Genomic DNA, 57,671 nt, shown 5'->3' with positions numbered 1-57,671 from the left:
TCGATGCTTGCCGCCTACAATGCCGGCGACACACAGCGGGCAGCTTCATTGGCAGACAGCTTGCGTGCCATAGCGCCACAAGCGCTGCAAAACAAGCCGGAACAGCTGGCGGCGCTTTATCAGAATATGGCTGTGATTTATACACGGGCGCAACGCTTGCCTGATGCCGAGACGATGTATCAAGCTTCTATGGAGCTGCGAAAGACCCAAGACCTGCCATCTTATTTTTCTACTGCCTTTCAACTGGCGGCACTTTACGTGGCACAAGGCAAGCATGCAGAAGCAGAGCAGCTTTATGCCGGAGTAGTGGCGCTGAGTGAACAACAAAAGCAGTTGACCTTGTATTATCCGGTGGCACTGGCTTATCTGGGGCAGTTGGCCATACGAAAAGCAGCATGGCAGGAGGCAAATGCTTACCTTGCCAAGGCAGATAGCCTGTTTCAACAGGCACAGCTTACCAACCGCCCTGAATATGCCTATGTATTGGTAGGCAAGGGGCATTTGTTGGTAGAACAGGGCAATTACACGGAAGCCAAGCCGCTGCTACAAGCAGGCTTGCAGCTGGCGCAGGCAGGCAAGGTGGCAGACTTGCAGCGTCAGGCGCTCTTAGATTTGGCTTTGATAGCCGAAGAAGAAGGGCAAACTGCACAAGCAATTGAACAGCTGGAAGCATTGAGCCGCATGGCAGCCCCCAACACCGTGGAAGCCATTGCTGCTTCCGTGGCTTTGGGGCGTTTGTATGTGAAAGCCGGAAAGTATGACCAAGCCGGGCAGTATTTGCAAAGTATTGCCACGCGTGTGGAGGCGGTGCCTGCTTTGTTAATAGATTACTACCAGGCGAGGGCTTTGCTGGCGGTGGCACGGCAAGAATACAGCCAAGCGCTTGCTTTCCTGGATAAGCTCGAGACAGCCTATAGCGAGCAGGCGTCATGGCAAGAGCGTGTTACTCTTTTGTACAACCGGGCGCAAATAGAGCGTACTTTGGCCCTTTGGCTTGATGCCATGCAACATCTCGAAGAAGCCATTCATTTAATGGAGACGAACCATGGAAAAGAATCGTCTTTGTATGCACGCGCTTATTTGCTGTGGGGCGAAGTGTTGGAGAAGGGCATGACCGATTATGAAGGCGCTGCCGGAAAGTATCGTTCGGCTATGATGGCTTGGGAGCATATTCACGGGAAGAAAACACTTGCTTACTGGCTCACAAACGCAGATTATGCGCGGGCATTGATGCTGGACGGGCAGTACCGGCAAGCTCTGAAAGAGTATGAGCAGCTGCTGCCACAACTGGAGCAACTATTGGGACAAGACGCACAGGCTTATGCCGAAGTGCTGGCCAACTGTGCCAATGTACTGTATGAAACCGGTGATTATAACCGGGCAGAAGAGTATTATCAGCAGGCAATCGATATTTACAAAAAGAATTTTGCAGTAGGAGACCTAGCCTATCTGACAGTAGTGCGCAACCTGGCAGCCGTGTATGCCAACCGTGGGCTTTACGGGCTTGCCGAGGCACTTTATGTGGAAGCCATGACGGAGACCGCCGCGAGTCTGGGTGAGGAGCACCCTTTTTATTTGGACCTGCGCGAAGCGTATGCCCTTTTGCTGCAAAGCATAGGATATTACGATACGGCGGAGCAGCTACTGACACAAAACCTCAATGCCCGGCGGCGGTTATTGGGCGAAGAACATCCGGCAGTGGCTGAAACCTGCTTACACCTGGGCGCCATCAATTATCTGATGGGCAGCTATGTGGAAGCCGAAAATTATCTTAGCCGGGCACGTGCTCTTTATGAGCAACAGAATGCGCGGGAGCTACCGGCATATACCGATGTGCTTTATTTCATGGCAAAGACTTTGAATAAGCTGGGACGTATGCAGGAAGCCATTCAGACCCTGCAGCAATGTCTGACGCTCAGAGAGCGCATTGTGGGCACCGGACACCCTGACTATGCCTTGGCTTTGAACGCTTTGGCTGCTTATCATGAACAGGTGGGCAACCATACCGAAGCACAAGAGTTGTATCGTTGGGCGCTGGATATCCTCAAAACCAAAGGGGAATATAGCCCCGAGTATATTGGTGTTTCGGAACGCCTTGCCAATCTTTATAAAAAACAAGGCAAATGGCAGGAAGCCATTGATTTGCTGAAAAAAGCCTATGAGGCACGCCTTACGCTCTATGGAAAGACACATCCGGCTACGGCAGCTTCTGCCAATAACTTGGCTATTTTATTTGAAAGTGCAGGAAAAAGCGCCGAAGCACAGCGTTACTATACCGAAGCCCTGCAAGCTTTTGAGCAGACTGTGGGCAAGCAGCATCCCGACTACATCACTACCCTGAACAACCTGGCCATTCTGTACGATGAGCAGAAAGACTACACACAAGCGGCACAATACTACGAGCAAAGTGTAGATGTGTTGAGCGCTTTTATACAAAATATATTTCCCGGATTGAGTGAAAAGGAAAAGCGCGCGTTTTACTACAAATACCGCCCGTTTTATGAGAACTTTTTCTTTTTCGTGGTGAAGTATGCCACCGAAAAACCCGGCACAGCATTGACCCAACGCCTTCTGGTGAAAGCGTATAACCTGCAGATTCAATTAAAAGGCATTTTGCTGACTACCACCGGGCGCATTCGCTCATTGGTGGAAAACACCACCGACGAAACACTCAAGCAGACCTACAGACAGTGGCAGGCGCTGCGTGAGCTGATTGCCAATATTTATACCGAAGGTCTGCAGGCAGCCGAAGCGCGCGGTGTGAAGGTGGAAGCGCTCGAACAAGAAGCCAATCGTTTAGAGCGGATACTCTCGCAGCGCTCGGCCGATTTCGCCGGTGAAAGCCAACAAAGGCAGTATGACTTCCACACTTTAACGCGCAGCTTGAAAGCCGGCGAAGCAGCCTTGGAGTTGATTCGCATTGAACCACAGGCCGATAGCGTGTATTACATTGGACTGATGGCGCGCCCCCAAGCGGCGGTGCCGCAGTGGTTTGTGCTTACTGCCGGCAAAAACATAGAGCGCCATGTGAATTATCATCGCAATGCAGTGAAGTTCAAACTCGCCGACCGCAGAAGCTACAACGTCATGTGGGCACCTTTGAAGCCCTACCTGGAGGGTGTGCGCCGCCTTTACTTCTCTGCCGATGGCGCCTATTACCAAATCAACCCCTATGCACTATATGATGCGGAGCAGAACCGCTATGTGATTGACGAGATAGAAATTGTGTTTGTGTCCAATACGAAATACCTCATAGATACTGTGCGCAAGGCAGAAATAAAAAAAGAAGCGGTATTGGTGGGGAATCCCACTTATCAAATCGACCCTGCTTTGGGGGCAGAGGCAACGGCTGTGGATTTGGAAAATCAAGGAAGTTACTGGTTGGCGAATGCCCGCTTTTTGCCCTTGCCCGGTACGGAAGCAGAGGTCAATCAAATTGCCGCTTTACTGAAGGGAGCTGCTTGGATGGTGAAAGTGTTCAAAGGCATTGAAGCACGCGAAGAAAACATTAAGGCTATCCGTAAACCGGGGATTTTGCATATTGCGACCCACGGCTTCTTTATTCCCTCGCCCAAAGACGAAGTACAAAGCGGGCGCTTCATCAGTCGCGAAGTCCTCGACGAAGAACCCATTGACCCCATGCTGCGCTCAGGCTTGGTGCTGGCCGGTGTAACTGATTATTTCAACGGGCGCCGTGAAGGGCGTCGCGATGACGGCATACTCACCGCTTATGAAGCAGCCCATCTGGATTTGTCGCAAACCCAACTGGTGGTGCTGTCGGCTTGTGAAACAGGCTTGGGCAAGGTGCAAAATGGCGAAGGTGTCTATGGCCTGCAGCGCGCTTTCTTGCTCTCGGGCGCCAATTATTTGGTCATGAGTCTTTGGCGTGTAGATGATGCCGCCACACAACAACTCATGAGCCGCTTTTATCATTACATAGCCGAAGGAAAGGAAGTGCCCCTTGCTTTCAAGCAAGCCCAAATGGAGCTGCGCCAAAAGTACAGCGAGCCTTATTTTTGGGCTGCCTTCGTCTTGATTGAGCAGTAAGCACCCACAATAAGCGCAGAGTTCATTATCTTTGTACCCCTTAACCTCAAGCAGCGCTTGAGCGTACAGGCAAAAAAGGTATTGACCATCAGCAAGAAGAGTGTAGTACGATGAATAGAAGAACATTCCTGAAGCAAGCGCTCATTGCCGGCGGTGTGGCGGCAGTGGCCCCTTTTGAACTGTTGGCAGGGCGCCCACAGGCTACCCGCCTCACCATCCTGCATACCAACGATATGCATTCGCGCATCGAGCCCTTTCCTTTGTCGGCACCACAACACGCCGGCGAAGGAGGCATGGCACGCCGGGCAGCTCTTATTAAGCAAATACGTAGCGAAAACCCGCATGTGCTTCTGCTTGACAGTGGCGATATTTTCCAAGGTACACCTTATTTCAATTTCTTTGGGGGCGAATTGGAATTTAAGCTCATGAGCGAAATGGGCTATGATGCCGCCACGCTCGGAAATCACGACTTCGACAATGGCTTGGAAGGGCTGTTGAAGATGCTACCTCATGCCCGCTTTCCTTTCTTGACCGCCAATTATGACTTTAGCCGCACCCCGCTGCATGGCAAAACCAAGCCCTATCAGGTGTTTGAAAGGGGCGGCATTCGCATCGGCGTGTTTGGCATAGGCATTGAGCTGAAAGGCTTGGTCAATGAGCGTTTGTATGGCAAAACACGTTATTTGGACCCTGTGGGCGTGGCACGCGAGATGGTCAAAACCCTGCGCAAAGATGAAAAGTGCGATTTGGTGATTTGCCTTTCGCATTTGGGCTTTCTTTATTCTAATGGAAAGATATCGGATGTGCTGCTGGCAAGCAAAGTGCCGGGCATTGACATTATCTTGGGCGGGCACACGCATACCTTTATGCAAGAGCCATATAAAATGCGCCATGCCGACGGAAACTACACCATCATTCATCAAGTAGGATGGGCAGGGGTACGCTTGGGACGTATCGACCTGGTGATTGAAAACGGAAAAAAACGGATGGTGTCGGCACGCGCCCTGCCCATCAGCGCCGGCCGTGTATAATGTAGTGGTTGGGGATTTGCCCTTTTTTTAACAACTTTGCAGCCCTTTTTGAGTTCTGTTTATGGTTATTCCAGGTACTAAGCATAGCCCTTATGATTATATGAGTGTTCGTGATGCAACAACGATATGGAACCAGTGTCTTAAGGTCATTCGCCAAGAGGTGGATGAAGAGCAATTTAAGACATGGTTCTCGCCTATCGTGCCATTGCATCTGGAGGGCAATACCTTAACCATTCAGGTCCCCAGCCTTTTTTTCTATGAGTGGATAGAAGAGCACTATGTGCATGCCTTGCGCAAGGCCATTGTGCAAGTGCTGGGCAAAGGGGGGCGCCTCGATTACTCGGTGGTGGTTGATAGGGGCGATGCTTCCCACCATCCGTTGGCAATGAATATTCCCACCGCCAAAACCGGCAACGGAAATGGCAACACGCCCCGGCAAAAACAACCGGAGAGTGTGCCCCCGGGGCAGCGCCAGGTGGCTACTTCTTTGCGTCCCAAGCGAAAAGGTAAAAAAATACCGGAGGAGTACAAGCCCCTGCTCGAAGAAACCGAACTGAATCCACACTATACTTTCGATAACTTCATAGAAGGCGACTGTAACCGTTTGGCACGCTCGGCCGCTTTTGCCGTAGCGCAAAAGCCGGGGGTCACCTCTTTCAACCCCTTGATGATATACGGGGGCGTAGGGCTGGGTAAAACCCATCTGGTGCAGGCTATAGGCAATCATATACGCAAGACACAGGAGGAGAAGATTGTGGTGTATGTCTCTTCCGAAAAGTTTACCAGCCAGTTTATAGAAGAGCTCAAAAACAACAACCTGCAGTTTTTGACCAACTTTTACTTGCTCATCGATGTATTGATTATTGATGATGTGCAGTTTTTGTCGGGCAAGGAAAAGACACAAGAGCTGTTTTTCCATGTGTTCAACCATTTGCATCAGAAGGGCAAACAGATAGTGATGACCAGTGACCGCCCCCCACGCGAGCTGAAAGGCTTACAAGACCGCTTGTTGTCGCGGTTTAAGTGGGGACTTACTGCCGACTTGCAACAGCCCGACTTTGAAACGCGCCTTGCCATCATTCAGCGCAAGCTGCAAAATGAGGGCATCACACTGGACCCCGAAGTCATTGAGTATTTAGCCAATACCATAGACAGTAACATACGCGAGCTGGAAGGGGTGATTGTGTCTTTGATGGCACACTCTTCTTTGAACCGCCGCCCCATAGATATGGCATTGGCCAAAGAGGTGGTGCAGCATGTGGTGCAAAAACAAGATGAGCTTCCGCACGAAGACATAGAGGTAGACATTGATACCATCATGGAAGAGGTGGCGCGCTATTTTGGTTTAAGCGTGGAAGCGCTCAAATCGAAATCCAGAAAAAAAGAAATAGTAGTGCCACGCCAGATAGCCATGTATTTGTGTAAAGAATACACCAACTTTTCTTTAAAATCCATTGGTTATCATTTTGGTGGGCGCGATCACAGTACGGTCATTCATGCCGTGCAAAATATCAGTGAATTGCGCGACAAGGATGCCGATTTCCGTTTGTATATCGATCAACTCTTAGAGCGTCTGCGTTTGTTGAAATAGCCGGGCTTACCGCCCGGGCGTGGCACAAGGCGCTCTGTAAATCAATGCATGGCATGCTGAGCAGAGGTGTAAAATTGATGTTTGGGGCAAGTTTTTTGTTTGCTTTGATGAATATTTGTGTGAAAATGGTGCCCCATATTCCGGCCATTGAAATTGTGTTTTTCCGCTCGCTGATTACTTTGGTGATGAGTGTGTGGGTGCTGCGTCGTGCTCATGTGCCTCTGCTGGGCAACAACCGGAAAATATTGGTTTTGCGTGGCTTATTCGGCGCCATTGCCTTGGCTTTGTTTTTTATGCTCTTGCAGCGCATTCCGCTGGCAAGTGCGGCGGTGCTTCATTTTATAGCCCCCATCTTTACCGCCTTGATTGCCGCTTTGGTGCTTAAAGAGCGTTTATTGCCCCTGCAGTTTGTTTTTATGCTGCTTTCATTCATGGGTATTCTGGTGATGAAGTCTTTCGACTGGCGCATAGGGTGGGTGGATGTGGGCATGGGGGTGCTGTCTGCATTTTGTGCCGGCTGTGCTTACAACTGCATCCGCTATTTGAAAGGGCAAGAGCACCCTGTGGTTATTGTGCTTTATTTCCCGCTGGTGACAGCCCCCTTGGCAGCCATCTGGATGTTTTTCGATTGGGTGATGCCACAAGGAACAGACTGGCTTTGGTTGCTGGCTGTCGGGGTACTCACACAATGGGCGCAGGTGTTGATGACCAAAGCATATCAGGCTGAATCGGCTGCCAAGGTGGCCGCTGCCAGTTACATAGGCATTGTGTATGCCTTGGGCTTGGGATACGTCTTTTTTCACGAGACCTTCACCTGGCAAACCATCGTGGGCATGTTGCTTGTCTTAGCCGGTGTCATTTTGAATGTTACACTTACACCTGCCCTGAAGAAACAACAAAAAAAAGTAGCTTCTTAGCATGCTGACGGTTTTTGGCTTAAAGCCGGCGACGCGCATCTTTGTAAATCGATTCGGTAAAGTGCATTTTTTCTTGCAAATAGCCGGCAGAATTAAACCAAGATGGTATGTTTATTGACCACATAAGCTAAAAAAAGTTTATGCGACCTGTTTTTCTTTTGTTCATCGTTTTGTTGTGGGGCACACAGGTGCACGCACAGTATTTTGGAGGTGGGTTTCAAGTAGCCGTTCCTACCGGTGAGTTTGCGGAAAATACCGATGCCGTAGGCATTGGCTTCGACATCTACGGCATGGGGAGCATCGCAGGCAACCAATCTATTCAAATAGGTTTGGATGTAGGCTATTCGTTGTATGGGCGCAATGAGCAGCGCGAAACGCTCACCGCCGAGCTGGTTGCCTACGACAACAACGGAAACCAGATTTTGATTGACCAAATCAACATGCCTTTGCGCATAGTGGTCAACAACAACATCTTCCATACACATGTGATAAGCCGCTTCATTGCACCTATTCCTTATGTGCAGCCTTATGTAGATATCATGGGGGGCTTTAAGTATATTTACACACGCACCAAGATTTATGACGAGTCGGACGATGGGCGCTATTCAGGTGGTAATAATTCGAGCAATAACAACAACGACCGCCTGATTACTGCCAAGAACCAAGCCAGCGATTTTGCATGGAGCTACGGCGGGGGAACCGGTTTGTTGATTACGCTGGGCGGCACCAATCTCGAATTGCGGGCGCTCTACCTGATGAGCGGCGAAGTGAGCTATTACGACTCGGAAGATACCAAGGGGTGGACGGTAGAGTTTAAAAACAGTCCTTCCAACTATGACCCGGGCAATGTGTCTTCGGAAGACATAGGCGAAGTGCGCACCAAAGCCAATAAGAAAAACTCACGCTCCGATGTGTTGTTTTTTAGTCTGGGTATCAATATCCCATTGCGTGGGCAGTAAGGGATACACACTTGCTTGTTTGAACTTTTTTGCACAAATTCAACAAAAAAGCCTATGAAACATAACCGTCTGTTATTGCTTATTTGGCTGTTTGCCTGCTTGGGCGCCTGTCAGAAACAAAACAAGCAAGCACTGCGTGTCTTTGTGCTCAGCTATGAAGACTTTGGTCCCAAATACCTTGCCTATACGCTTTTGGGCAATGAATGGTATCAGTGGGAAGAAAGTGAAGACGAAAATAAAAGCTACCGGATTCAGGTAGTGGTCTATAAGGACGAGGACTTGGAGCGGGTAAAGAAAGCCTATCCGGTACAAGCCGAAGCAGAGCAAGATTACCGTTATGTGAGCTATGAAGCAGCCATGGAATATCTGAACCGGCACAGCCAAAACCCTGCCCTGTCGGAAAGCAGCCGGCAAAAGCTCGAAGAAACCAAGCTGCGCTTGATGGAAGCTTTTGGCGAAACGCCTGAATAACGGCTTGCCATTTTACGTTGAGCCGCCTCCCGGCATTGCAGGTTTTAAAGCACCTTGCAATGCCGGTTTTATTATGGCTTGGCTTTTTGTGCCGTTTGGAAGAAAGGGCACTTGGCGCTGCACATAGCCCCAAAACAAAAAGGTTTCTTTTCCATGCTCGAAAAAAGCAGAAGCCTTTGAGGAAGCCTGCCGGCGCAAAGTATGCCATGCCATTATCTTTTATATTTGCCACAAAACGCGCATAGCCCATGTTGCTGGACAGAGCCTTTTATGAACGGGAAGATGTAGTGGGCATTGCCCGCGACCTGATAGGCAAGGTGATAGTATCGGAAATTGACGGAAAACGAACGGCTTTGGTTATTACCGAAGCAGAAGCCTATTGTGGTGCTACTGACCGCGCCTGTCATGCCTTTGGCAACCGGCGTACCCCACGCACCGAGGTAATGTATGCAGCCGGCGGCCATGCTTATGTTTATTTGTGTTATGGCATTCATCGTTTGTTCAATGTGGTAACCAACCGGGCTGAAAAGGCCGATGCCGTCTTGATTCGTGCCGGTGTACCGCTCGAAGGCTTGGCACACATGCTGCAGCGCCGCAAGCACCAACGGCTGACGCCCCGTTTGAGTGCCGGACCGGGCACCCTTACCCAAGCATTGGGTATAGAACTGTTGCATAACCACCACGACCTGACGCTTGGGCAGCTGCTGTGGCTTGAAGACCGTGGCATAAAGCCCCCGCCGGGGGCAATACAGGCAACCCCACGCATAGGCATTGATTATGCCGGTGAAGATGCCCTGCTGCCATGGCGTTTTGTATGGAAAGATGTGCCGGTAGATGCTTTCCTTTAATCTTGTGGCAGATAGTTTATCGTGATGACTTCGCTTTCCTGTTTCTTTTTATTGTTTGCGTATTGGTTTTTTTCATCGGGCGTGCCACACAAATAGGCGAAAGAGTACTCATCATAAGCTGCTGCTTGTCCGTTTTCTTGTGAAGCGTCTTCGCTTTGTTTCGGTATTTTTCCTGCTTGATCGCTCTTTTTACATTGCTCGTTATATTGCTTGGGGATAAGGTCTCCAATCGATTTACTGCTTGAACTCTTCGAACTATTCGAACTATTCGAACTCTTCGACGGTATTAGCCAGTTCATGGACGATTTGGGACGGGTGCAGGCAACGTAAAAAAGGTTGAGAGCTGCCAAATCTTCTTTTTGAGTGGTTTTGGTGAATTCTTGAATGATGCGGCTTATAAATGTTTTGTACAGCGTTCCCTGAATGGCATCATCCCCACATTCTTTAATCTTTTCAAGGAAACTATGGTTTTGAGTAACAAACAAATAGGGAAGAGGCGAAGCCGTACCGCTATCGGACAAGCGTACGTAAAGCGTGTGTTGCCGGTTACTATCCGTAATGGACCAGTTGAGCAGGATGATGGTTACCGGAAATTCAAGTCCTTTGGACTTGTGAAGGGTCATCACTTGCACGGCGTTTTGGCGGACGTCTTGCAAGGCGGGCATTTCGCTGAGGGTGTCCCAGTATTTTACGAAAGCATGAAGCTGTTGCCCTTCGGTGTGCACAAATTCATGCACCACTTCCAGGAAGCGAAATACATAGGCTTGCTCGTCTTTCAGCTTCAGCAAGCGGAAGTGTTCAATTACTTCCAGTACAATATCGTAAACATTTTTACCATTCAACTGCTCGAATCCGAAAGTTTTAAGGTAGGTGTATTTTTCGCGGTAATAATCCCAGTCGGCACCTTCGGGCACTTCACCGAATATTTCTTGTAATGTATTGTGTTCGATGGGGCTTTCAGACGCCGGTGGCTTACCTTCGTTTTCAAGAGCTTGACAATACAGGCAGTAAAAAAAGCGTGCTTCGGCTTTAGCCAAGCGGTTGGCGGGTTGCGCCAGGCTTTTCAAGAAGGCCACCAAGAAATTCACGGCATGGGCGCGGTCTATGGTCAGGGAGCCGGGCGCATAAGCCTGCAAGTCCTTGCCGTGCTCGTCTTGCTTGTCCTTAGATAGGCTGTTCAGTTGCTGTACGATTTGGTTCACTTCGTCATTCTTGCGGCACAAAATGGTGACGTCGTCATAGTTGAAGCCTTTGTCTTGGATGTATTGGTGGATGATGTGCACCATGTTGGAAAGTATTTGCTGATTGTTCCTGCCCGGAACAAACGTTACGACCACTTCGCCTGATTCGGTCTCCTGTTGGGGTTCTTGCTCCACGGAAGTGTACGCCTTCATAATGAAGGGGTTGGTCGCTTGCTCTTTGTTGATGGCTTTGAACAGCTCGTTGTTGAATTTCACGATACGGGAAGCGCTTCGGAAGTTTTTATCCAGTGTGTGGCTTTGCACACTCTGCAAAAAAGCTTCTACTTCGGGGCGTTGGGTGGCGTCGAGTCCTAAAAAGTCGAGCATTTCAGCAGCCAAATCTGCCGAATTGGCATTGGGACCGGCCTGTGTCAAGTTGACCAATAGTTGCGATTCGCCGCCGCGCCATTCATAAATCGACTGTTTGGGGTCGCCTACAATCAGACTCTCCAGCCCTTGCGAGGTGCTTTCCTTCAAGAAAGGATAGAGAATGCGCCACTGTGTAATGGAGGTGTCTTGAAACTCGTCGATAAGGAAGTGTTTGTAAATATTGCCCAACTGCTGGTAGATTTGCGGAGGGCTCATGGGGTTGTCGGTCAAATAGCGGGCTAACTTCAACGAAAGCCAGCCCAGATACAGCTTGCTGTTGCGTGAAAGGGTGTTTTCCAGCAAGTGGTGCATGAGAAAATAAATAAAGAGCTTTTGTACACTCTGTATGACGGTAAGCTGAAAAAGCACATGCATGCAAACTTCGGTGTGCACATTTTCCATCTCTTTTGCAAGGCGGCTTATCTCTTGCTGCACTTCGGGCCGCAGACTCTTCTTAGCACTCTTTTTTATCCATTCTTTGTCGGGGGGAAGCTGTGAACCGATACCGGATAGTGCCGTCATGCTTTTAACGTATTCATTCAGCTGCTTGCTGTCCGGTTGTTCGCTTGTGAGTGTCTCCTTTAGTTGAGTGACTTTTTCTATCAATTCGCTTAAGGCCTTGAACCCTTTGGCGGCGTTAATACGGGGGGCTCTGTTTTGGTTAGAAAGGTCTTGATGGCGGTCGATGCCTTCTTTTTGCAGCAGGCTTTCTATATCTTCCCATCGTTCCTTCAAATCTTGAAGGAGGGGCTCTACGTCCCTTTTCAGGGCTTCATAGGCTTGTTTTTTCTTTTCCTTCAAGGCTTGAAACAGCTCGCTGAGCGAAGCAGACTGCTTGTCTTTGATGAGTGCATGGCGGCTTTCTTCCACGATGTCGAGAACGGTGCTGTCGAACAGTTGTTTGCCCGCTTCTTTTAACTTTTCACCTTGCAGCAGTTTTTCCCAGCTTTCATCGCCGGCAAGTGCTTCTTCTTTAACAAAGTTCTTCAACTCTTCTATGATGGGCATCCACTGTTGACTGCCGCCTTGCTGCTCTTCCTGCGACAGGTCGCGCACATGCAACATAAGAAAATCAACCACCTGATCGAGGGATTCTCTTACGCCGGTGGTCAGCTCATAGCGTGTCGGCAGCATCAGGTCGAAAGCGGCGGCTTTACCCAAACGGTTGATGAAACTGTCGATGGTGCTTATGTGCAGCTCGTCCAAGTGGTGCAGCAGTTCATGATATACCCGGCTTACATATTGAGGCGAGCAGTCGATGCCGGGCGTGTTGCGCAGCTGCTCTCTGAGCTTTTCGGCGTCTTTATACTCGTCTTCGGAACGTGGATGCACCAAAATGCGCAAGAACTTCAGTACACGCTCGCGAATCTCATGGGTGGCTTTGTTGGTGAAGGTGATGGCCAATATATGACGGAAGTAGCGCGCATCTTTGTAGTTTTCTTTCTTTAAAACAAAACGCAAGAAGTAAAGAGCCAGGTTGTAGGTCTTGCCTGAACCGGCAGAGGCATTCAAGATGGTCAGTGGTTTGCGGGGGTTGTTCATAAACAAACAGCTTTTGAAGTAAACAATTGGTACTTTTAAGGGTTTATATGCTCGAATGAATTTATAAAAAAATTGCTTGAATGATGCGATTAAATGTATTTTTTAGCGTATTGCTTTTGTTTTTAAGCGCTTATGCCGCGGAGGCACAGCAGCCTGCACAGACTTCTGTTTTGCGCGGTACGGTGACCGACGCCCGGAGCAATGCGCCCTTGCCCGGCGTGTCTGTTTTTTTGCCTGATTTAAACATAGGTTCGGCATCCGATGAAAACGGGCGTTTTGAGGTGACAGGTATTCCGCCCGGCTTGCATACGGTGGTGTTTTCTTTCGTAGGGTACCAAGAGCAGCGCATTGAAGATGTGCGCTTCACTTCGGCAGCACCTGCCGTGCTGAATGTGGCATTGGAGCCCGAGACCATCGGATTGGACGAAGTAACCGTGACGGTGGACCGTGCTTTGGAAACCAACGAAGAAGCGCCACTTTCGCTCAAACGTATTTCGAGTACCGAAGTGGGACGTTTCCCGGGCGCCAACCGCGACATTTCGCGTGTGATGCGTGCTTTACCCGGCGTGGCAAGCACCCCTTCGTTCCGTAATGACTTAATCATTCGCGGTGGAGCACCCAATGAAACACGCTTTTACTTAGATGGGATTGAAATTCCCAATATCAATCACTTTGCTACGCAAGGCGCCAATGGCGGTCCGGTGGGGCTTATCAACATCAATTTGATTGATGGAGTGAACTTTTATTCCGGAGCTTTCCCGGCTACCCGCGGCAACCTGCTCAGTGGCTTGTTGGAGCTGGAGCAAAAGCAGCCCCGCCTCGATGAGTGGGCATTTACCGGCATTGTCAGTGCTACGGATGCCGGCTTGGTGGCAGAAGGACCTTTAGGCGAGCGTACCGGCATTTCATTGTCTGTCCGGCGTTCTTATCTGCAGTTTCTGTTCGATGCCTTGGAGCTGCCTTTCCTGCCTACTTACAACGACTATCAGCTGAAGTTGCAGCATGATTTCTCACCAAAAGACCGCTTCACGCTTATCAGTGTGGGCGCACTTGATCGCTTCCGTTTGAACTTAGATGCCAACGAAACGCCCGAACAACGCTATTTGCTCGATAATTTGCCCGTATATGGGCAGTGGAACTACACCATTGGCGGCAAATATGAGCACTTCCGCAAGGATGGCAACTACACCCTGGTGGTGAGCCGCAGCATGCTCGAGAATGCCTTTTACAAATATCCGGATAACGACGAGTCGAAGCCCAAAAGCATCGACTATGTGTCGCAAGAGATTGAAAATAAACTGCGCTTTGAAGATGTGCGCTATCGTGGCGCTTGGACCATCCGTTACGGTGCAGGCTATGAGCTTGCCAAATACAATAACCGCAGCCGCTATACCTTGGCTACTGCCAATGGGCAGGTGCCTGTTGACGTGAACAGCGAATTGAAAATGAATAAAGTGGCTATTTTTTCGCAGCTAACGCGCACTTTTGGTGAAAAGTGGAGCGTGTCGGCAGGCTTGCGCACCGACTTTAACGACTACAGTCAAGACATGAACCGCCCCTTGGAGCAGCTTTCGCCACGGCTTTCGGTGGCTTACAGCTTTGCCCCCCGTTGGCAGTGGAGCGCTTCTGTGGGGCGCTATTACCAGCTGCCGGCTTATACGGTGATGGGCTACCGCGCGCCGGATGGTCGCTTGGTGAACCGTGACAACGGCTTGACTTACATACGTTCTGACCAGGCAGCCACAGGCTTTGCCTTTCTGTTGCCCGAACGCAAGGCGCGTATCACACTCGAGGCTTTCTACAAACGCTATGACCGCTATCCTTTCTCTGTAGCGCAAGGCGTATCGTTGGCAAACTTAGGCTCTGACTTTAATGTGGTGGGCAACGAAGAAGTAACGCCCACTTCGGAAGGTAGAGCCTATGGCGTGGAGTTTCTCTACCAGCAGCGCCTATTCAAAGGAGTGTATGGCTTGTTGGCATACACCTTCTTCCGCAGCGAGTTCACCGACGCACAAGGCAACTACCGTCCTTCGGCTTGGGACTTCCGCCATGCCCTTAGCTTGACGGCCGGTTGGCGCTTTGGCAAAGCATGGGAGCTGTCGGGGCGTTTTCTGTTCTCGGGCGGAGCCCCTTATACCCCTTACGACTTGGAAGCCAGTGCCCTGAAAGCCAACTGGGAGGCCAACAAACAGGGCGTGCCTGACTACAGCCGTTTGAACAGTGAGCGCACCGCCGACTTTCACCAACTGGATGTGCGAATTACCAAGCAGTTTTATTTTAACCGCTGGAGCATAGAGCTTTACTTGGACATTCAGAACCTGTATGGATACAAGGTGCGCTTGCGCGACAACTTCGACGTGCTGCGCGACGACCAAGGGCAACCCCTTACCGACCCCAATAATCCGGATGCTTACCGGTACCGCCTGCTCAAAAATGAGTCGGGGGTTACCTTGCCCAGCATCGGTGTAGTGGTGGACTTTTAAATAAGCACACTTGCTTCAAGCATACAGCCAAAGGCAAAATACCGCGCGGTATTTTGCCTTTATGATTTTTACTTTATATCTTCAAACAAAATGAAAAATAACTATTTCATAAACCCAAATACCCCTACATGCGATGAGACCCAAACGCTTAATTCTTCAAGTTGCACGCCTTGACAGAAACTATAAAAAAGAAATTTACTTTTCTTATACAAAGGAGGAGCAACACATCCTTGAAGGCAAGGCACCGGTCAGTGCTCTGTTTTGGAAGAAAGAAGTATTCAAAGAAGACACCCGGATACTTTTCTTGTTTCCGTTCTCTTTGCCTTTACAAAACTTTGGTGAATGCACAGACGAATATTTGCAGTACTGCAGCCAAATAGATTATACACGTTACCGCCCCTCTGAGGCAGAATATGCACAGGAGGTGGCACGTAGGCATCCATTTGTTGAAAATGAATCGTTTTTGATGCTTTCCTGCATCGGTAAATATAAAGTGGGGAGTCACCTGACGAGTCGACGAGTTCAAAGACAGAACCATCGATGACATTGTTCTTGAAATATTGTCCTGCCTGGTAAAAGAATATAGCGACATCGAGGAACTATACGTGGACATTACCGCCGGGCATAACCTTTATGTTACGGCTATGCTAAGTGCTGTCATGCGATTTATTCCCATTTACGAGCTGATGCACGGCTTTAAAAAACAATTAAAAGCCATGGTGCTTTATTCTGACCCCATAGTGCCGGGGGTAGATAGAGGTGAATCTCTATGTGTCGCCTTTCCGTGCACGTGGCTTCATGGAGCTGCCGCTTAGAAATGTTGACGCAAATCAAATTAAATCGTTAGTGAGTACTCTTTGGAGTAAGGATAAAAGGAGAATGGAGAGCTTTTACTTAGAGTATTTTCCCGCTTTGTTTTTCTCAATCAAGCAGGGGTTTGTGTTGCTTATTCCCAAGCTGATAAAGTACATAGAAGAAGAGTTAAAGATTCGTCCGGATGATTTATTGATTCAACAGACTTTTTCAAAAAGCATAGACAAGAAGAAACGCTATTCGATGGTTTATGCCTTCTTCTTTTGCTATGCCATGTACAAGGGCTTTTATGAAAAGTTCAAGGGCTTTCCGGATAAATTAGTTGTTACAGTAGAATGGCAAGCCAAGAAAAGAGAAATTTCCAATATTAGTATTGAAGAGGAAGCAAAGTGGAAGAGCGCTTTTAATGATTGCCATTTAGGGGATGTGTTCACCTCTTCTTTTAAAAGTGAGCTTAAAAAGCTTATTGAAGATGCAGATAACCCTTCCTACCAAAAGAATTTACAATTTGACCCCCGCAATTTTGTAGCCCATGCCGGGCTCGAGAAAAATATGACTAAATTAAGCAAAAAGGAGGCGGACTGTTACGAAGTCACTTTAAGTGATGGGGTACTCAGTTATATTAAAAAAATAGTAAATGAGTGCAAAAAATGATAATGCTTACTCAATACTTCCCTTTTCGCAGTCTGAACAAGGCAGCCCGCAGGGCAATATACAAGTGGGCGCCTATGGTGGGCAGCAAACCATAGTGTTTGCGAAACACCTTGAAGCGGTCGATGAGTGAAGGCAGGCGGTTCTTGTAAGAGAAACCGCCCACTTGAAAGTTGGCAATGACTTGTCCTGTATGCACCACCTTACGGGCACGTTTCAGGCAACGAATGACCCAATCAATATCGCTGCTGTAAGGATGCATAAGGTCATAATGCGGTGCTATGCTGCGGCGCACAATGAAAGCTTGATGCGAAACCACCATGCCAAAGCGTAGGCTCTTCCAATGCAGGTTTTTGGGCAGCTTATGCGGGGTGACCTCGCTGCGCAGCCCCAACGGACGGTACCACGCATCTACCACCATCACATCGCCATAATAAATATCGGCGGGGGGCTGCTTTTCAAAAACCTGCTGCAGGGTGTCGGGGGCATAGAGCGTATCGCCGGCATTCAGAAACAGCACATAGTCGCCATAGGCATAGCTCAGCCCTTATTCATGGCGTCATAAATGCCTTCGTCCGGTTCACTGTAGAAACAAGCATGTGGAAAGCGCTCCACCACTTCGCTTGTGTGGTCGGTAGAGGCGCCATCCACGATGATGTGTTGAATGTGAGGGTAGCTTTGCGCCGCCACGCTTTCCAAGGTGTGTGCCAACGCATCGGCTGCATTGTAGCAAACGGTAATGATGCTGATAAGGGGAGGCTTGGCTGCTGTCATGGCTAAGAGTCCTTCTTGTTGTCGGATGAGTCAGCGTCTTTTCTTTTTCGTCCCAACAGGCGGGAAAACAGTCGTTTTTCGAAGTTATAAAAAAAACGAAACTGCCCGAACACCCAACCATAAAACAACAGCAATACTTGGTAGGCGGGCAGCACGGTAAGCAGCCACCAGAAGGTGCGCCAATACCAAGGGGTGGCAGCATCGATGCCTAAAAGGGCAAAAATGGGCTTTTTGATATATACGGCTGTGGTGCCCGTGCAAGCAAACACCAGCAAAACAATCCATACTTGAGTGGCATTTTGCAAGCCCCAGCGCCTTTGTAGGCGCCGGAGCCACGAATCCTGCCTTTCGTTTTCATCCTTCATAGCGAAAATCCAGATGTTCGGGTTTTACCTTCTCATCGTCCAAGGTAAGAAATTCTTCCCAAAACGCTTGAGGCGGAACGGCTGCCACGCACACCAAGGGCGTTTTACGCACGGGATGGGTAAAATACAGCCGGCGCGCATGCAGGTTGATGCACTGATCGTCGTTGGGCTTGGGATAGCCATATTTTACGTCGCCGCGAATGGGGCACCCCATATGTGCCAACTGCGCGCGTATTTGATGCGGACGCCCGGTGTGTGGCTCTACTTCCAACAAATAATAGTGATTCAGCTTGCCCACGATGCGGTAGCTTGTTTCGGCTTTTTGGGCGTCGCCGCGCGGATAGTCATAAACCGTCACCTGGTTCTTTTCGCTGTCTTTTACCAACCAGTTGACCAGTCGTCCGTATTTTTTAGGCGGGCGGTTGCGCACTACAGCCCAGTATTTCTTTTGAATCTTGTGCTTGCGCAGCATCTCGTTCATGCGCTCCAAGGCTTTGGAAGTGCGGGCAAACATCACCAAGCCGCTCACCGGGCGGTCTATGCGGTGAATGGTGCCTAAAAACACATTGCCCGGCTTCTCATATTTCTCTTTGATATAAGCCTTTACGTGTTCAGAAAGCGGGGTGTCGCCGGTGCGGTCGCCTTGCACCAGCATGCCGGCGGGTTTGTTTACAATAATCAGGTGGTTGTCTTCATACACCACCGAAAAAGGGTACTTGTTAATCAATTCCATGCTCATGAATTTCCTCAGCGTTTTCAGGACCTACAAAGGTACGCAAAGCAAATGGTATCTACCACGCAGGAAGCAAATTAAAACCAAAGGTGCCCGTTATGTCACTGCGTTGAAGGGCAAAGGCATAGTAGGGCTCCAGCACAATCTGCCCGAAGAGGGCAAAGCGTATGCTAATCCCCGTGCTCCATACAGGTACGCGGTCACCGGCTTGTTGTACTTCTTCTTCTTTGCCCACCCAGCGGTTGCCTTCGTTCCATGCTATGCCGCCATCGAAGAAAAGGTTCAGCTCGGCAGGCAGGAAGTTCGAGCCAATCAAAGCAAAGGAGCGGGGACCCAGTAAAGGAATGCGCCACTCGGCATTGACTACAGCCAAGCGACTGCCGTACAAGTTTTCAACAGAGGCTGCATAGTTGCTACTGCCCTGCAAATAGTTTTGGTAGGCTATGTTGTCATAACCATGCACCAAGCCCGGAAAGCCCAGATAAAGTGGTGTGATGCGTTCGCTGTCGCCCCCATAGCGTCCCAGATGGTAGGCGCGCAAGGCGAAGGTAAAAGGACGCACAAACCAGTAGCGCCTGTAGTCCAGCAAGGCACTCTGATACTCAAACTCACCGGCATTGAAGCCCCATTCGAAGCGGTAGCGCCATCCGCGTGCCGGCGATGCCAAGCCATAAAAACTATTGTCGCCCACATAAGCCAGATAGCCGCTGTATAGATTGAAGCCCGGCGGCGCGTCTATGTTTTCTTTAGACTGCGCAATGGGCTGCCCAAAATAGTAGTAGGTCCTGAATCGCTGAATGTTGTAATGATAGCGGGCATAGCTGAGCCCTGCTTCCCAACGCAAGCTGCGTGAGAGCGGATAAGCCAACAGACCGCCTATTTTTTCTTCGAACAGGCGCCCCAAATCATACTGCACCACATCGACAGGCAACAGGCTGTTTTGTCCGTTGACACTTACGGCAAGCGTATCGCCAAAGATGCCCACGCTGCCAAAGCGGTAGGGGATGTGCGACAGCTGTATGCCCCAGTTGAGCCGCCGGCTTTGGTTGAGATAAAACACCGAGCCGCCTGCATCCAGAATGTCACCATTCAAGCCGAGCGATGCAAAAACATGATGGTCGCCCAATATGTCGCTAAACAACATGACCACACCACCGGCAACGCCCGTGCCCCAGCGGCTCGTGCTGATGCCTATGCCGGTATTGCCTATGTAGCTCAGTTGAAAGCGGCGTTGCAGAGGCTTGGCGTGCAGGCTGTCTGCCGGCAGCTGCACCGCGTGTCGTGCGATAAGGCGGCTCACCACCCGGCTTTTGTTTACAAACACGGGGGCTAAGGTGGCAGCCGTGAAGTCCACTGCTTCCGGATTGACCGCCTTGCGGGGGAAGTCATCCAGTGAGGCACGGTACAGGCGGTAGCCTTTGTTTTCATAATACACATACACTACCTGCCCCTGCCGGTCTATGGTGATAGCCGGCGACAGGGCGGTAACGCCTGTGATGCCTGTGGGCAGCTGTGTGAGCTGCTCTAAGTTGCCGCTGACGATTTCGTAACGAGTATAAGTTGCGAAACCCGTCCCGGTTGGAAAGGAACAGGATGCTTTGCCCGTCGGGGCTGAATAGCGGATTGACATTGTCTGCACCCGGAAAGAAGTCAAGCAGGCGGATGCTGCCGCTGCCCATATCGTAAATGCCTATGTTCAAACCGGCATGGGCATAACCTTTCGACAAAGCCACCGCATCGGTGGCAAACACGAGCTGCCGCCCATCCGGTGACCAGGCGGGCTGTATTTGTGCGGCACGGTCGTTGGTGAGGCGGCGCACTTCCTTGGTTTGAAAGTCATATACATATAAGTCGCTTTGCCCTTGCCGCAAGCCCGAGAAAGCCAGCAGGCGGCCGTCGGGCGACCAGGCCGGATGGTTAACTGCTTCTACATCTTTCAGGAAGAGTTGTTCTTTTATCTTACCGCTTTGCACGTCGATGATGACCGGTTGCGGCTTGCCTTTGACATACACCACGAAAGCCAGCAGGCGGCCGTCGGGCGACCAGCTGCCGGCCGTTTCCAAATAGCTCAACGCATCGATATGCCCTTCTTTATCAGTGGAAAGCAGGCGCCGTATTACCTTGCCGCTTTGCATATCGACCAAAAACAAATCGATGCTAAACAAGTCGCGTTCCGACAGATAAGCCATATAGCGCCCGTCCGGGCTGAGCGAGGGCGACAGCTGCATTCTACCCGGTCGCTTATCGCGTAAGACACTGTCACCCATGGCGCCATGCATCTCTTTCAAGCCGATGCTTGCGTAATATTCATGATAATACTCTTTCCACAACTTGCTGAATGCCTGCCGGTCGGTGCTTAACAAATCCTGCAGGGCGGCATCCAGGCCGTAGCGCGCCGTATATACAAAAAACGGACGTATGATTTCGTCGCCCCATAAGCCGGCAATGAGCGCCCAGAAGCTTTGCCCATAGCGGTAGGGGAAATAAATGTGCGGTTTGCGGTCCAGGTCGTCCAGTGTTGGGAAATAATCGTGTATATAGGTATCACGCATCCAAAGGGCGGTGTGCGGATCGATGCGCCCAAGAGACAAATACTCTGCCAAGCCTTCTACCATCCAAAGGGGCAAATTTTGAATGCTTTGCAGCGACAGACTGTCTTCGTTTTTTAGGATATGATATTGAAAGGCATGCACCAATTCGTGCCCCAATACATGTTCGGTTTCTTGCCGCGTGAACATCAGCGGCATGACCACCCGGTTTTTGAGCCCTTCGGTCACCCCGCCGGTGCCTACGTCTATTAAGCCCGAGATGGCACCGGTTTGTTGAAAGTCGCCGTGGTGGTTATAAAGAATCACGGGATTGGGCGTGTGAAAAGTGTCGGCAAATACCATTTGATGAATGGCATACCACTGCTCGGCAGACTGCAGGAAGTCTGCTGCCCTGCTGCTGTCTTGCAGGTAATGATACAACTCAAAATGTGGGGACTGCAATACCCGGAAATAGAAGGGCGTATAGCGCACTTTGTTTTTTCCGAAGTATTGCGCCTGCGACGGCAAAGCAAATCCCGCGACGACAACCCAAACGAATAGCCATTTTTTCATAATAAGCCGGTGATTTATGTTGTACTTGTTTCATTGAAAGATACCGTAGCCTTACAAAAAAAGTTCGCATCTTTATGTCCCTGAAAATAAAAAAACAAATGAAGCAGCCTATAAGCGGCGTGTAGTGTTGTGGCATCTTTCCGGGCGCGTTCTTCGTAGGAAGACAAATAAAAACTCAAAACGATAGATTAAATGAAGGTGAAAAAGACAATGCAATGGATGGCGCTATGCCTGACAAGCGTGTGGCTGTTCTCTGCTTGTAAGAATTCAAATGAAGCGGCATTGCCCCAAAGCCCCTATGCCGGCATAGAGCAACAAAGCCTGCAGCTTATCAACGAATACCGCATACAAAACGGCAAAGAGCCCCTTCAGACGCATCCGGCCATTTATGCAGAAGCCTATCAGCACAGTTCCAACATGGCAGAAGGCAAAGTGCCTTTTGGGCATGATGGATTCAGTGCGCGTGTCGAGCGCATCCGTGCCGAGTTGAATGCCGGTCCTGCTGCTGAAAATGTAGCTTACAACTATGGACCTGACCCCGCTCAAACTGCATTTGAACAATGGCGCAACAGCAGCGGACACAATAAAAATATGTTGGGCGACTACACGCATTGTGGGCTGGCTGTGGCCAAGTCCGGCGATGGCCGCTATTATTTTACCCATATTTTTGTAAAAGTAAGTCCATAAATATTGGTTTTTTCTATTCCCCAAGAAGCATCCTGGCGCACTCTTTGTGGCAGTTAGCACAGGCTTAACCTTTATTTCAACTTACAAAAAGTGCGAACCATGAAGATGCTTCTTTTTTCTTTTCTCATCTTACCCGCTTTGACCATGCAGGCACAAGACGGCTTTCCTGCACAAAAAAACATAGAGCAGGAGATATTGCGCCTGGTGAATGCATACCGCAGCGATTTGAACAAACAGCCGCTTCAATACGATGCGGTCTTATACGCGCAAGCCCTTGCGCATGCCAAGAATATGGCAGAAGGTAAAACAGCTTTCGGACATGAGGGCTTTGAGCACCGCGTACGCATGGTTGCACGCACGCGCACGATTAAGGCGATGGCAGAAAATGTGGCTTTGCTGGAAGACGGCACCCCCAATTTGGCACAAGAAGCCGTCAAGGCATGGCTGGAAAGCCCCGGACACCGGAAAAATATGGAGGGGGATTTTACCCATACTGCCATAGCCGTGTACCGCCTGCACGGCTATATTTATTTTGTGCAGCTTTTTGCTTCGTATCATTAAGTGCGGCAGGCTTGCCCGGGATTTTATCCGCTTGCAACACACATAGGCAACACCTTGCTTTTGTGGGAAGAAAAAACTTGCGACCTTTGTATGGCTTTCTTTGTTAATAGAGAAAAAGCCATAGAAAACACTATGCAACTACGGAAAGTTATGTCACGGGAAGCAGGGATGGACACACAGTATCAGATGCATACTTTTGCCAACGGCATCCGCTTCATTCATAAATACTTGCCTTTTAGTCAGGTGTCGCACATAGGTTATGTGCTGGACATAGGCAGCCGCGACGAAGCACCGCATCAGCAGGGGCTGGCGCACTTTTGGGAACACATGGCGTTTAAAGGCACGCGCCGGCGCCGCGCTTATCATATTCTTAACCGCCTGGAAGCCGTGGGGGGCGAGCTGAATGCCTATACCACCAAGGAAAAAATATGTTTTTATGCTTCTGTGCTGAACGACTACTACCTGCAAGCCGTTGATTTACTGACCGACATCACCTTCGATTCGGTATTCCCCGAAAAACAAATTGAGCGGGAAAAGGGCGTTATCTTGGAAGAGATTGCCATGTACAAAGACTCGCCCGAAGAAGCCATACAAGACGAGTTCGACGCACTGGTGTTTGGCGACCACCCGCTCGGATACAACATCTTGGGCACCGAAGAGAGCGTGCGCAGCTTCAGCCGCCACGACTTCCGGGAGTTTATCGATACGCACCTGAGCACCGACCGCATCGTGATAGCTTCGGTGAGTGGGCTGCCCTTTGAAAAAGTGTTGCCCAAGGTGGAACGTCTGATAGAAGGGATTGCCCCGCGTTATCAGCCCAAACGGCGCTTGCCTTTTTCCGGGCAGTTGTATTGCCCGCGTCAAGAAGAAAAGCATTTGCCCATCAGCCAAGCGCATTGCGCCTTGGGACGCCCGGCCTATTCCATGCATCACCCGGACCGCCTGTCTTTCTTTTTGTTGAACAACCTGCTGGGCGGACCGGCCATGAGTTCCCGGCTGAATATGTTGCTGCGCGAACGCTACGGCTATGTGTATGGCATCGAGTCTTCCTATACGCCTCTGAGCGACACGGGCTTGTGGGGTGTCTTCTTTGCCATCGATGCCAAACACTTGAGCAAAGCCGAAAAGTTGATTTTACAAGAAATGCAACGCTTGTGTGAGCAGCCTTTGGGTGTGCGCCAACTCAAACAAGCCAAAAACCAACTGAAGGGGCAGTTGGCTATGGCAGAAGAAAACAATCTGAATTTCATGTTGATGATGGGCAAAACCATACTGGATTACGGTTACATTGACCCCTTGCCCAAGTTGTTTGAAGAAATAGATGCCATCACTGCCGGGCAGCTTCAAGCCGTGGCGCAACAGATATTTCAACCCCAAAGCTTGAGTTTTTTACGTTACATACCACAGCAGGCATGAGCGAAACACAAGCACTCATCGACAGCTTGCTGCATCCCGACACGCAAGCTTTTTGGCAAGCGCATGCCGGTGAAGACCCATTTGCTTTAAGCAGCCGGGCGGCGCATTATCCTGCCTTGCCCGTGCAGGCGGTGGCGCAACAAATAGAACGGCACCGGCGTGTAGCGGATAAACTGCCCACCTGGGCGGCTTCAACACGTGTGCTGTTGCCTGCCCTGCTTAGCTTGGAACAGGCTTCTTCGGAACAGACAGCTGCTTTCAAACACCATTTGCTGGAAAAATACTATGGGCTGCAAGGCGGGCACGGCTGCGACCTTACCGGAGGGCTTGGGGTGGACTCTTTTTACCTTGCGCGCGCTTTTGAGCAATGGCACTACGTAGAGCAACAAGCATCGCTTTGCACTTTGGCAGCCCATAATTTTCGTGAGCTCGGGCAACATAACATACAGGCGGTTCATGCCGATGCCGCCACCTTTTTACGACAGACGCCGCACCAATACACGCTCATTTATTTGGACCCGGCGCGCCGGGCAGCGCATCGCAAAGTATGGGCATTGGAAGACTGCAGCCCCAATATACTTGAACTGATGCCCCTGCTGGGGCAAAAGGCGCGTTTTCTCTTGGTGAAGCTATCGCCTATGCTGGATTTGAGCCTGCTGGAGCAACGGCTTTCGCCTTATTTGCAAGACATATGGGTGGTGGGTACTGCGCAAGAGTGTAAAGAAGTGCTGGTGTGGCTCGATATGGCTGCCGGTGCCCCGCTCACGCCCCGGAGGCATGCAGTTACATTGCACGCAACAGGGCATGAGGTGCATGAAGTGCGTCATGAAACCAAACACGCAGCTGCCGTTGCAGCCCCCCAAGCTTTTCTGTATGAGCCGGCACCGGCATTGATGAAGTGCATGGCATGGCAGTATTTGTCGCAGCGTTATGAATGCAAGCAAATCCACCCCGGCATCCACCTGTTTACTTCGCCACACTACCAAGAAGATTTTCCCGGGCGTGCTTTCCGCGTGCTGGCACAGCTGCCCTTCGACCGCAAGGCACTCGCAAAGCTTTTACCCGAAGGCAAAGCACACATCTTATTGCGCCACGTGCCTTTGAGTGTGGAGCAGGTAAAAAAGAAACTGAAAATCAAAGAAGGGGGCGAACGCTACCTATGGGTGCTGCGCTTGGAAAAAAACCGCTTGAGCCTGCTGCTTACCGAGCGCTTGAAATAGAAGCCGTCATAACGCCGGAAAACCAAGCGATATACTTACTGAAACAAGCCCCTTTTTGCTTTTTTTATGTAGTTTTGCATTGCCATCAACAATAATGAGTGAAACCCGACTTTTATGCTGAATAGACGCTTACTTCGAGTGAAGGTCATGCAGGCGCTGTATGCCTATTTCCAAAGCCGCTCTTCCGATTACTATGTGGCAGAGGAGCACATACGCAACTATTTTCAACCCGACCTGAACTCGATGACACCGCCCGATTACGAGGCGCTTAAACGCAACACACAAATAGCACTGCGCGCTTTCGAGCAGGCACATAAAACCAAAATGATAGAAGAAGGCGTATCTGCCGAAGTGCAAGTGGCAGTGCAACAGGCCATCCGGCTTTATGAACAAAACATAGAGCGCGACAAACGCCATTTTCGCCGTTTGCTTATAGAAGAAATAGAGGGCTTGTATGAGCGCTACCTTTCTGTATTGGCTCTTTTGATAGAACTGGCCAAGCTGGTGGCTGCCGAACGGGAACGCAAACCCCTTGACCCCACCAAGGTGAAAGTGGCAGCCCATTACAAACTGGCCGATAACCAAATTATCCGTTTCTTACAGGAAAACCAAGAGCTGCAGGAAGCGCTGAAGCGCTACTATATCTCTTGGCAGGATGAAGAAGAAACCGTCAAAACTCTTTACCGTGACCATCTGCGCAAAGACCCCACTTATATAGCTTACCGCGACTTGCCACAGGCTTCTCTTGAAGACGATTACAATATTTTGGATCACATCGTGCGGCATCACATTTTCCCACGGGCACAACACGTGTGGGAAGAAGAGGAGGGGCAGGTGATAGAAGAAGAGCCTTTTATGTACACCTTCTTTGAAGAGCGCGATTTGAAATGGGTAGAAAACCGCTCGGCTCTGCGCAGCATGGTCATAAAAACCCTGAAGTCGGTAAATCCTGACCGCCCCGAAGACTTCCGGCTCTTAGATTTGTCGCTCAATTGGGAAGACGATGAAAACTTCATTCTGACCCTGTACAATAAAACCATAGAAGAGGAAGAAGAAAACCTGCGGACAATTAAACAGCATCTGAAAGGCTGGGAAATAGAGCGCCTTTTGCTGGTAGATAAAACCCTTTTACAGATGGCCATTGTGGAAATGAAATATTGTCCGCAGATTCCTGTGAAGGTAACCATCAACGAGTTTGTGGAATTGGCCAAACATTACAGTTCGCCTAAAAGTCGTAACTTCGTAAACGGGCTGCTCGATAGTATTGCTACCACCCTGCAAGCCGAAGGGCAAATACGCAAGAGCGGCCGCGGACTTATCGATAACCAATAATTAAAACACCATATGCCTATGTATCCCGAACAAGAGCACAAATCGAGTCATGAGTTTTTATTGGGGCTGATTCTTGGCGCCGTGGCCGGCGCCACGGTTGCCCTGCTTTATGCGCCCGCCGAAGGCAAGGAAGTGCGCCGCATGCTTTCCTATAAGCTGCACAAAGCAAAAGAAAGCCTGGAGCAGCTGCTTCACCGCATCAAACATGGCGAAGGCATCGTAAGCCAAGCCAAGATTAAGAATGAGAAAGTAGTGAACGAAACCAAAGAAAAAGCCGAAAAGCTATTAGGCGAGGTGGAAGCACTCATCGAGCAAATTCAAAAAGCCCAATAAAAATAAAACAAAACCTGTCCCTGTCCCTTATTTAAAACCTGTCTTGTCTTATGAAAACCATCACCTTAATTCCCGGCGACGGCATCGGTCCTGAAATCATTGAAGCCGTTAAGTTTGTTTTCCGCGAAATGGACGCCCCCGTAGAATGGGAAGAGTATCCTGCCGGCGAAACAGCTTTGAAAGAAACCGGCGAACTGATTCCCCCTGCTTTGGTGGAGTCTATTCAACGCAACAAAGTGGCTTTGAAAGGACCTATCACAACCCCCGTCGGCAAAGGTTTTCGCAGCATCAACGTCACCTTGCGTCAAATGTTCGACTTGTATGCCAACGTACGCCCCTGCAAAAGCACCCCGGGCTTGAGCAGCAAGTTCGACAATGTGGACTTGGTGATTTTCCGCGAAAACACCGAAGGGCTGTATGCCGGCTTGAACTACTACGATGAACGCCTTGAAATAGCCGACTCTGTAAGCCGCATTACCAAAAAAGGATGCATGCGCATTGTGCGTGCCGCTTTTGAATATGCCAAACAACGCGGGCGCAAGCTGGTGACAGTGGTGCACAAAGCCAACATATTGAAGAAGTCGGGCGCCTTGATGCTCGAAGCTGCCGAAACCATCAGCAAAGAATACCCGGGCATCGAATGGAACGACAAAATCATTGATAACATGGCTATGCAGCTGGTGCTGCGCCCCGAGCAGTTCGATGTGATTGTTACTTCCAACCTTTTTGGCGATATTCTTTCCGACCTCTGCGCCGGCTTGGTTGGTGGTTTGGGCGTAGTGGCCGGTGCCAACATTGGCGATGAAATAGCCATCTTTGAAGCAGTACACGGCACTGCCCCCGACATCGCAGGCAAAGGCATTGCCAACCCTACGGCCATTTTGCGCTCGTCGGTCATGATGCTTGAACACATTGGCGAAGAAGCTTTGGCTAAAAAGCTGGGCACTGCCATAGACCGCACCTTGGCACAAAAAGAACTGTGCACTGCCGATTTAGGCGGCAAAGCCAATACTATGGAGTTTGCCCGGAACGTTGTAAAACAAATGGAATTGATTGAAAAGTAAAATATCAAACCAAAGAATGCCATGAAAAAAGTATGCTTATTGTTGTGCTTGATGGTAGGGCTGTGGGCTTGCAATGAAGCCTCTACCGAGAGCGCTCAAACACAGGTAAACCCACAAGACGAGAGCGCGGCAAACCAGGCAACCGAAGAATCAACTGAAGGTGTGCCGGTCATTGCCTTCGAAGAAACCGAATATGATTTCGGTACCATTAAAGAAGGCGATGTGGTAGAGCATGTATTTAAGTTTAAAAACACAGGCAATGCCCCCTTGAAAATTCAAAACGCCACGGCGCCTTGCGGCTGTACCGTGCCTACCTGGACCAAGGAGCCTATTCCGCCCGGGGGCACCGGCGAAATTGTAGTACAGTTCAACAGCAAGGGCAAAGCAGGGCAACAAATCAAGCAAGTAACCATTACTGCCAATACCAAACCCGAAGTTTCGCAAGTAACCATCAAAACTTTTGTGGAGGGGACCGGAAAGATGCTCATCGATGCCGAAGGCCCTCGTAAACAGTAATTTAAAAAAACAAACCAAACGCTATGTTGCAAACCATTTTATTCGTATTCCTTCAGCAAAAAGCTGCCCAACCACAGGGTGGTGGCATGATGTTTAACCTGATTTTCTTCGGAACCATCATCCTTATTTTCTACTTCTTTATGATTCGCCCGCAGCAGAAGCGTGCCAAAGAGCAAAAAAACTTCTTGGCAAGTCTGCAAAAGGGCATGCAGGTGGTTACCATTGGTGGCATCCATGGTAAAATAGTGGAAGTGGGCGACAATACCGTGACCATCGACATCGATGGCAAAGGCACCAAGGTGGTGTTTGAAAAAAACGCCATTGCCGTTGAGAGCACCAAAGCACTGCAAAAAGCCTAAATGAAAGACACAATGAACACTTCGTTTGAGCAAATGCCTGCCGATGCCCGCCTGTGGGTGTATCCGGCAGGCCGCCCCCTAAGCAGCACAGAACAACAAAGCCTCTTGCAAGAGGTGCACACCTTCTTGCAGAACTGGCGTGCACACGGCAAACCATTGCGGGCAGCGGCTACGGTGGTGGAAGATTACTTTCTGCTGGTAGCTGCCGACCCCCATGCCGAGCCGCCTTCCGGCTGCTCTATAGATGCTCAGGTGGGCTTTATCCGTCAGCTGGCACAACACTACGACTTGGCTTTTCTTGAGCGTGGGCGCGTGTATTTCCGTGCTGCCGGCGGCATCGATTACCTGCCTTTAGGGGCTGTGAAAGAGGCGGTCACCGAAGGGCGCCTTACCGCCGAAACGCCGGTTTATAAGCAAGAGGCTGCCACGAAGGCAGAGTGGGGGTGCGTGCCCGCCGTGGATACCTGGCTCAAACGCTATTTTGCCAAAACGAAGGCATAGTGTCTTATAGATGTGCGAAGCGCCCTCAAGGGCGCTTTCTTTTTTACCTTCCGTAAAAACGCAAATCAAGTATAAAACCATGAAAATAGGCATCTTAGGCGGTGGACAGCTCGGGCGCATGCTGTTGCAGGCAGCTTTCAACTATCCGGTAGAGCTGCACGTGCTTGACCCCGACCCGCAAGCCCCTTGCGCAGCGGCTACACCACATTTTAAAACGGGCAGTTTGCAAGACGAAGCCACGGTCTATGCTTTTGGCAAGCAAGTGGAAGTGCTTACCATTGAAATAGAAAACGTCAATGTAGCGGCACTCAAGCGCTTGCAGGCCGAAGGCGTGAAGGTGTACCCTCAACCCCACGTGATTGAAACTATTCAGGATAAGCGGCTTCAGAAGCAGTTTTTTGTGCAGCATCAAATACCGACTGCCCCCTTCGTCTTGATTGACCACCCCTCGGACTTGCACAAGCATGCTAACTTCCTGCCGGCATTTATGAAAGTGGGCAAGGGTGGTTACGACGGGCGTGGGGTCTTGCCTTTGCACAGCCCTGCTGACTTTGCACAGGCTTTTCAGGCGCCTTCTTTACTTGAAAAAGCGGCCGATATACACAAAGAAATATCGGTGATTGTGGCGCGTAATGAAGCAGGCGAAGTGCGTGCTTTCCCCCCGGTGGAAATGGTATTCGACCCACAACTAAACTTGGTGGACTACCTGCTGTCACCGGCACAGCTCACCGAAGAGCAGGCAGCAGAGGCACAAAGCATTGCTTGCCGTTTAATAGAGGCGCTGGACATGGTCGGTATATTGGCAGTAGAAATGTTTTTAAATCGTGATGGCAGTTTGTGGGTCAACGAAGTAGCCCCGCGCCCACACAACAGCGGGCACCACACCATCGAAGCCAACTATACTTCCCAATACGAACAACATTTGCGTGCCATCACCAACATGCCTTTGGGCTGCACCGACAGCCGCTGTGCCGCAGCCATGGTGAACCTATTGGGCGAAGCCGGCCACTACGGCGCGGTGTATTACCGTGGACTGAAACGCGCACTTGCCCGTAAGGGCGTATATGTGCACCTCTATGGAAAGGCAGAAACCAAACCCGGGCGCAAGATGGGGCATGTGACCTTGATTGATGATGACCCGGACAGCCTGCAAGCCAATATCCGATATATCAAAGAGGTGTTGAAGGTAGAAAGCCGCGCGGCTGTATCCGGTAATCCGCAAGAATGACCGCTTCGGCAATGGCGCATGCTTGCCGCCCTTGAAGATGACAACACAAACGCCCTTGCATGCAGAGGGCGTTTATTTGCTTTGAGGCTTTCTTCTTTTGCCGGAATTGATTACCTTTCTTCTTTACGAAACCACAATACCATGTCTGACACACTGCACCTTGCCTTGCTACAGCTTGACTTGCACCGGCACTCGCCCGACGCCAACCGGGCACACATAGAAGAGCATCTGCGTCAGCTCGAAGAAGTAGATATCGTGCTGTTGCCCGAAATGTTTACTACCGGTTTCACCATGGAAGCGGCTGCTTATGCCGAACCCATGAATTTTCATACTTGCCGCTGGATGCGCCTGATGGCAGCCCATAGCGGTGCGGTCATTGCCGGCAGCATTATCGTCAAAGAAAACGGGCACTACTACAACCGCTTGCTGTGGGTAACGCCCGAAGGCGATGTGCAATATTATGACAAACGCCATCTGTTTCGCATGGCAGGTGAGCACAAGGTATATACACCGGGCAGTCATCTGCCTGTTTTTCAATACAAAGGCTGGCATATTGCCCCCTTTATTTGTTATGACCTGCGCTTTCCCGTGTGGTCTTACAACCGCGCTTTAGTGTATGACCTGGCTATTTATGTTGCCAATTGGCCTGCACCGCGCATTACTGCCTGGGATGCACTGCTGGCAGCCCGTGCCATAGAAAACGTGGCTTATGTGGCGGGGGTCAATCGCACGGGAACAGACACTGAAGGCATGGTTTATCCGGGGCATTCGGCAGTCTTCGACTTTAAGGGGCAGCCTTTGGCACAAGCGGGCAACACAGAAGAAACACTCTGTGTGAAGCTCGACAAGCAAGCATTGCAAAGATTTCGCGAAAAATTCCCCGTGCATCTGGATGCCGACGATTTTTTGATTGTCGATGGTGTGGCGCAAAATAAAACCTAAAGCGCTATGGCTTCGCTTCTTCCACCGGCAATTGAACAAAACAAAGAGTTCCGGCTGGCATTTGACCTGCTGAAAAATACCACGCATTCGCTGTTTTTGACAGGCAAAGCGGGTTCGGGCAAAACAACCTTTTTGCACTATCTGCGCCAACATCTGCCGAAAAAAATGGTGGTGCTTGCCCCCACAGGCATTGCGGCTGTGCGTGCCGGCGGGCAAACCATTCATTCGTTTTTTAAGATAGACTACAAAGAACTGTTTTTGCCCGATGACCCCCGCCTTGCTTTTGCGAAGATAGAAGAGACCTTTCGCATAGAAGACGATTTCATACAGCTGGTGCAGGGGTTGGAATTGCTGGTCATTGACGAAGTGTCGATGCTGCGCTGCGATCTGGTGGACGTCATAGACCGCATTTTGCGTGTGGCACGGGGCATGCCCCTGATGCCCTTTGGCGGCTTGCCTGTCTTATGGATTGGCGACCTCTATCAGTTGCCGCCGGTGGTGCGCGAAGAAGAACGCGCCTTGCTGAAAAACTACTATGAGCCCAACTTTTACTTTTTTCAAGCACGGGTCTTTCGCCAAGACTATCGCCCGGTGTGTATAGAGCTGCAGAAGGTGTACCGGCAGGCAGACCACCGTTTCCTGAGCTTGCTCAATCGCTTGCGTGAAAATGCACTCACCAAAGAAGACCGTGCACTGCTGCGTTTGCGTGTGGATGTGGAGTTTCAACCACCCCCCAATAGTGGTTTTGTAACCATTTGCACACACAACCGCCAAGCCGAAGCCATCAACCGTAGCAACCTGCATCGTCTTAAAGGAAAGCAGCATACTTTCGAAGCCATCGTGGAAGGCGATTTCCCGCCTTCTATGTATCCGGTAGAAAAAGAGCTGCATCTTAAAGTGGGGGCTCAGGTCATGTTCACCAAAAATAACTGGAGCAAAGGTTACTACAATGGCGAGGTAGGCATGGTGCGCGCCATTGATGAAGACGAAATACTGGTGGAAATTACCGGCAAAGACAAAGAAATTATCGTGGAGCGTGAAGAGTGGGAAAACATACGCTACCGCACCCACCGGGTGCAAAACATGCCTTTGAGTGTGGAAACAGAGGTGGTGGGGCGCTTTGTGCAGTTCCCCTTGCGCTTGGCTTGGGCTATTACGGTGCACAAAAGCCAAGGCATGACTTTCGAAAAAGTATATGCCGAGTTGCATCGTGCCTTTGCCCATGGGCAGGTCTATGTGGCATTGAGCCGTTGCCGCTCGCTGGAAGGCTTGCGGCTGAAAAGCGACATTCCCGCCCACAGCATACGTGTGGATGAGCGCATTACTGCCTTTATAAAAGAAGCTCAATGGCATGGGAAAGAAGTGGAACAACTAATTGCACAAACCTTGGGCGACGACTTCCGTGTGTGCGACAAAGCAGAGACCATTGAGCAGGAAAGCATAGACTTAACCGCCCCCCAGGAAAGCCCGGAGGCATGGCTGGCTGCACTGCCGTCCCTCGACAGCTTGCAACTCATGCGGGAGGCTGTCGAAAAGCAATTGCCGGCAGGCAAAGAGGCTTCTGATGTGCTGCCAAAGCTGTTGCAGTGGCAGCTGCTTTGTTTGGCTATAGAGGTGAAGACGGCAGAAAACTGCCCGGCAGATTGGAAAGCACGCTGGCGCTTGTTACAACAAATGTTGAAACGATGGGAAAAGGCATGATTCGAAGGCTGCTTGCGGGCTTGCAGGCATACGGGCGGCGCCGGCGTTTGGTGCGTCTGCGTTGGCGCCGGGGGATGGTGCGCATAGAGGCGTCTTCTAAATGCCAGCTGAAGTGTCCTTTGTGTTTGACTGCCCAAGGCTATCACCGCAAGCACAGCGCGGTGGGGTGGGGGCATCTGAAAGCTCTCGATTTTGAAGCCTTCCTTGACAAACACCCGCAGGTGCGCCATGTGGAGCTGTCGAATTATGGTGAAATACTGCTCAACCCGCAGCTTATCGACATAATGCGGATTGCACATGAGCGTGCGGTAACCCTTAGTGCCCTGAATGGGGTGAACCTCAACCATGCCCCTGATGCAGTGCTCGAAGCCATGGTGCGTTATGGTTTTGGCAAGTTAAAAGTCTCTATTGATGGCGCAAGCCCGCAAACCTATGCCGTTTACAGGCGTGGCGGTAACTTTGAACGTGTGATGGAAAACATACGCAAGCTGAACGCTTATAAACAGCAATATGGCAGTAAATACCCCAAGCTGAAATGGCAGTTTATTGTATTTGGGCATAACGAGCACGAGATAGTGAAAGCACGCCAAATGGCAAAAGAGCTGGGCATGGGCTTTAAGGTGAAGTTTAATTACGAGCCATCCTATGCACCGGTGCGTAACCCTGCCAAGGTGCGGCAAGATAGTGGCTTGGGGGTGGCTTCCATAGATGAATACGAGCAGCATTATGGGCGCTTACAATCGCCGGCTTGCATGCAGCTGTGGGTGTCGCCGCAAATCAACTATGATGGCGAAGTATTGGGCTGCTGTGTCAATCATTATGCAAGCTTTGGCAATGCCTTTAAAGAGGGGTTGGAAGCCATATTGCAAAGCGAGCGCTACCGCTATGCGCAGAAGATGGTGTTGGGCAGCGCCCCGCCACGCCAAGATGTGCCTTGCACACACTGTAGGCGTTACGAGCGCATTCGTTCGCTTCCGCTTTTCTACAAAGAGTTGCTTGCCGCTTATTCCCAAAGCCATGCCCCCGGCGCTTCTTTCTTTTAAAGCCGGTGCCCTGCATGGGTAGTATCTCTTCCTGCGGCACATCATTGGCATTGACTGAGATAAGCATAAGGATAACTGACTTCAACGCTTTTTTTATTTCTTTGCAAAGTCCACGTCTATGTTATTGAGCCGGATATAGTCTTCATATACTTTGAGTCCGAAGCAAAATATGTCCGTTACTTTGCTATACAGATTGCCTACGATGGATATGTTCTCAATGTCATCTGTCGGATCCCGTTTGAACATATACAAACCAAACATGATAGTCGGTTTGCATAAATGTTCCTTCATAACCGACAAGGACATGTTGTTTTCTTCAATAGGGAAAGTAAATATAACGCTCCCGTCTTAGAATATTAATTCTTTTATCGATTCAGAATAGCAGACACTGATATATTTTGTTTCCGCGGTAATTCTTCTGTCGGTCTCAAAAAGACCTTTTACATTCCCCCCGGCATCCGCAAAGAAAAGCATGATGCGTCTGTCAGGCAGGGTTTGGAAGGGGATGAACATTAAGAAGTATGGCTTGTGTGTCATGGTGCATATAGCCATGGACATGACTGCAAAGGGGCCCCCTTTGTAGGATATATAAAATGGGGGGAAAGCTATGTCCAAGTGCTCTTCGAATCGGTGGTCCAACTCCCAGTGGTACACGTGGAAGGTGTCGGTTTCGGCGATGTAGTCGGGCAGGAGGAAGGGGATGGAGTCCTGCTGTGCTTTGACTTTAAAGAAAGTCAAGAGGATGAAGGTGATGAACAGTAGCTTTTTCATGATTGTTTCGGTTTTTGTTTGTGATTGTCGATTAACGGTTGGTGACCATCTTGCCTATCTCAATGAAGTCAGAGTGTTTTTGGAATATTATGTCGGCCTCACCACCGGGTAAGGTTAACTCGTCAATCATGGTCAACAGGAAATCAGGCGTGATTGCCTTGAACCGCTTCGTCTCTATCGCCCCGGCAAGGAAATAATAGAAGGTAGTGCCGGGCAAAGCATGACTACGTACCCCCTCATATGCCATCAAGGTGAGGACACGGTCGTCGTAGTCGGTTTCATTGTCGTAATACATCAGCACGGGCGGGTCCAAATAATCAACCTCGTGCGCAAACTTGGGATCCGTGTCAAGGAATAAAGCAATGCGAAGGTCGTCTATGTCCTGGTTTGATAACACCAAGTCTATCACTTTTTGACCTTCACCAGAAACAGGCGGTGGGATTCAATGATGCTTCTATCGCTTTCTTTTTGTTTTTGATTGTTACTGACTAATTATACTTTTTCAAGTCTTCTACGAACTTAATCACCGGGTGGACCGGCTCATATATGCTCGCTACCCTGTACAACAGGCTCAGGTTGGCAATCAAAGCGTTGCGCTTCAAGGTGCAATGCAAGGTGTCTTCAATACCTCGGCTGCACGTTTGATAGCAACCCTGTATTTCTGTTGTTTATAATACAAAAAAAACAAATCAATTAAAAACAAAAAAGGCACCTTTTTGAAAGGTGCCTTTGGTGGAGAATACCGGATTCGAACCGGTGACCTCTACGCTGCCAGCGTAGCGCTCTAGCCAGCTGAGCTAATTCCCCGTTTTGCTGATGCAAATTTAATACAAGCTTATTTTCTATGCAAGCGTTGCGCATGAAATTTTTAACTTTGTCCTGTTGTTTGTAGTTAAAATCGTGTGCAAACCTTTGAAAATGAAGTATGATTCAAAATATATTTTTTGATATTGAAGTGCCGGAATTTGCCGACAGTCTGTGGCTTGACAACTATTTGGCGGAGGGGTGGTTTCGTAGTAGTCATATGATGCTGCGCTCGAATGTATTGTGTGTGGAAGGGGAATTGCTCGAAACAATCAACATACGCTACGACCTGCGTGACTATGAATACCCTAAGCGGCTGCGCAAGCTGATGCGCCGCAACCGCAAGCGCTTTCGCCATGAAGTGCGCCCGGCAAGAATTACGAAGCGGCGCCGGCAAATGTATAAAGCGCATATCAAGCGGTTTAAGGGCATGGTGGTGCCTACGCTCGATGCTTTTATGCTGGGCAGCTTTCATGAGCACAGCCCTTTTAATACTATGGAAGTGACCGTCTATGACGGGCGGCGCATCGTGGCCGTCAGCTATTTCGACGTGGGGATGCACAGCCTGGCCAGCATTCTGGGCTTTTTTGACCCGGATTATAGCCGTTATAGCTTAGGCATATATACCATGCTTTTGGAAATAGAGTGGGCACAACAACGCCAAATGCATTATTATTACCCCGGTTATATTCTGGATGCGCACCCCCTCTTCGATTACAAGCTGCGCCTGGGCAAAGCCGAAGTGTATGACTGGAATAACCGTTGGGTGCCTTTTCACCCGCTTATGCGCGAACATACGTTGGCTGCAAATATTCGTTCAAGGCTGCAGCTGCTCAAAGAGCACTTCACGCGTGCAGGCGTGGGACATGAGCTTTATACCTATCCTTTGGCTTATTTGGGTTACTTGGAAATGCCTTTGAGTGGAGAGGCTGTTTTGTTTCAGTCGCTTAATTTTGTACGGGACTTCGCCCTCTTTTACTTAGGCGCCGACGAAGACGGTAATTTTTGGATGGCTGCCTATGACCCGCTGAAACAACTGTACCATATTGCCGCCATGCGTTATTTCCCCCTGAACAGCCTCGTGGAAAAAGCGATGGACATACAAGTGGAAGAGAGCCCCAATACCTTGCTCGATATTCTCTATTATCAAGAATTCTATTATCTTGGGGAGGAGGCTGAGCAAGTAGTTTTGCAAGCCAAACAATTACAGAAAGCTTTGTCATTAAACCTTTCAAAAAAGCCATGACTATACAATACTTAGGACACGCTTGTTTTTTGGTAGAAGTAAACAACTGCAAAATTCTTTTTGACCCTTTTGTGTCGGGCAACCCCTTGGCTGCCGATAAAGTATCTTTGGAAGACATGCGTTGCGACTACATGTTGGCATCGCACGGGCACCAAGACCATGTGGCCGAGGTCATGAGTGTGTACCAGCATTGCGAGGCAGAGCTGGTGGCTGTCTTTGAAGTGAGCCGCTGGTTTGCCCAGAAAGGCGTGAAGCGCGTGACTTCCATGAACATAGGAGGCAGCGCACAGTTCGATTTCGGTAAACTTACTTTGGTGCCCGCCGCCCACAGCAGCAGCATGCCCGATGGCTCTTATGGGGGTGTTGCTGCCGGTTTCGTTCTGCAAACCCCGGAAGGTACCCTTTATTTTGCCGGCGATACCGGTTTGTTTGTCGATATGCAGTACTTCGGCGAGCGTTACGACATAGACGTGGCTTTTCTGCCGGTAGGGGGGCACTATACCATGGATGCGGCCGATGCGGCCATTGCTGCCCGCTGGCTGAAAGCCAAGCATGTAATAGGCATGCACTACGATACTTTTGAGCCTATTCGTATAGACAAACAGCAGGCACGGGCTGCCTTTGAAGCCGAAGGACAAAAGCTGCACTTGTTGAGTATTAAGGAAAAAGTATCGTTTTAAGGGTAGCAGATAATAAAACTGCCGTATCTTTGCGGGCTTGGCATTTGGAGATGGACTTATGATAGATACCCAACAAAACAAAAAGATGAAAAGGGAACAGGCGCATCCGCTTGTGTTCCCGGTGATGGAGCATTTCTACACCTTGCAGGGCGAAGGGGCTTATCAAGGGCATGCTGCCTATTTTGTACGCCTTGCCGGCTGCGATGTGGGCTGTGTGTGGTGCGACGTGAAAGAATCATGGCATACGGACGGCTACCCGTCCTTGCCGGTAGATACACTCATAGAAGCGGCACGCGCCCACCCTGCCCGTTTGCTGGTGACCACCGGCGGCGAGCCTTTGATGTATCGCCTGGATGCATGGTGCCAACAGTGGCGTGAGGCGGGCTTCCGTTTGCACCTCGAAACTTCGGGCGCCTATCCGCTTTCCGGTACGTGGGACTGGATTTGTCTTTCACCTAAAAAATTCAGGCGTCCCCATGAAAGTGTGTGCCGCCAAGCTCATGAGTTGAAAGTGGTGGTGTATCATAAAAGCGATTTTGCTTGGGCAGAAGAATATGCTGCCAAAGTACCGGAAGGCTGCCTGCTGTTTTTGCAGCCCGAGTGGAGCCGCGCCGAACAGCTTTTGCCACTCATTATAGAATACGTAAAAGCCAACCCGCGTTGGCGTATTTCGTTACAAACACATAAATACATGAACATTCCATAAAGACAGCCTTATGCGTCGATTCGTCCTGATTCTGTTTTTTTTGCTGTTGATGGTTCCTTTTGGAGGACGTGCCCAGCAGTATTCAACCAAAAACAAAAAAGCCATTAAGTTGTATGAGCAGGCAAGTGCCAGCTTCCGTTTACGCGACTACGAAACGGGCATGAACCTGCTGTTACAAGCCGTACAAAAAGACCCCGCCTTTGTGGAGGCTCATATGTCCTTGGCGCATAACTTTCAACTGTTTGGTTACTTGCCCAAGGCTTTGGAGCACTACGAAGCGGCCGTAAAGGCAGATCCGAAAAGCCCCAAGGTAGTGGGCGCTTATTATACTTTGGCTACCGAATACTTAAAACAGGGGCGTTACCGGGAAGCGAAAGAGTATGCACTGCGCTTTTTGAGTTTTCACCCTGAACCGAACAATTTCACCAACGACATTGAGCGGGTAGTGGCTTCGGCAGAATTTGCCTTGGAAGCCATGCAGCAACCACTGCCTTTTGAGCCGAAACCCCTGCCCGGCAAGGTGAATCGCGAAGACTACCTGCAGTATTTCCCTGTGCTTACTGCCGATGAAGAGATGCTTATTTTTACGGCAAGGCGGAAAGAGCAAGGGCGCGATGAAGATATACTTGTAAGCTACCGGCAGGAAGATGGCTCTTGGGGCGAGCCGCAACCTTTGTCACCGGTCATCAATACGGCTGCCAGTGAAGGCACTTGTGCCATCTCGGCCGACGGCACCGTGCTGGTATTTACCTCTTGCCAGTCGCGGCGCGGCTATGGCAGTTGCGACCTCTTTGTTTCTTACCGTTATGGCAATGAATGGAGCACCCCCGTTAACTTGGGCGCCAACGTGAACAGTTCTTCTTGGGAGTCGCAGCCTACGCTGTCGCCCGATGGGCGCGTGCTCTTCTTTGTTTCCGACCGCCCCGGTGGCATGGGCGAGCGGGATATTTACATGACCATGCGCGATGAAGACGGCCGCTGGCTGCCGGCTGTCAATGTGGGTGCCCCCATCAATACTTATGCCGATGAAGTATCGCCTTTCTTATATGCCAACGGCAAACGTTTGTTTTTTGCCTCGAATGGGCATGTAGGCATGGGCGACTTCGACCTGTATTATAGCGATTGGCATCGCGGGCGCTGGAGTGAGCCGGTAAACTTGGGCTATCCTTTGAACGACCATCAGTCGCAAGTGTCCTTGTTTGTTACTGCCGATGGCAAGAAAGGATATTATGCGCAAGAGCAATGGGAGGGGCGCCGTCAGCTGTCGGCTATTTTGATGTACTTCGACATGCCCCCGCAGCTCATACCCGCCGAACAAACAGCCTATGTGAAAGGCGTAGTGCGGGATGCCCGAACCGGCAAGCCTCTGAAAGCAGAAATAGAGTTGTTCAATGTGAATGAAGACAGCCTGATAGCACAGGTTTGGTCCGATACACTCACCGGCGAATACCTTATCGTACTGAATCAAGGAGCAGATTATGCACTGGAAGTAAACAAAGCCGGTTATTTGATGAAAAGTCTTTCTTTCCGTCTTAAAGAAACGAATGATACCCTGCGCCCGGTGATACTGGACATAGAGCTGGAGCCCATTACGGCAGGCAGTAAGTTTGTTCTGTCGAATATCTTCTTCGATTACGGAAAATACACGCTCCGGGAAGAATCGAAAGCCGAGCTGCGCAAAGTGGTGGAGTTCATGCAACAAAACCCCTCAGTAACCGCCGAAATAGCCGGGCATACCGATGACATCGGCGAAGAGAAAGCGAACATGGAGCTGTCGCTTCGGCGGGCAAAAGCGGTATATGATTACCTGATAGCGGCAGGCATTGAGCCCCGCCGCCTAAGCTATAAAGGCTATGGCGAAACACAACCGGCAGTGCCCAACACCTCAGACGCGAACCGGGCACAAAACCGCCGCATCGAGTTTCGCATCATATCTGTAGAAAAAACAGGCGAATAGGTACGTGCACCCCTTCGGTTTAATGAAAAATTTCTAAATTGCAGCGATTTTAACGGCTCTGTAAACAATGAAAAAACGAATTGTTCAAGTAGGCGATATTGCTTGTGGCAGCGAGCAACTATTCCTCATCTCCGGTCCTTGTGTGATTGAAGATGAAAGCATTATGATGCAAACAGCCGAGAAGCTGAAAGAAGTGTCTGAGCGCCTCGGTATTCCTGTTATTTATAAGTCTTCTTTTCAGAAAGACAACCGCAGTTCTTTGAAATACTACACCGGTCCCGGCTTGGAAGAAGGTTTGCGTATCTTACAAAAGATAAAAGACACATTCGGCTTTCCGGTGCTTTCAGATGTGCACTACCCCTCGCAGGTAGCCCCTGCAGCCGAAGTGTTGGACGTCATACAAATACCGGCTTACTTGTGCATGCAAACCGACCTGATGGTGACGGCTGCAAAGACCGGCAAGGTAATCAACATTAAGCATGGGCAGTTTTTGGCACCCGAAAATATGATTAAGCCCGTGCAGAAGGCAGTAGATGCCGGCAATGACCAAATCATATTGACCGAGCGCGGTTATACCTTTGGCTACAACGACTTGATTGTGGACCCGCGTAGCTTCTACCATCTGAACCAGACCGGCTATCCGGTGGTGTTCGACATTACCCACTCTATTCGCAAATACGGTATTCCGAGTGCCGACCCGCGCGGGGGCGCCCGTGAGTTCTTGCCTACGATTGCGCGTGCCGGCGTGGCAGCCGGCGTGGATGGTGTCTTCATTGAAACACACCCCAACCCCGCCGAAGCGCTTTGTGATGCGGCCAGTCAAATGTGCGTTTTCGACCTTGAAGAGTTTTTAAAACCCTTGATTGAAATTCACAATTTAGAAGTAAAATACCGACCTGTCTTTACCGAATAAACAGAAACAAAGCAAATAAAGCCTATGGAATTGTATCTTGACTCTGCCAATATGCAGGAAATAGAGGAAGCCTTCAAGTTAGGTTTCCTGACCGGTCTTACCACCACGCCTACCTTTATGCATCGTGAGGGCATCCGCGATATCGATGCCACCATTATCAAGCTGTCGAAGATGGTGCCCATTTTGCAGATAGAGGCACTGGGCGAAACCGCCGATGAAATAGTAAAAGAAGCCGAACGCCTCATTGGGCTGGGCTTGGACAAAGAAAAGACGGTCTTTAAAATCCCCGTTTCTTTGGAAGGGGTCAAAGCTTGTAAGCGCCTGACGGACCAAGGGTATAAGGTGAATATCCACTTGGTATATACCTTGCAGCAAGCCTATATGGCCATGGCTGCCGGGGCTACTTATGTTTGCCCCTTGGTAGGACGCCTGCAAGACCAAGGACATGACGCATTGGCACTGGTAGAGCAGTGTGTGAAGGCAGTGAACTACTATGGCTATCCTTCGAAAATCATGTTTTCGTCGGTGCGTCATCCCGAGCATGTGCGCAACGCCATCAACATAGGCGTGCATACCTGTACGGTGCCTTGGAAAGTAATGAAGATGCTCACCGAAAATAACTTTACCACACTGGGTACGCAGCAGTTCTTTGAGCATACCAAGCTCATGACCATGCATGTGAAAGAGGTGATGAAGCCTTACAACCCGGTGGTGCGTTTGGACCAAACCGTGCTGGATGCAACCATTCAAATGACGGAGTCGGGCTTTGGCGCCGTGACCGTGGTGGACGACAAAGGCGACATCGTGGGTATCTTTACCGACGGAGACTTGCGCCGCCGCTTGCGTGAGAACGGCAAGGATATCTTGCAAAAGAAAATGAGCGAGTTTGAATGGCACAAGCCGTTGACCATTGAAGCCGGGGCGCTGCTGCATGAAGCCGTGGAGATGTTGCGCCAAAAGTCGGTAGATAATTTGGTGGTAACTGAAAACGGCAAGCTGGTGGGCATGCTGGACGTGCAGGACCTGTTGCAACTAAATATTTTTGTATAAATCATGTTGACAAGTCAAATTACCGACCGCTTCCGTAGCATAGGAGGAGAGTTTTGTGTTTCGCCTCAGGAGCTGCGGGAGCGGCTCGATAACACCCGCATCTTCCTTTTCGATTGGGACGGTGTGTTCAATGCCGGCGAAAAAGGAAAGGGTGCCACAAGCCTCTATGCCGAGGTGGACTCTATGGGCTTGAACATGCTGCGCTTTGGCTACTATCTGCAAACCGGTGAAATCCCTAAAATGGGCATCATCACCGGGCAGGAAAACCATTCCGCCTTTCAGCTGGCTACACGCGAACACTTCGATGTGGTCTATTATAAGTTTCGTCATAAAGCCCTGGCATTGGAGCACCTCGAAGCAGCGTATGGCATTCAGGACTATGAAGTGGCCATGACTTTCGACGACATTGCCGATATCACCGTGGCAAAACGGGTCGGCGTGCGTTTTCTGGTGCGCTGCACGGCTGCTGTCTTATTTAACGACTACGTAAGAAAAAACAACTACTGCGAGTACATTACCGGTCACGAAGGGAAGGATAATGCAGTGCGTGAAATCAGTGAGCTGGTATTGGGTATTCGTGGTGTGTTTGAGCAGGCCATCGAAGAACGTTTTGATTACTCGGATAAGTTCCGGGAGTATATGCGCTTGCGTAACAGCATAGAAACACGCTTTTTTATTGGGCACGACGACCACGTAGTGCCTATTGATGTGCACATTGAAGACCATCGCTATTAGTTCAAGCCTTATTGCCGGCAGGCATTACAGTGAACCATAAGGGCACTCATGTGTATGAGTATGCCCTTTTTCTTTGATAATAAGAAAGGTCAGTTTTATGAAAACGGAAGTGTTTACGCAGGAAAAAGAACAAAAAAGCAATGCGCCGGCGCTCTTTTGGGGCAGTCAAAAGCGTTTGTTGCTGCTTTTTGCGCTGGCATTGGGCATATTTGCGGCAGCTCGTTTGGCACTGCTTTGGCGCTTCGGGCAAAACCTGGAAGGCTATGAGCAGGATGTCGTATGGGCTTTTGTAGTGGGGGCGCGCTATGACCTGTTGGTGATTGCTTACATGTTTTTGCCTCTGCTGCTTAGCTCGTGGCTTTATTGGTTTCGTGGCGGCAAGGCAGAAGCTGCTATTCGCCGCTTTCAGCGCTATTATGCAACCTTCATACTGTCCGCAGCAGTCCTGGGCTTGCTTATCGACCAAGAGTATTATACCTACTTTCAAAGCCATCTGAATGTTTTTGTGTTTGCTTTTCTTGAAGATGACACGGTGAATATTTTGCGTTCGATATGGTCTGACCACTCACCGGGTCTCTTTTTGAGTTTGTGGCTGCTCATTACCATGGGCTTGGCTTATCTGATGCGGCGTTGGTTTGCCCGTCCTTGGGTGGTCAGTTGGCAGATGTCCAAGGGGGCAACGGCCTTGTGTCTGCTTTTGTGGCATGGTTTATATTTTGTAGCCTTGCGCGGTTCATTTACCGAGTTTCCCCTGCTCATCGATGATGCTTCTATTTCTGACAATGGTTTTGTAAACTACCTTACGCCAAACGGTTTTTTTACTTTCAAAGAGGCATTTAAGGAAAGAAATGACTTGTTTGAGCCCAAGGCTTCCATATGGGAACAGTATGGGTTTTCGGGCAGGGAAGAAGCCCTGAAGGTACTGGGGCATGAGGACCTGCACAAAAAAACACCTGTTAATGACTTTCTGGCAAAAAATCCGCCCAATGTGGTGTTTATTATCATGGAAAGCATGGGCACCGATTACCTGCGGCTGCACAGCGAAACATGCAACACCTTGGGAAGCCTTGCTGCTTTGTTGCCGGAAATGTATGTTTTTCTGAACACCACCTCGGCACAAAATGGTACCATACCAACAGTAGAAGAGTTGCTGCTGAATACGCCCTTGCATCCCATCACGCAGTCGCGCCACCGTCGTACTTCTTTCGAAAGTTCGGTGGCTTATCCTTTCAAGCAGAAAGGGTATTTGACGGGCTTTTTGACAAGCGGCAAGCTGGCATGGCAAAACCTGGAAGAGTTTTTACCTTACCAATATTTCGATTTTCAGGTGGGACGTTCTTTGTTGCGCAAGCGCTATCCGCAAGCCGAAGAAAACGATTGGGGGGTATATGATGAGTTTTTATTCGATTACACGCTTGAAAAACTGCAGGAGTCGCCCGGCAAGCCCAAGTTCTTTTTCCTGCTGACCACGACCAACCACACACCTTTCCGCCTGCCTTCCACTTATGAGCCTTTGCCGGTAAGCATTCCCGACTCTATTCGCCGTGCGATGTTGACCGAGCCGGATATGGCACAGCGTAGTTTTTACAACTACCAATATGCAGCGCATCAGTTGGGTTTGTTTTTGAAGCGCCTGAAAGAAAGTGAGGAAGGGAAGCGCACCATCGTGGTCATCACGGGCGATCACAATAACTTGATGGTGATTCCTTATGATGACAGCCGTCTGATGGCGAAGCGCAGCGTGCCTATCTTGTTTTACATACCGGAGGCATACCGCCCCAAACAGCCGGTGGATACGGGCGTGCCTGCTTCTCACAAAGATATTTTTGCCACTATATTTCCACTGGCTTTGTCCGGGGCTGACTACTGGAGCTTAGGCGAAAACCTGTTTGATGCTTCACAGCCCGGACGCTTTTTTGCCTTGAATGCCGGCACTACTGCCTTTGACAGCCAATATGGCATTGCCGATATCCGGCAACAAAAAACGTTGTACCTGCACAGGCAGCCTACGGGCAAGTGGCAAGCCGGCGAGCCCCGGCCCGAACACGAACAGCTACGGCGCCGGGCACTGGCTTACGTGGCTTTGTGGCATGACTTCTTTAACAGTCGTTTTTAAGTGCAAAAACCTTCTCTTTCCGAAAGAGAAGGTTTTTTATGTATCCGGCGGGTGTTTTTTACCGGTATATGCATGCTTTTGCCTAAATTATTCTTTGTGCTTTGCAAGCTGTATTTGGAATGTAAAAAATATCTGCTTTATGTCTTTGAAATACAGGGAATTGAAAAGAGAAGCCTTGCACTTGTTGCGTGGGCCTTCTTTTGTAATGATTTTTTTATTGACAAGCATAGCAGCGGCGGTAGTTTATACAATGCGCGGCACTTTTTTGATTTATGCTACCGTGCAGGTGTTTCACGACATGATGAATCTGCTTATAGGTTTGTTGGCGGGTATTGTGGTTACCACCTATTCCATCACGATAGTGGCACTGCAGCTTACCTCAACACAGTTCTCGCCACGGGTTATACGCCATTTGCTTTCGCAAGACTTGTACACACAAATTACCTTGGGCAGCTTTCTAAGCTGGATAATCTTTTGTTTGATTATTAAGTTCTGGATTTTATCCCCTTTGCCATTTGACGCCCCGCCGGGCTACACCGCTATTTTATGGGTAAATGCGGCTATTTACGGTGCCTTTTTTCTTTTGGCAGTTCTTTTGCCTCATTTTATTTTGACCATTGCGCAAAATATCAATGCCGCTCATATTATTCGTAAAATCGCTTTGCATACATTGGACGTAGTGGCAGAAGAGGCGCAAGCATGGGAACAAATGGAAAAGGCAGAGGCGCCCGCGGCATCGGAAAATGATTGTTATGTGAAAAGTAAGCGCTTTGGGTATATACAAGAAATCGACCATGAAGCCATACGTCATTGGTTGCGCCGGCATCCCGGGGTTTTATTTGTGGAGCAAAGCCGTAGTGTAGGCGCTTTTTTAACAGCCGGTGCGCCTATTTTTCGTTTTCGTTTATCCGCTACGCTTGCTGAAGCGCAACGCCATCAATTGATGCAAAAAACCGGGCATTTTTTGCAGCGCTGTTATTCGGTAGGGCAATTCCGCAGCTTTCGCCAAGATGTGCACTTTGGCATTCGCCAGATTGTCGATATTGCCATCCGGGCAATATCGCCGGCAGTCAATGATCCTACCACTGCCATCAACTGCTTGGATTATTTGGGTCAGTTGGTGCTTTCGCTTACCGAATATCGCATGCCCACGGGGCGCGTGAACCGTTATCGCAACGAACCGCTTTATGTGCGCACCGTTACTTTCGATCAGATAGTGAATCAGGCTTTTGACCAAATTTATCACTTTGGGCGTCATGACTACGCCGTGCTTAGCCGCACCTTCAGCTTGTTGAATACCTGTGTGCGGGCAGTATCGAAGCAGGAGCATCTGTATGTGCTGGGCGATGAAATCGGTGAGTTTGTTGAAGATCTGTTGCGGCAAATAGAGATGGAGACGATACAAGCCCACGTAAGCCAGGTGCAACTGGCACGCTTGGCTGGCATTGCCCGGCGCACCTGTGACGACTGGTTGGCAAAGACCGAAGAGTTTGCGGAGATGGGCAACAAGATGCGTCTGCTTCATGAAAAAATACAAAACGACAGCCGGCGGCTGCAGGCTCTGCATGATGCCTTAAACAGCTGAAAAAGCTTTCAAAATCCCTGTTTTTTTGCTATCTTTACATGTTTCAAAACCTTGCCTGCAGGGCAGGTTTCTATTGTGGATTTTGTGTTTTTTAGACAAGAGAGAATATGAATCAAGAACAGACCAAAAAAGTCGCTTCATCTGATTACTCAGCAGCAAGTATTCAAGTATTGGAAGGTCTGGAGGCCGTGCGCAAGCGCCCCGGTATGTATATCGGTGACGTGGGCGTCAAAGGCTTGCACCACCTTATTTGGGAAGTAGTCGATAACTCTATCGATGAGGCTTTGGCCGGCTACTGTACGCAAATTGAGGTGGTAGTGCATGAAGACAACTCGGTGGAAGTGTCCGACAATGGGCGCGGTATCCCCACCGACATTCACCCCAAGGAAGGGCGTTCCGCTCTGGAGATTGTCATGACCGTTTTGCATGCCGGCGGTAAATTCAACAAAGACTCATACAAAGTGTCGGGTGGCTTGCATGGTGTGGGGGTGTCTTGTGTGAATGCCTTGTCGGAATGGCTGGAGGTAACTGTGCATCGTGATGGCAAAATATTCAAACAACGCTACGAGAGGGGCGTGCCGCAACACCCGGTAGAGGTCGTGGGCACCACCGATCGCACGGGTACTACCGTGCATTTCAAGCCGGACCCCCAAATATTTCCATCTACCGAGTACAAATACGAGACAATTGCCGATCGCTTGCGTGAGTTGTCTTTCTTGAACAAAGGAATTCGATTGACGCTTACCGACCTGCGCCAAAAAGAAGAGGATGGGCAGCCTGTGAAGGAGGAGTTTTTCTCGGAAGGTGGTTTGGTTGAGTTTGTGGAATACCTGGACGCTACACGTGAGCCTATCATCCCGGAAGCGATTTACGTAGAAGGCGAAAAGAATGGCGTACCGGTAGAAGTGGCGCTTATTTACAACAACTCTTACCAAGAGAATGTGTTCTCTTATGTGAACAATATCAATACCATAGAGGGGGGGACCCATGTGGCAGGTTTTCGTAGTGCACTTACACGTACGCTAAAGGCTTATGCCGAAAAAGAAGGCTTGCTTGAAAAAGCAAAGGTGGAAATCACAGGGGATGACTTTCGCGAAGGGCTTACTGCCGTGATTTCGGTAAAGGTGGCAGAGCCTCTTTTCGAAGGACAGACCAAAACCAAATTGGGGAACTCGGAGGTGCGTGGCGCCGTGGATACTTGTGTGAGCGAGGCACTGGGATACTACCTGGAAGAGAACCCTAAAGTAGCGCGTACCATCATCGATAAGGTGATACTGGCAGCGCAGGCGCGTCATGCCGCGCGCAAAGCCCGTGAGCAGGTGCAACGCAAAAGCGTCTTGGGCAGCAACTCGCTTCCCGGCAAGCTGGCCGACTGCTCAGAAAAAGACCCTGCGCTTTGCGAAATTTATCTGGTAGAGGGCGATTCGGCGGGCGGCTCTGCCAAGCAGGCGCGTGACCGTAACTTCCAAGCCATTTTGCCCCTGAAAGGTAAAATATTGAATGTAGAAAAGGCGCAGGAGTATAAGATTTATGCCAACGAAGAAATTCAGCATATCCTGCGTGCCTTGGGCGTAAGCTGGGGCGTGCGCAACGAAGAAGGGGAAGAAGATTCCAAGGCTTTGGATTTAAGCAAGCTGCGCTATCATAAAATCATCATTATGACTGACGCCGACGTGGATGGTAGCCACATACGCACCCTTATATTGACTCTTTTCTTCCGCTATATGCGTGAACTCATAGAGAAAGGTTATGTATATATTGCACAGCCGCCTTTGTATCTGGTGAAAAAAGGGAAGGAAGCCGTATATTGCTGGACCGAAGAGGAGCGGAAGCAGGCAGTGCAAAAGCTGGGCGCCGGGAAGGATGATTCGGTGAGTGTGCAGCGCTACAAAGGTTTGGGGGAAATGAACCCCGAACAGCTCTGGGATACTACCATGAATCCCGAAACCCGCAAGTTGAAGAAAGTAACCATCGAGTCGGCTGCCGAAGCCGATCACCTCTTCTCTATTTTGATGGGCGATGATGTGGCACCACGCCGCGAATTCATAGAGCGCAATGCCAAGTATGCCAATATTGATGCTTAATGCCGCCTTGGCTTGCTTTTCAGCGGGCGTCTGTCTTGAGAAAGGCAGGCGCCTGTTTTTTTTTATCATTGTTGGGCTTGCAGTATCATGTCGGCGGCTTTCTCTGCAATCATAATCGTAGGAGCATTCGTATTGCCGCTTGTAAGACAGGGCATCACAGAGGCATCCACAACGCGTAGCCCTTCAATGCCTTTTACGCGCAAATCAGGAGTTACCACTGCCTGCTCGTCAGATTCGCTGCCCATACGGCAGGTGCCCACCGGGTGATACACAGACTCCAAAGTGCGTAGTATGTGCTGCATGAGTGTTTCGTCATCGCTATCGGCCGGCGGGAAATAAGTCTCTTTGCGGTAGGGCATAAAAGCATCACTTTCCATGACTTCCAGTGCCCTGCGCACACCACGAAGCAGCGTTTGCCTGTCGTTTTCTTCTTTCAGATAAAAAGGCTGGATGATGGGAGGGGCAAAAGGGTCAGCGCTGCGCAGGTCAATGAAACCGCGGCTTTCAGGGCGCAATAAAGTTACTAAAATAGAATATCCGCTATGGCGAGGATATTGCCGCAGGTCGTAAAGGTCAACGTCATATCCGCCCAGATGAGCCGGTACGAAATGGAATTGCATGTCGGGGCGGTCGCTGCTTTCATTTACTTTCAAAAAGGCATTGGCTTCTAATGGAGAAGCCGCCACAAAACCACGTTTCAAAAGCAAGTATTCGGCAAGCCCTTGTAATTGCTTGTACCAGCGCAGTTCATGGTTGGCAGTGGGCACACATGCACGACTGCTTACAATAGCAAAACAATGGTCATGCAGGTTTTTTCCCACTGCGGGCAGGTCTTTTTTTACTTCTATGCCGAGGCTTCGCAGCCGCCCGGCTTCGCCTATGCCCGAGAGCATCAAAAGCTGAGGTGAGCCGAAAGCACCGGCACAAAGCAGCACCTCTTTACGGGCATATACCGTCTCTGTGCTTTGTTTGCCTTTGTTTATTTCAACCCCCACTGCCCGGTCGTTCTCAATCAACAGGCGTCTTACATGTGTGTTGGTGACGACCGTAAGTCTCGGATGACGAAGTGCCGGGCGCAAAAAAGCAGCGGCACAGCTGTGTCTTTTGTAATCTTTGATGGTGAATTGAAAAAAGTTGGTGCCCTCTTGCTGTTTACCGTTAAAGTCTTTGTTGAAAGGAATACCACATTGAATGCAAGCCTCTATGAAGGCTTCTGACACTTGATGGTGGGTGTAGGGAAAGCGCACATTCAACAAGCCGCCGGTGCCGTGATAGGCGGTATCAAGCTCATCTATATTTTCATTGTGTTCAGAGCGGATGAAATAAGGCAATACATCTTGATAACTCCAGTGCGTGGCACCCATATTTGCCCAGTCGTCATAATCTTTCGCGTTGCCACGTATATAAGCCATGGCATTGGTGGAGCTGCTGCCGCCAAGTGTTTTTCCACGGGGCTGAAACAAACGCCTGTTCAGCACATACGGTTGCGGCTCTGTGTAGAATGCCCAATCTACCGCGCTGCGATTGAGCTTAGAATAGGCAGCCGGTAGATGAATTTCGAGCTTTTTGTCTTTGGGACCGGCCTCTACAAGCAACACCCTGAAAGGCGTTTGGTGAGTCAGACGGTAGGCCAACACACAACCTGCCGAGCCGGCGCCTATGATGATGAAATCGTAGCTGCTTTCCATATGATTTGTTGTTAAAAGATAGCAACACTCACCGGCTGGTGCGCCCCTTGCTTTATCAACTTTTTGATATCTCGCTTATAGGGGTAAAAGTCCACTTGAATCGTATGGCGGGGTGATTCTTTGTAACGTCGGCGCAATTGTTGCTCGTAGCGCTCAATGTCGCGATACATACTTGCTTTATCGGGTAGTTTACAATCGCCTTTCAGCAGCTTGGCTACCCAAATAGCTTGCTGCTCGGCCAAGGGCATGACAGCACCCAAAGGCTGAATGAATCCGATAAAGTACAGCCCTTTGTGCTCGGGGTGTATCACGTGTTTATAAAGACGCAGGCGATTGTCTTCTTCCACATACAAAAAATTTTTATCGAAAAAAGGAAAACTGATTTTGTAACCGGTCGCATAAATTAGCACATCGACCTGTTCGCTGCTTCCGTCACTGAATAGAATACGATTGCCCTGCAACTCTTGAATGATAGGTTTAAAGCGAATGCGCCCATGTCCTGCTAAGTTGAATAAATCTTGCGAGATGGTGGGGTGTTCGCTTAAAAGGGGTTTGTCTGATTGGGGTATGCCATAGCGCTCTTGTTTGCCACGGGCTATCCATAGGAAAAAAGAGAGCAGTGCACGTTGCATGCTCAAAGGCAGCCACTCTACGCTGTATTTATTCAGCGTGTCGAAGGGAATACCTACAATATATTTGGGCAAGACATGAGCTCCACGGCGTGAAGATATCCAGACCTGTCCGGTAGTATAACGCGCCGCTTCACAGGCAATATCTACAGCTGAATTGCCAAAGCCTACTACTACTACATTTTTGTTCCCCAGAAATATATCGGGTTCTTTGTAGTCGTGGGCGTGCATGCAAAGGCCTGTAAAGGTGCCGGGAAAATCCGGATAGCGAGCTTTCCAATGGTGACCGCTGGCTACCAAGACGGCAGAATAGTCATGTACACGTCCATCTTGCAGATACACGCGATAGTGGTTGTCTGCTATTTTTTCGACACGCTCCACCCCGGTTCGAAACCGTATTTTATCTCTGAAACCGAAGTGTTCTACGTAGCGCCGGAAGTATTCATAGATTTGAAAGTGGCTGGGGTAGTCAGGGTAGTCTTCCGGCATAGAAAAATCGGAAAAAGCCATGACCTCTTTAGAGGTATTGATGTGTAGAGAGCGGTATGCCGACGACATGCCGTTGTCGTTCATATACCGCCAATTGCCGCCTATGTCGGAGCCTTTTTCGTAGCAGTCGAAGGGAATACCTTCGTCTTGGAGCACCTTGCAGGCGGCAATGCCACTGGAACCGGCGCCAATGATACACACTCGCTTTTCCATCACCGTAGAGATTTGGTTGTTCTATATTAGAATATATCTTTATTTTTTTAAAATGCTTCTAATTAAAATTATATTTTTAGAATTTTGTTTGATGTCTTTTTTTGCTTTCTTATTTCGGGGGCAAGGGTAAGTCTGCGCATCAGCCATTTGCGCAGGAATGGAAAATGGTCGTAAATCCAAACAAGGAAGCGTAGTTTGAAAGGAATTTTATAATGTGTGCGGGGATGATGTACCGCCTTCCAAATAGCAAGGGCTACGTCCTCGGCTTCCAGGTCATAGCCGAACTGACCGAAGCTCCAAGCCCGGTAAGGGGCATCAGTAACCATAGGCGTACGCACAATCAGAGGCATCATGGCACAAACATGTATGCCATGGCGCTCAAACTCTAATTCCAAAGCTTCGGACAATGCCCTCACTGCATGTTTGCTTGCCGAATAGACCGCCACCTCCGGTGTGCCATAAATAGCCGATGCCGAAGACATATTGACCACGCAGGCTCCCTCTGTATTTTTAAGCAGCGGCAGGGCATGATAGGTTACATTCATCACGCCCCACAGATTCACATCTACCAAGCGTTTTTGTTTTTCAAGTGGTAGTTCATCGAAAAAACCCATTTCCAGCAGCCCTGCATTGTTGAGGAGTACGTGCATCTGCTTTTGAGTCTGTTCTCCAAACAGCACCATTGCTTTGCGCACCTCTTCTTCTTTGCGTACGTCCATAACGGCATAGCAGGATGGTCCGGGCAAAGAAGCAGACAGCCTCTGAAGAGCTTCTTCGTGAAGGTCAAAAAGCCCCACAAACCAACCCTCTTGTGAAAAGAGGCGGGCAGTAGCAGCACCGATACCGCCCGTTGCCCCGGTGATAAAAATGCTTTTCATGGATTAGTTTTATTTTTTATGTTTAAAATACAATTTTTGTTTTTACTTTAGAAATTATTTGCCAACTAATTTGTGTGGAAAGTGTTGTATTTTTGAGGATTAAGAACCTAAAAAGCTTTTATGCTTGTTGTTTTAAGCGACACAACCGAACAGTCATTTTATGAGCAAATTTGAATTGGTAGCACCTTTTCAGCCTACGGGCGACCAACCGGAGGCCATCCGTCAATTGGTGGAGGGCATACGCCGGGGCGAAAAGGCGCAAACATTGTTGGGCGTAACCGGCTCGGGCAAGACTTTTACCATCGCCAACGTGATTGCGCAGCTCAACAAACCTACGCTTATCATCAGCCATAATAAAACCTTGGCAGCCCAATTGTATGGCGAATTCAAGCAGTTTTTTCCGAACAATGCCGTAGAATATTTCATTTCCTACTACGATTATTATCAGCCGGAGGCTTATATTGCCACCACCGATACCTACATAGAAAAAGAGCTTGCTATCAATGAGGAGATCGAGAAGTTGCGTTTGCGTGCAACTTCTGCTTTGCTGTCGGGGCGCAACGACGTGATAGTCGTGGCTTCGGTGTCGTGTATTTATGGCATGGGGAATCCCGATGAGTTTGCCCGCAGCACCATTCACCTCAAACGGGGACAGACGTGCGACATGCGCGACTTTCTTTTCTCTTTGGTTGATATCATGTATCACCGCACTGAAGGCGATTTTGTGCGGGGCAGCTTTCGTGTGAAGGGCGACACGGTGGATGTGTTCCCTGCCTATGCCGATTGGGCATACCGTATCAGCTTCTTCGATGATGAAATCGACGAAATCAGCCGCATAGAACCGGAATCAGGAAAGAAGATCAGCACGGAAGAATATATCCGCATTTTTCCTGCCAACTTGTTTATTACGGGCAAAGAGGTGCTGGATATGGCAATGCGCGAAATAGAAGAAGATTTGGAAAAGCAGGTGGCCTTTTTAGAAAAAGAAGGGAAAAGCGAAGAAGCCCGCCGTCTGAAGGAACGCACCCTCTTTGACCTGGAGATGATGGCTGAGCTGGGCTATTGTTCAGGCATAGAGAACTACTCGCGCTATTTCGACCGCCGGCAACCGGGACAACGCCCCTTCTGCCTGCTCGATTACTTCCCCGATGATTATTTAATGGTGATAGATGAAAGCCACGTGACCATTCCACAAATACGAGGCATGTACAACGGTGACCGGGCGCGTAAGTTGTCATTGGTAGAGCATGGGTTTCGTTTACCGGCGGCATTAGATAACCGCCCCTTGCGTTTTGAAGAGTTTGAGTCGTTGATTCATCAGGTGATTTTTATGAGTGCTACGCCGGCTGCTTATGAGCTGGAGCAGTCGGGGGGAGCAGTAGTAGAGCAGGTGGTGCGCCCGACCGGCTTGCTGGACCCGCTGATTGAAGTGCGTCCTACGCTGAATCAAATCGACGACCTGCTGGATGAAATATCGATGACCATTGAGCGGGGGGAACGTGTGATGATTACGACGCTCACCAAGCGTATGGCCGAAGAGCTTAGCCGCTATTTGGACAGGATAGGCATCCGGGCGCGTTATATTCACTCGGAGTTGGATGCCCTGGAGCGGGTAGAGGTACTGCGCGATTTGCGCCTGGGCGAGTTCGATGTGCTGGTGGGGGTGAACCTGCTGCGCGAAGGCTTGGACTTGCCCGAGGTGTCTTTGGTAGCCATCATGGATGCCGACAAGGAGGGATTTTTGCGCGATGAGCGTTCTTTGATTCAGACCATCGGGCGGGCTGCCCGCAATGCCAACGGGCGGGTGTTGATGTATGCCGACCGCATCACGAAGTCGATGCAAAAAGCAATTGAGGAAACCAACCGGCGGCGTGCCAAGCAGGAAGCATATAACCGTGAGCGGGGCATTGTGCCCAAGACGGTGCTCAAGTCAAAAGAGGCTATTTTGGAGCGCAGCCGCCTGACCGGGCAAGAGAGCAAAGAAAAGCAGGGCTACAAAACAGATAAGTGGGGAGGTCACAAGCAGGTAGCCGAGCCGGCACATGCCTACCACAGTATGGATGCTGCGGCGCTAAAGGCGCGTATCAAAGAAGTGCAAGCAGCCATGGAGGCAGCTGCCAAAGACTTGGATTTTATACAAGCGGCCGCCCTGCGCGATGAGCTGTTGGCGCTTAAAGAACAGTTGAAAAAGGTAGAGCGGTAAATCCATGCGTATCAATCCGGAAGACTACCATGTTGTATTTAACAAGCCTTACCTTACAGGTAAGGAAGCCCTTTATATTGAGCAAGCGGCAAAAAGGTGGGGGCATCTTTCCGGTAATGGCAAATACACGCGCCTGTGTCAGCGCTTTTTTGAGGAGCGCTATGGCTTTCGCCGTTGCCTGCTGACCACTTCTTGCACGGATGCACTCGAAATGGCTGCCCTGTTGCTAAACATTCAGCCCGGCGACGAGGTGATTATGCCTTCCTATACTTTTGTGAGCACAGCCAATGCTTTTGTACTGCGTGGCGCCAAAATCATATTTGCCGACAGCCTGCCTTGGCATCCTAATATGGATGCGCACAGCATAGAAGCGCTGATAACACCACGAACTAAAGCCATTGTGGTGGTGCATTATGCAGGCATGGCCAACGACATGAAAACAATCTTACAAATAGCCGGACGTCATGGTTTATATGTGGTAGAAGATGCCGCACAAGCCATTGACAGCTATCATAAGGAAGGGAACCGCCGCTTGCCTTTGGGCAGTTTGGGGCACTTGGCTGCTTTTTCTTTTCATGAAACCAAAAACATCATTGCCGGAGAGGGGGGAATGCTGGTAATAAACGCCCCTTCCATGGAAGCACGTGCCGAAATACTTTGGGAGAAAGGAACCAACCGCAGTGCTTTCTTCAGAGGCGAGGTGGATAAATACAATTGGGTAGATGTAGGTTCGTCTTTTTTGCCTTCCGAAATCATAGCCGCCTTTTTGTATGCACAGCTCGAACATTTGGAGGCCATACAGCAGCGCCGTCTGAACTTGTGGAACTACTACTACCAAGGGCTGAAACCATTGGCAGAAGCCGGCTTTATAGATTTACCCACGATACCGGCCTATGCCACCAACAATGCCCATATGTTTTACATTGTTTGTCGTAGTTTGGAAGAACGTAGCCGGCTAATAGATTACCTGAAACGGCACGGCATCTTGGCTGTTTTTCATTATCAACCGTTGCACGACTCGCCTTTTTATAGAGAGAAGCACGACGGGCGCCCCTTGCCCAATTGTCGCCGTTTTGCCGATTGTTTGTTGCGCCTGCCGCTGTTTTACGAGCTGACTCACACCCAGCAAGACTATATCATAGCTACGATAGAGGCTTTTTATAGACCTCAAAAAGGAAAAAAGCCGTAGCGTGTGCCACGGCTTACATGAGCGGTGTCTGTTCGAAAAAATTCGAACCGATTTCGCCCAAAACCGATAAAACTCGCGGGGCGGGCGGCATTCCCCCCCAGACCCCCCTTCCGCCCGCCCCGCGGAAGGCGACCTTTTCGGATTGGACGATTTCAAGTTTTTCTAATCCGCCAAGGGCGGATTGCTCGGCTTCGCCGAGCTTGGCGGCAAATTCTTTTATAAATTTATATTAGAAATATCATTTTTGTAAAGTTTTCTAATAATATCCTCTAAAGGATGAGAGGTATTATTTTGTGCATAAAAATCTGCAATCTGGATTGCGTATTCTGCTTTCCCAGTACCAAACAATTCTTTAAATGCTTTGCTTGTCTTATTTGGATATTTACTCTTTATTTTCTGTATATCTGATATATTTTTTCCAGTAATATTTGCAATATCTTGGTCAGGAAATAAATCTTCGATTTCTCCTTTTGTATTAACTAGAATATTTTTTGATTTTAAATCATTTATCAGTTGGGGTATGTCGTTGTTTTGATAATTAACCCCGATCTCTCTACATAACTCCTTAAGTTTATTCTGTTTTGATGGATCTAAAACAAAATCTTTATCAACAATTGCACAATATTCAATACCAAAAGCAGAAAGTATCTTTATGTAATTTACAATACTATCAACAGAATCCATCCTAATTATACCGACATTTATCCTGTCAAAATTACAATCCTCACTATCTGGATCTGCGGGATTTTGTTTTGTGATTTTATCTAAATTATTAAAAAGATGCTTTTCTGTTGGTCCCTCTACCAAAATTACTCTATCACTAAAGAACAATTCTGCATTATCCTTATGAATAAAACGTCTAAAATGAACAACATCAAAAGAGGGATCTTGTCTAA

Annotated in this window: 49 protein-coding genes and 1 tRNA gene (1 of these 50 only partly in view); 35 read left to right on the top strand and 15 right to left on the bottom strand. The window is 49.5% G+C overall.

Features of this window, described 5'->3' with window-relative positions:
* The 7 genes from QVE43_RS04170 to QVE43_RS04140 form a co-directional block, all read left to right on the top strand.
* Positions 1 to 4,047, top strand: the 3' portion of a protein-coding gene (locus tag QVE43_RS04170) for a CHAT domain-containing protein (RefSeq protein ID WP_288004511.1). It extends 129 nt beyond the left edge of the window; 4,047 of the gene's 4,176 nt are visible here — the last part of the coding sequence; its start codon lies off the left edge, out of view; its stop codon occupies positions 4,045 to 4,047.
* 110 nt (positions 4,048 to 4,157) lie between these two features.
* The gene (locus QVE43_RS04165; RefSeq protein ID WP_038032850.1) at positions 4,158 to 5,078 is read left to right on the top strand and encodes a bifunctional UDP-sugar hydrolase/5'-nucleotidase; all 921 of its coding nucleotides are present in this window, start codon (positions 4,158 to 4,160) and stop codon (positions 5,076 to 5,078) included.
* A 100-nt stretch (positions 5,079 to 5,178) separates the two neighbouring features.
* Positions 5,179 to 6,669: a chromosomal replication initiator protein DnaA gene (gene dnaA, locus QVE43_RS04160; RefSeq protein WP_288004508.1), complete on the top strand. Its 1,491-nt coding sequence runs from the start codon at positions 5,179 to 5,181 to the stop codon at positions 6,667 to 6,669.
* A 53-nt stretch (positions 6,670 to 6,722) separates the two neighbouring features.
* Positions 6,723 to 7,586: a DMT family transporter gene (locus tag QVE43_RS04155; protein ID WP_288004506.1), complete on the top strand. Its 864-nt coding sequence runs from the start codon at positions 6,723 to 6,725 to the stop codon at positions 7,584 to 7,586.
* A 140-nt stretch (positions 7,587 to 7,726) separates the two neighbouring features.
* Entirely contained in the window at positions 7,727 to 8,545 is an 819-nt protein-coding gene (locus tag QVE43_RS04150) for a hypothetical protein (RefSeq protein WP_288004504.1), read from the top strand.
* Between the two features lie 54 nt (positions 8,546 to 8,599).
* Positions 8,600 to 9,016, top strand: coding sequence for a hypothetical protein (locus QVE43_RS04145; protein ID WP_038032856.1), 417 nt, complete (start codon positions 8,600 to 8,602; stop codon positions 9,014 to 9,016).
* Positions 9,017 to 9,264: 248 nt separating this feature from the next.
* Positions 9,265 to 9,864, top strand: a complete 600-nt coding sequence (locus QVE43_RS04140) for a DNA-3-methyladenine glycosylase (RefSeq protein ID WP_288004501.1) — start codon at positions 9,265 to 9,267, stop codon at positions 9,862 to 9,864.
* Here the strand turns inward: QVE43_RS04140 and QVE43_RS04135 are convergent.
* Positions 9,861 to 13,016 (bottom strand): UvrD-helicase domain-containing protein, encoded by a 3,156-nt coding sequence (locus tag QVE43_RS04135; protein WP_288004499.1) that lies wholly within the window; start codon positions 13,014 to 13,016, stop codon positions 9,861 to 9,863. The two genes, QVE43_RS04140 and QVE43_RS04135, sit on opposite strands and share 4 nt — an antisense overlap.
* A gap of 80 nt (positions 13,017 to 13,096) precedes the next feature.
* Between QVE43_RS04135 and QVE43_RS04130 the strand changes: the two genes are divergently transcribed.
* The gene (locus QVE43_RS04130) at positions 13,097 to 15,499 is read left to right on the top strand and encodes a TonB-dependent receptor (protein ID WP_288004497.1); all 2,403 of its coding nucleotides are present in this window, start codon (positions 13,097 to 13,099) and stop codon (positions 15,497 to 15,499) included.
* Between the two features lie 771 nt (positions 15,500 to 16,270).
* Positions 16,271 to 16,966 (top strand): TM1812 family CRISPR-associated protein, encoded by a 696-nt coding sequence (locus QVE43_RS04125; RefSeq protein ID WP_288004495.1) that lies wholly within the window; start codon positions 16,271 to 16,273, stop codon positions 16,964 to 16,966.
* 10 nt (positions 16,967 to 16,976) lie between these two features.
* Here QVE43_RS04125 and QVE43_RS04120 read toward each other — a convergent pair whose 3' ends face one another.
* From QVE43_RS04120 to QVE43_RS04095, 6 genes are all read right to left on the bottom strand, one after another.
* Entirely contained in the window at positions 16,977 to 17,483 is a 507-nt protein-coding gene (locus QVE43_RS04120; RefSeq protein ID WP_288004493.1) for a hypothetical protein, read from the bottom strand.
* 20 nt (positions 17,484 to 17,503) lie between these two features.
* On the bottom strand, positions 17,504 to 17,737 hold the full coding sequence (locus QVE43_RS04115; protein ID WP_288004491.1) for a glycosyltransferase: 234 nt from the start codon (positions 17,735 to 17,737) through the stop codon (positions 17,504 to 17,506).
* Between the two features lie 2 nt (positions 17,738 to 17,739).
* Complete coding sequence (locus QVE43_RS04110) at positions 17,740 to 18,102, bottom strand: DUF6787 family protein (protein WP_288004490.1); 363 nt, start codon at positions 18,100 to 18,102, stop codon at positions 17,740 to 17,742.
* Positions 18,092 to 18,826 (bottom strand): RluA family pseudouridine synthase, encoded by a 735-nt coding sequence (locus tag QVE43_RS04105; protein ID WP_038033021.1) that lies wholly within the window; start codon positions 18,824 to 18,826, stop codon positions 18,092 to 18,094. The genes QVE43_RS04110 and QVE43_RS04105 overlap by 11 nt, the downstream gene beginning before the upstream one ends.
* 67 nt (positions 18,827 to 18,893) lie before the next feature.
* The gene (locus tag QVE43_RS04100; RefSeq protein ID WP_288004489.1) at positions 18,894 to 20,270 is read right to left on the bottom strand and encodes a hypothetical protein; all 1,377 of its coding nucleotides are present in this window, start codon (positions 20,268 to 20,270) and stop codon (positions 18,894 to 18,896) included.
* The gene (locus tag QVE43_RS04095) at positions 20,260 to 21,936 is read right to left on the bottom strand and encodes a hypothetical protein (RefSeq protein WP_288004487.1); all 1,677 of its coding nucleotides are present in this window, start codon (positions 21,934 to 21,936) and stop codon (positions 20,260 to 20,262) included. The genes QVE43_RS04100 and QVE43_RS04095 overlap by 11 nt, the downstream gene beginning before the upstream one ends.
* 198 nt (positions 21,937 to 22,134) lie before the next feature.
* On the opposite strand from QVE43_RS04095, the gene QVE43_RS04090 reads away from it, so the two are divergent.
* The 14 genes from QVE43_RS04090 to QVE43_RS04025 all read left to right on the top strand — a co-directional run bounded on the left by QVE43_RS04090 (position 22,135) and on the right by QVE43_RS04025 (position 34,839).
* Positions 22,135 to 22,623, top strand: coding sequence for a CAP domain-containing protein (locus QVE43_RS04090; protein WP_288004485.1), 489 nt, complete (start codon positions 22,135 to 22,137; stop codon positions 22,621 to 22,623).
* A 99-nt stretch (positions 22,624 to 22,722) separates the two neighbouring features.
* Positions 22,723 to 23,184 carry a CAP domain-containing protein gene (locus QVE43_RS04085; protein WP_288004483.1) on the top strand — a complete coding sequence of 154 codons (462 nt, stop codon included), beginning with the start codon at positions 22,723 to 22,725 and terminating at the stop codon, positions 23,182 to 23,184.
* A 150-nt stretch (positions 23,185 to 23,334) separates the two neighbouring features.
* Positions 23,335 to 24,600, top strand: coding sequence for a pitrilysin family protein (locus QVE43_RS04080; RefSeq protein ID WP_288004481.1), 1,266 nt, complete (start codon positions 23,335 to 23,337; stop codon positions 24,598 to 24,600).
* A complete protein-coding gene (locus tag QVE43_RS04075) occupies positions 24,597 to 25,820 on the top strand; it encodes a class I SAM-dependent methyltransferase (protein WP_288004479.1) in 1,224 nt (407 codons plus the stop codon). The genes QVE43_RS04080 and QVE43_RS04075 overlap by 4 nt, the downstream gene beginning before the upstream one ends.
* A gap of 114 nt (positions 25,821 to 25,934) precedes the next feature.
* Complete coding sequence (gene nusB / locus QVE43_RS04070; RefSeq protein ID WP_288004477.1) at positions 25,935 to 27,152, top strand: transcription antitermination factor NusB; 1,218 nt, start codon at positions 25,935 to 25,937, stop codon at positions 27,150 to 27,152.
* Between the two features lie 18 nt (positions 27,153 to 27,170).
* The gene (locus tag QVE43_RS04065) at positions 27,171 to 27,485 is read left to right on the top strand and encodes a YtxH domain-containing protein (protein WP_051633397.1); all 315 of its coding nucleotides are present in this window, start codon (positions 27,171 to 27,173) and stop codon (positions 27,483 to 27,485) included.
* Positions 27,486 to 27,535: 50 nt separating this feature from the next.
* Positions 27,536 to 28,549, top strand: coding sequence for an isocitrate/isopropylmalate dehydrogenase family protein (locus QVE43_RS04060; protein ID WP_288004475.1), 1,014 nt, complete (start codon positions 27,536 to 27,538; stop codon positions 28,547 to 28,549).
* Between the two features lie 21 nt (positions 28,550 to 28,570).
* Positions 28,571 to 29,065, top strand: coding sequence for a DUF1573 domain-containing protein (locus QVE43_RS04055; RefSeq protein ID WP_288004474.1), 495 nt, complete (start codon positions 28,571 to 28,573; stop codon positions 29,063 to 29,065).
* 23 nt (positions 29,066 to 29,088) lie between these two features.
* Positions 29,089 to 29,424: a preprotein translocase subunit YajC gene (gene yajC, locus QVE43_RS04050; protein ID WP_038032866.1), complete on the top strand. Its 336-nt coding sequence runs from the start codon at positions 29,089 to 29,091 to the stop codon at positions 29,422 to 29,424.
* Positions 29,425 to 29,925 (top strand): hypothetical protein, encoded by a 501-nt coding sequence (locus QVE43_RS04045; protein WP_288004472.1) that lies wholly within the window; start codon positions 29,425 to 29,427, stop codon positions 29,923 to 29,925.
* Positions 29,926 to 30,004: 79 nt separating this feature from the next.
* Entirely contained in the window at positions 30,005 to 31,153 is a 1,149-nt protein-coding gene (locus QVE43_RS04040; protein WP_288004470.1) for a 5-(carboxyamino)imidazole ribonucleotide synthase, read from the top strand.
* 141 nt (positions 31,154 to 31,294) lie between these two features.
* Entirely contained in the window at positions 31,295 to 32,095 is an 801-nt protein-coding gene (locus tag QVE43_RS04035; RefSeq protein ID WP_288004468.1) for an amidohydrolase, read from the top strand.
* A gap of 6 nt (positions 32,096 to 32,101) precedes the next feature.
* Positions 32,102 to 33,796 (top strand): ATP-dependent RecD-like DNA helicase, encoded by a 1,695-nt coding sequence (locus tag QVE43_RS04030; RefSeq protein WP_288004467.1) that lies wholly within the window; start codon positions 32,102 to 32,104, stop codon positions 33,794 to 33,796.
* Positions 33,793 to 34,839, top strand: a complete 1,047-nt coding sequence (locus QVE43_RS04025) for a radical SAM protein (RefSeq protein WP_288004465.1) — start codon at positions 33,793 to 33,795, stop codon at positions 34,837 to 34,839. The genes QVE43_RS04030 and QVE43_RS04025 overlap by 4 nt, the downstream gene beginning before the upstream one ends.
* Before the next feature lie 93 nt (positions 34,840 to 34,932).
* Here the strand turns inward: QVE43_RS04025 and QVE43_RS04020 are convergent, their stop codons facing one another.
* The 4 genes from QVE43_RS04020 to QVE43_RS04005 form a co-directional block, all read right to left on the bottom strand.
* Positions 34,933 to 35,100, bottom strand: coding sequence for a hypothetical protein (locus QVE43_RS04020; RefSeq protein ID WP_288004464.1), 168 nt, complete (start codon positions 35,098 to 35,100; stop codon positions 34,933 to 34,935).
* Positions 35,101 to 35,187: 87 nt separating this feature from the next.
* A complete protein-coding gene (locus QVE43_RS04015; RefSeq protein WP_288004462.1) occupies positions 35,188 to 35,610 on the bottom strand; it encodes a hypothetical protein in 423 nt (140 codons plus the stop codon).
* 31 nt (positions 35,611 to 35,641) lie between these two features.
* Complete coding sequence (locus QVE43_RS04010) at positions 35,642 to 36,010, bottom strand: hypothetical protein (RefSeq protein ID WP_288004461.1); 369 nt, start codon at positions 36,008 to 36,010, stop codon at positions 35,642 to 35,644.
* Between the two features lie 330 nt (positions 36,011 to 36,340).
* A tRNA-Ala gene (locus tag QVE43_RS04005) sits at positions 36,341 to 36,417 on the bottom strand.
* A gap of 118 nt (positions 36,418 to 36,535) precedes the next feature.
* On the opposite strand from QVE43_RS04005, the gene QVE43_RS04000 reads away from it, so the two are divergent.
* From QVE43_RS04000 to gyrB, 10 genes are all read left to right on the top strand, one after another.
* Positions 36,536 to 37,660, top strand: coding sequence for a GNAT family N-acetyltransferase (locus QVE43_RS04000; protein ID WP_038032868.1), 1,125 nt, complete (start codon positions 36,536 to 36,538; stop codon positions 37,658 to 37,660).
* The gene (locus QVE43_RS03995) at positions 37,657 to 38,340 is read left to right on the top strand and encodes a metal-dependent hydrolase (RefSeq protein WP_288004459.1); all 684 of its coding nucleotides are present in this window, start codon (positions 37,657 to 37,659) and stop codon (positions 38,338 to 38,340) included. The genes QVE43_RS04000 and QVE43_RS03995 overlap by 4 nt, the downstream gene beginning before the upstream one ends.
* Before the next feature lie 85 nt (positions 38,341 to 38,425).
* Positions 38,426 to 39,046, top strand: coding sequence for a 7-carboxy-7-deazaguanine synthase QueE (locus QVE43_RS03990; protein WP_288004458.1), 621 nt, complete (start codon positions 38,426 to 38,428; stop codon positions 39,044 to 39,046).
* 10 nt (positions 39,047 to 39,056) lie between these two features.
* The gene (locus tag QVE43_RS03985) at positions 39,057 to 41,003 is read left to right on the top strand and encodes an OmpA family protein (protein WP_288004457.1); all 1,947 of its coding nucleotides are present in this window, start codon (positions 39,057 to 39,059) and stop codon (positions 41,001 to 41,003) included.
* A 67-nt stretch (positions 41,004 to 41,070) separates the two neighbouring features.
* Positions 41,071 to 41,916 carry a 3-deoxy-8-phosphooctulonate synthase gene (gene kdsA / locus QVE43_RS03980; protein WP_038032874.1) on the top strand — a complete coding sequence of 282 codons (846 nt, stop codon included), beginning with the start codon at positions 41,071 to 41,073 and terminating at the stop codon, positions 41,914 to 41,916.
* 24 nt (positions 41,917 to 41,940) lie between these two features.
* Entirely contained in the window at positions 41,941 to 42,966 is a 1,026-nt protein-coding gene (locus QVE43_RS03975) for a transaldolase family protein (RefSeq protein WP_038032876.1), read from the top strand.
* A gap of 3 nt (positions 42,967 to 42,969) precedes the next feature.
* The gene (locus QVE43_RS03970) at positions 42,970 to 43,701 is read left to right on the top strand and encodes a hypothetical protein (RefSeq protein WP_051633401.1); all 732 of its coding nucleotides are present in this window, start codon (positions 42,970 to 42,972) and stop codon (positions 43,699 to 43,701) included.
* Between the two features lie 97 nt (positions 43,702 to 43,798).
* The gene (locus QVE43_RS03965) at positions 43,799 to 45,817 is read left to right on the top strand and encodes an LTA synthase family protein (RefSeq protein ID WP_288004455.1); all 2,019 of its coding nucleotides are present in this window, start codon (positions 43,799 to 43,801) and stop codon (positions 45,815 to 45,817) included.
* A gap of 139 nt (positions 45,818 to 45,956) precedes the next feature.
* On the top strand, positions 45,957 to 47,402 hold the full coding sequence (locus QVE43_RS03960) for a DUF2254 domain-containing protein (RefSeq protein ID WP_288004453.1): 1,446 nt from the start codon (positions 45,957 to 45,959) through the stop codon (positions 47,400 to 47,402).
* 107 nt (positions 47,403 to 47,509) lie between these two features.
* The gene (gene gyrB / locus QVE43_RS03955; RefSeq protein ID WP_288004452.1) at positions 47,510 to 49,486 is read left to right on the top strand and encodes a DNA topoisomerase (ATP-hydrolyzing) subunit B; all 1,977 of its coding nucleotides are present in this window, start codon (positions 47,510 to 47,512) and stop codon (positions 49,484 to 49,486) included.
* Between the two features lie 65 nt (positions 49,487 to 49,551).
* On the opposite strand, the gene QVE43_RS03950 is transcribed toward gyrB, so the two are convergent.
* From QVE43_RS03950 to QVE43_RS03940, 3 genes are all read right to left on the bottom strand, one after another.
* Positions 49,552 to 51,174, bottom strand: coding sequence for a GMC family oxidoreductase (locus QVE43_RS03950; RefSeq protein ID WP_288004450.1), 1,623 nt, complete (start codon positions 51,172 to 51,174; stop codon positions 49,552 to 49,554).
* 11 nt (positions 51,175 to 51,185) lie between these two features.
* Positions 51,186 to 52,505: an NAD(P)/FAD-dependent oxidoreductase gene (locus QVE43_RS03945; protein ID WP_288004449.1), complete on the bottom strand. Its 1,320-nt coding sequence runs from the start codon at positions 52,503 to 52,505 to the stop codon at positions 51,186 to 51,188.
* Positions 52,506 to 52,573: 68 nt separating this feature from the next.
* Positions 52,574 to 53,383: an SDR family oxidoreductase gene (locus QVE43_RS03940; protein ID WP_288004448.1), complete on the bottom strand. Its 810-nt coding sequence runs from the start codon at positions 53,381 to 53,383 to the stop codon at positions 52,574 to 52,576.
* A gap of 160 nt (positions 53,384 to 53,543) precedes the next feature.
* Here QVE43_RS03940 and uvrB point away from each other — a divergent pair, with 160 nt between their 5' ends.
* Together uvrB and rffA are read left to right on the top strand one after the other, a co-directional pair.
* On the top strand, positions 53,544 to 55,586 hold the full coding sequence (gene uvrB, locus QVE43_RS03935) for an excinuclease ABC subunit UvrB (RefSeq protein WP_288004446.1): 2,043 nt from the start codon (positions 53,544 to 53,546) through the stop codon (positions 55,584 to 55,586).
* Between the two features lie 4 nt (positions 55,587 to 55,590).
* A complete protein-coding gene (rffA, locus tag QVE43_RS03930; protein WP_288004445.1) occupies positions 55,591 to 56,775 on the top strand; it encodes a dTDP-4-amino-4,6-dideoxygalactose transaminase in 1,185 nt (394 codons plus the stop codon).
* Positions 56,776 to 56,991: 216 nt separating this feature from the next.
* On the opposite strand, the gene QVE43_RS03925 is transcribed toward rffA, so the two are convergent.
* The coding region (locus QVE43_RS03925) for a TOPRIM nucleotidyl transferase/hydrolase domain-containing protein (protein WP_288004443.1) at positions 56,992 to 57,671 on the bottom strand (680 nt) is incomplete at its 5' end.

The sequence above is a fragment of the Thermonema sp. genome, assembly GCF_026003375.1.
Lineage (GTDB): Bacteria > Bacteroidota > Bacteroidia > Cytophagales > Thermonemataceae > Thermonema > Thermonema rossianum.
Note: the sequence above shows the minus strand (reverse complement) of the source record. Positions and strands in the feature narration are given on the sequence as shown.

What these genes read in the sequence shown, in the direction of transcription:
- QVE43_RS04080 (WP_288004481.1), top strand. Translation starts at nt 23,335, where the DNA reads ATGTCACGGGAAGCAGGGATGGACACACAGTATCAGATGCATACTTTT.
- QVE43_RS03950 (WP_288004450.1), bottom strand. Translation starts at nt 51,174, where the DNA reads ATGGAAAGCAGCTACGATTTCATCATCATAGGCGCCGGCTCGGCAGGT.
- QVE43_RS04140 (WP_288004501.1), top strand. Translation starts at nt 9,265, where the DNA reads ATGTTGCTGGACAGAGCCTTTTATGAACGGGAAGATGTAGTGGGCATT.
- QVE43_RS04130 (WP_288004497.1), top strand. Translation starts at nt 13,097, where the DNA reads ATGATGCGATTAAATGTATTTTTTAGCGTATTGCTTTTGTTTTTAAGC.
- QVE43_RS04135 (WP_288004499.1), bottom strand. Translation starts at nt 13,016, where the DNA reads ATGAACAACCCCCGCAAACCACTGACCATCTTGAATGCCTCTGCCGGT.
- QVE43_RS04020 (WP_288004464.1), bottom strand. Translation starts at nt 35,100, where the DNA reads ATGTTTGGTTTGTATATGTTCAAACGGGATCCGACAGATGACATTGAG.
- uvrB (WP_288004446.1), top strand. Translation starts at nt 53,544, where the DNA reads ATGAGCAAATTTGAATTGGTAGCACCTTTTCAGCCTACGGGCGACCAA.
- QVE43_RS03995 (WP_288004459.1), top strand. Translation starts at nt 37,657, where the DNA reads ATGACTATACAATACTTAGGACACGCTTGTTTTTTGGTAGAAGTAAAC.
- gyrB (WP_288004452.1), top strand. Translation starts at nt 47,510, where the DNA reads ATGAATCAAGAACAGACCAAAAAAGTCGCTTCATCTGATTACTCAGCA.
- QVE43_RS04165 (WP_038032850.1), top strand. Translation starts at nt 4,158, where the DNA reads ATGAATAGAAGAACATTCCTGAAGCAAGCGCTCATTGCCGGCGGTGTG.
- QVE43_RS04065 (WP_051633397.1), top strand. Translation starts at nt 27,171, where the DNA reads ATGTATCCCGAACAAGAGCACAAATCGAGTCATGAGTTTTTATTGGGG.
- QVE43_RS04025 (WP_288004465.1), top strand. Translation starts at nt 33,793, where the DNA reads ATGATTCGAAGGCTGCTTGCGGGCTTGCAGGCATACGGGCGGCGCCGG.
- dnaA (WP_288004508.1), top strand. Translation starts at nt 5,179, where the DNA reads ATGAGTGTTCGTGATGCAACAACGATATGGAACCAGTGTCTTAAGGTC.
- QVE43_RS04000 (WP_038032868.1), top strand. Translation starts at nt 36,536, where the DNA reads ATGATTCAAAATATATTTTTTGATATTGAAGTGCCGGAATTTGCCGAC.
- QVE43_RS04155 (WP_288004506.1), top strand. Translation starts at nt 6,723, where the DNA reads ATGCTGAGCAGAGGTGTAAAATTGATGTTTGGGGCAAGTTTTTTGTTT.
- QVE43_RS04085 (WP_288004483.1), top strand. Translation starts at nt 22,723, where the DNA reads ATGAAGATGCTTCTTTTTTCTTTTCTCATCTTACCCGCTTTGACCATG.
- QVE43_RS03965 (WP_288004455.1), top strand. Translation starts at nt 43,799, where the DNA reads ATGAAAACGGAAGTGTTTACGCAGGAAAAAGAACAAAAAAGCAATGCG.
- QVE43_RS04015 (WP_288004462.1), bottom strand. Translation starts at nt 35,610, where the DNA reads ATGAAAAAGCTACTGTTCATCACCTTCATCCTCTTGACTTTCTTTAAA.
- QVE43_RS04145 (WP_038032856.1), top strand. Translation starts at nt 8,600, where the DNA reads ATGAAACATAACCGTCTGTTATTGCTTATTTGGCTGTTTGCCTGCTTG.
- QVE43_RS04095 (WP_288004487.1), bottom strand. Translation starts at nt 21,936, where the DNA reads ATGAAAAAATGGCTATTCGTTTGGGTTGTCGTCGCGGGATTTGCTTTG.
- QVE43_RS03970 (WP_051633401.1), top strand. Translation starts at nt 42,970, where the DNA reads ATGTTGACAAGTCAAATTACCGACCGCTTCCGTAGCATAGGAGGAGAG.
- QVE43_RS04035 (WP_288004468.1), top strand. Translation starts at nt 31,295, where the DNA reads ATGTCTGACACACTGCACCTTGCCTTGCTACAGCTTGACTTGCACCGG.
- QVE43_RS03945 (WP_288004449.1), bottom strand. Translation starts at nt 52,505, where the DNA reads ATGGAAAAGCGAGTGTGTATCATTGGCGCCGGTTCCAGTGGCATTGCC.
- QVE43_RS03975 (WP_038032876.1), top strand. Translation starts at nt 41,941, where the DNA reads ATGGAATTGTATCTTGACTCTGCCAATATGCAGGAAATAGAGGAAGCC.
- QVE43_RS03985 (WP_288004457.1), top strand. Translation starts at nt 39,057, where the DNA reads ATGCGTCGATTCGTCCTGATTCTGTTTTTTTTGCTGTTGATGGTTCCT.
- QVE43_RS04040 (WP_288004470.1), top strand. Translation starts at nt 30,005, where the DNA reads ATGAAAATAGGCATCTTAGGCGGTGGACAGCTCGGGCGCATGCTGTTG.
- yajC (WP_038032866.1), top strand. Translation starts at nt 29,089, where the DNA reads ATGTTGCAAACCATTTTATTCGTATTCCTTCAGCAAAAAGCTGCCCAA.
- kdsA (WP_038032874.1), top strand. Translation starts at nt 41,071, where the DNA reads ATGAAAAAACGAATTGTTCAAGTAGGCGATATTGCTTGTGGCAGCGAG.
- QVE43_RS04060 (WP_288004475.1), top strand. Translation starts at nt 27,536, where the DNA reads ATGAAAACCATCACCTTAATTCCCGGCGACGGCATCGGTCCTGAAATC.
- QVE43_RS04030 (WP_288004467.1), top strand. Translation starts at nt 32,102, where the DNA reads ATGGCTTCGCTTCTTCCACCGGCAATTGAACAAAACAAAGAGTTCCGG.
- QVE43_RS03960 (WP_288004453.1), top strand. Translation starts at nt 45,957, where the DNA reads ATGTCTTTGAAATACAGGGAATTGAAAAGAGAAGCCTTGCACTTGTTG.
- QVE43_RS04045 (WP_288004472.1), top strand. Translation starts at nt 29,425, where the DNA reads ATGAAAGACACAATGAACACTTCGTTTGAGCAAATGCCTGCCGATGCC.
- QVE43_RS03990 (WP_288004458.1), top strand. Translation starts at nt 38,426, where the DNA reads ATGAAAAGGGAACAGGCGCATCCGCTTGTGTTCCCGGTGATGGAGCAT.
- QVE43_RS04110 (WP_288004490.1), bottom strand. Translation starts at nt 18,102, where the DNA reads ATGAAGGATGAAAACGAAAGGCAGGATTCGTGGCTCCGGCGCCTACAA.
- QVE43_RS04055 (WP_288004474.1), top strand. Translation starts at nt 28,571, where the DNA reads ATGAAAAAAGTATGCTTATTGTTGTGCTTGATGGTAGGGCTGTGGGCT.
- QVE43_RS04115 (WP_288004491.1), bottom strand. Translation starts at nt 17,737, where the DNA reads ATGACAGCAGCCAAGCCTCCCCTTATCAGCATCATTACCGTTTGCTAC.
- QVE43_RS04150 (WP_288004504.1), top strand. Translation starts at nt 7,727, where the DNA reads ATGCGACCTGTTTTTCTTTTGTTCATCGTTTTGTTGTGGGGCACACAG.
- QVE43_RS03940 (WP_288004448.1), bottom strand. Translation starts at nt 53,383, where the DNA reads ATGAAAAGCATTTTTATCACCGGGGCAACGGGCGGTATCGGTGCTGCT.
- nusB (WP_288004477.1), top strand. Translation starts at nt 25,935, where the DNA reads ATGCTGAATAGACGCTTACTTCGAGTGAAGGTCATGCAGGCGCTGTAT.
- rffA (WP_288004445.1), top strand. Translation starts at nt 55,591, where the DNA reads ATGCGTATCAATCCGGAAGACTACCATGTTGTATTTAACAAGCCTTAC.
- QVE43_RS04075 (WP_288004479.1), top strand. Translation starts at nt 24,597, where the DNA reads ATGAGCGAAACACAAGCACTCATCGACAGCTTGCTGCATCCCGACACG.